Source organism: Kerstersia sp. (assembly GCF_052103615.1).
GTDB lineage: Bacteria > Pseudomonadota > Gammaproteobacteria > Burkholderiales > Burkholderiaceae_B > Kerstersia.
In genome coordinates this window covers 1-40,841 of the sequence record NZ_JBQEKA010000023.1, presented here as the reverse complement: position 1 = coordinate 40,841, position 40,841 = coordinate 1, and the positions used below count along the sequence as shown (strand labels likewise).

Sequence of the window (40,841 nt, the reverse complement as noted above, 5' to 3'; positions counted from 1 at the left end):
CGCACATGCCAATCCTGCGCCCGGGGCACCCAGGTCCAGGCAGCCTGCTCGACACCATCGAGCACGGTCGCGCTGTCACTGGCCGCTGCAATCTGCACATCGCCGTAGCGCTGCGCTTCCTTGAAGGATTTGCGCGACCACTGGCCGGTCAGCACATAATCTGCCGACATGGTGCCGCGCAGATTGATCAGGTTCATCGGCACAATGGCGTTTTCCGCCGTTGCGCCGCCTTGCATGAATACCACGCCGTATTCATCGGGAATCGACAGCAGCGTGCGCAGGTCGGCTTCCGCTTCGTCGCAGATCTGGATGAACTGCTTGCCGCGGTGGCTCATTTCCATGACGGACATGCCACTGCCATGCCAATCAAGCATTTCCTCGGCGGCGCGCTTGAGCACCGCTTCAGGCAACACCGAAGGTCCTGCCGAGAAATTCCATGGTCTGGCCATTTCGCCTTACTCCTTTGCTTCTTCGCCCGCCTGCGGGTCTGCTGAAGGCGCCTGCCCGGCCGGATTCTGGCCGTCAGTCACGCCGTTTTCCAACGATTCCAACTCTTCCGACTCATCGGCATCGCTTTCCGCGACCCGGCGCACACCGGACAACACACTGCCATCATCCACGCTGATGAGCGTCACCCCTTGGGTCGCACGGCCCATTTCGCGGATTTCCGCCACACGGGTGCGCACCAGCACACCGCCCGTGGTGATCAACATGATTTCATCTTCAGGCTGCACCAGCACCGCGCCCACCACCTTGCCATTGCGGGCCGTGGTCTGGATCGCGATCATGCCCTTGGTGCCGCGGCCATGGCGGGTGTACTCGGCAATCGCCGTCCGCTTGCCATAGCCGTTCTCGGTTGCCGTCAGGACACTGGGCTGCGGGCGGCCATCCAGCGCCACGGCGGCTTCGCTGCCTTCCTCAGGCAGGACTTCCGCCACCAGCAGCGCAATCACGCCCTGCCCTTCTTCCAGCATCATGCCGCGCACCCCGCGGGCATTGCGGCCCATCGGGCGCACATCGTTCTCGTCGAAACGCACGGCCTTGCCGGCATCGGAGAACAGCATCACGTCATGCTTGCCATCGGTCAGGTCAGCGCCGATCAGGTAATCGCCTTCATCCAGATCGACCGCGATGATGCCCGCCTTGCGCGGGTTGGAGAAATCGGACAGCGGGGTCTTCTTGACCGTGCCGCGCGACGTCGCCATGAAGACATAGTGATCTTCACTGAAGGCCTTGACCGGCAGCACCACGGTAATACGCTCGCCTTCTGTCAGCGGGAACATGTTGACGATAGGACGGCCGCGCGAGTTGCGCGAGCCCTGCGGCACTTCCCACACCTTCAGCCAGTACACCCGGCCACGGTCGGAGAAGCACAGCAGGAAGTCGTGGGTATTGGCGATGAACAACTGGTCGATCCAGTCATCTTCCTTGGTCGCCGAGGCCTGCTTGCCCCGCCCGCCACGGCGCTGCGAACGGTATTCGGACAGCGGCTGGCTCTTGATATAACCGGTGGCGGAGAGCGTCACGACCATATCCATGGGCGTAATCAGGTCTTCGGTATCCAGCTCCGTCGCATTGTGCTCAATGGTGGAACGGCGCTCGTCCTTGGCGCCGAATTCGGCCTTGATGGCCTGCAATTCATCACCAATGATCTGGTTGACGCGTTCCGGGCGCGAAAGAATATCCAGCAAATCCGCCACCAGCAGCATAACGTCGCGATACTCGCCGACGATCTTGTCCTGCTCCAGCCCGGTCAGGCGTTGCAGGCGCATATTGAGGATTTCCTGCGCCTGCACTTCGCTCAGGCGATACATGCCATCGGTCTGCATGCCGAACTGCGCATCCAGCCCTTCCGGCCGGTACGCATCGCGCCCGCCCGGCGTTTCGCCATCGGCGCGCGCCAGCATCTCGCGCACGACCGAGGAATCCCAGGTGCGTTCCATCAAGGCCTGACGCGCCACCGGCGGCGTCGGCGCTGCCTTAATGATGGTAATGAAATCGTCGATATTGGCCAGCGCCACTGCCAGGCCTTCCAACACATGGCCGCGTTCGCGTGCCTTGCGCAGCTGGAAAACCGTGCGGCGCGTCACGACTTCACGGCGGTGCAGCAGGAAATACTGCACCAGCTGCTTCAGGTTCAGCAGCCGCGGCTGGCCATCGACCAGCGCCACAAAGTTCATGCCGAACGTATCTTGCAACTGCGTATTCTTATAGAGGTTGTTCAGAACAACCTCAGGCACTTCCCCGCGCTTGAGCTCGATCACCAGACGCATGCCGTCTTTGTCGGACTCGTCACGGATATCGGAAATGCCTTCGATCTTCTTGTCGTTGACCAGCTCGGCAATACGTTCCTGCAGCGTCTTCTTATTGACCTGGTAAGGCAGTTCATCAACGACGATGGCCTGGCGGTTGCCGCGCTCCATGTCCTCGAAGTGGGTCTTGGCGCGCATGATGACGCGGCCGCGGCCGGTGCGATAGCCTTCGCGCACGCCGGACATGCCGTAGATAATGCCCCCGGTGGGGAAATCCGGCGCCGGGATGCGTTCCATCAGTTCGTCAATCGAACACTCCGGGTTCGCCAGGCAATACAGGCAGCCTTCCACCACTTCCGACAGATTGTGCGGCGGGATGTTCGTCGCCATACCGACAGCAATACCGGAACTGCCGTTGACCAGCAGATTGGGCAGGCGCGAGGGCAACAGCAGCGGCTCTTGCTCGCTGCCATCGTAGTTGGGCCCGAAATCCACCGTTTCCTGGTCGATGTCGGCCAACAGCTCATGCGCGATCTTCGCCAGACGGATTTCGGTGTAGCGCATTGCAGCCGCGCCGTCGCCGTCAATAGAACCGAAGTTGCCCTGGCCATCGACCAGCATGTAACGCAGCGAGAAATCCTGCGCCATGCGGACGATGGTGTCGTACACCGCCTGGTCACCGTGCGGGTGATATTTACCGATGACATCCCCGACAATACGCGCTGACTTCTTATAAGCGCGATTCCAGTCATTGTTCAGCTCATGCATCGCAAACAGCACACGCCGGTGCACGGGCTTGAGCCCATCCCGCACATCAGGCAGTGCCCGCCCGACGATCACGCTCATGGCGTAATCGAGGTAGCTGCGGCGCATTTCGTCTTCCAGCGAAACGGGAAGTGTTTCCTTGGCGAAGGAATCCATAGTTGTGGCGGCTATCCAAAATCAGTTACTGCCCACCGGCATGTGGCGCAACGCACGCCCCCTGACGGGCCGGGCGCCACGCGATCAGTCGCCATCGCAACCGCAATGGCGGACCGACCTCGTGCCTGCGCACGAAAACATGGCGGACTAAACGGGCCATTCTAGCATTGGCGGCCCAAAACCATGGTTTCCCGCCAGACACAGGCAACGATCCCGAAGAAATGCGTGTCCGCACACCGCCCCTAGGCATTGTTGCCAAAAACCAACAAGAAAATTGGCCCAACGGCCTGAAATCCACAAAGGAAAGGTCAATCACCCCACGCCGCAAGACGAAAACGACGAAATCACCGTAAGATTGACTTCAGGCACGCAGGAAGCCCCCAGCAATGAATGCGCCAAACAAGCCTTGCATTGCTATACTGGCCCCGCTTCCTGATTGTGGCGGGGGATTCGCTGCAAGTCACTTATTCAGCTTCAAGCTTAACGAGGAGAAATATGAACAAGCCCTCCAAATTCGCTCTGGCGCTTGCGTTCGCCGCCGTCACGGCCGCTGGCGCCGCTTCCGCTCAGAACGTGGACAACTGGCGCAACAGCTCCGGCGAAGTCTGGCGTAACATCAACGGCGAACTGTGCTGGCGCGATGCTTTCTGGACGCCCGCTACTGGCGTTCCTGGCTGCGACGGTGTACCCGTTGCTGAAGCTGCTCCGGCTCCGGCCCCGGCTCCCAAGCCCGCCCCCGCCGTTGTTGCGACCAAGGTCGTCTTCAATGCCGATACCTTCTTTGACTTCGACAAGTCCAACCTGAAGCCGGAAGGCCGTCAGTTGCTGGATCAAGTCGCTGCTCAAGCCAAGGCCATCGACCTGGAAACCATCATCGCTGTTGGTTACACCGACTGGATCGGCACGGACGCCTACAACCTGAAGCTGTCCGAGCGTCGCGCCCAGACCGTGAAGAACTACCTGGTTGAGCAAGGCATCGACGCCAACCGTATCTACACGGAAGGCAAGGGCAAGGCTGACCCGATCGCCAACAACCGCACTGCCGAAGGCCGCGCCAAGAACCGCCGCGTGGAAATCGAGATCGTCGGTACGCGTTACAGCCGTTAATAAGCCAGACAGCCAGTTTTCTGGCTGACGGCTTACAATGAAAGGGTTCCGGTCTCGGAACCCTTTTTTTTGCCCATGCGCCGCCACGGACTCCGGCGACGGCGCGGGCAGACCTGTTAACGATGCAGGGCCAGGGCCCTCTTCACTGACATTTTTCGTGCCATGACCACCACATCCAAGCCTGCCACCGAGCATCACAACGTCAGCCAGGCCGAACTGGACAAGTTCAGCGCCCTCGCCTCCCGCTGGTGGGATCCCGAAAGTGAATTCAAGCCCTTGCATGTCATCAACCCCCTACGTCTAGGTTGGATACGCGAACAGGCAGGAGGTTCCCTGAACGGCCTGCGCATTCTTGACGTCGGCTGCGGCGGCGGCATTCTGGCTGAAAGCATGGCGGCCCAGGGAGCGGAAGTCAAAGGTATAGATCTGGCGGACGCCTCTTTGCAGGTCGCGCGCCTGCACAGCCTGGAAAGCGGCATCAAGGTTGACTATGAATCCGTCGCTGTCGAAGCGCTGGCCGAACGTGAACCCGGCAGCTACGATGTCGTGACCTGCATGGAAATGCTGGAACACGTGCCCGACCCCTCTTCCATCGTGCAAGCCTGCGCCACCCTGCTCAAACCCGGCGGCCTGGCGACCTTCTCCACGCTGAACCGCAACGCCAAGTCTTTCCTGTTTGCGATCGTCGGCGCGGAATATGTGCTCAAACTGCTGCCGCGCGGCACGCATCAACACGACAAATTCATCAAGCCCAGCGAACTGGCCGCCTATGTGCGCCGCGCCGGGCTGACGGCGCAAAGCATGCGCGGCATGGAATACAACCCGTTGACCCAGCACTACCGCCTGTCCGGCGACGCCTCGGTCAATTACATGATGGCAACCACAAAATGAGTAGCGTGACCTATCAAGGCCTGGTTCTGTTCGACTTTGACGGCACGCTGGCCGACTCGGCCCCTGATCTGGCCGAAGCAGCCAATCAGCAGCGCCGTTACCGCGGCCTGGCCGATCTGCCCTATGAGGCTCTGCGCCCAGTCGCATCCCAAGGCGCGCCCGGCCTGCTGCGCGTGGCGCTCGGCCTGGACCGCAGCGACACCGAATTCGAAGCCGCCCGCCAGCGCTTTCTGGCGGACTATGCGGCCTGCATGACCGAACGCACCGATCTGTTCCCGGACATCCCGGAACTGCTGGCGAATCTGGAACAACACGGCTTGGGCTGGGGCATCGTGACCAATAAGGTTGAGCGCCTGGCCTTGCCCATCATCGAGCATCTGGATCTGATGCGCCGCAGCGCCGCCACCGTCTGCGGCGATACCTGCGCCTATGCCAAGCCTCACCCGGAACCTGTTTCCCACGCCATCCGCCTGGCGGGCTATCAGGCGCAGGACACCATTTATGTCGGCGACGACGAGCGTGACATTATTGCCGGCCGCGAAGCCGGCACGCGCACGATTGCCGTCGGCTTCGGTTATTGCGATCCTGCCCAGGCGCGCAACTGGGGCGCCGACCTGTATGTCGAGCATCCCGGCGAACTTTGGGATGCCGTACTGGAACTGCTGCCGCGCCGCTAAACACAGCCCCCTAGTTATGCCAGCATAGCTAGGGGTGGCCAGAGTCTCTGCCCTCTTCATCATGACCCGCTCCGCCGCTTCCCGGCCTGGCCCTGCCGCCTCGCTGGCGCCGCAATTGGCCCTGGTTTTCATCACCATGATCTGGGGCGGGACATTTCTCGCTGTTCAGCATGCCCTCAGCGCCAGCACACCGATGTTCTTTGTCGGCTGCCGTTTCGCCGCCGCCACGCTGGCCGTCGGCCTGATTTCATTGCGCGCGCTGCGCGGCATGACCTGGCGCGATATCCAGGCCGGGGTCATCATCGGCATTTCCATTACCCTCGGGTATGGCGCGCAAACATTGGGGCTGCAAACCATTACCAGCAGCGAATCGGCCTTCCTGACGGCGCTTTACATGCCGCTGGTCCTGCTGCTGCAATGGCTGATATTCCGTAAAGCCCCGCGCCTGCTAACCTGGCTGGGTATCTTGCTGGCCTTTACCGGCCTGCTGTTGCTGACCGGCAACGGCACCGGCGCCATTACCCTGAATCAAGGGCAATGGCTGACGATATTCTGCGCCGCTGCGGTCGCAGTCGAAATTGTCCTGATCAGCCATTTCGCCAGAAGCGTCGATGTGCGCCGCGTGGTGGTGGTGCAGCTTGCCGCCGCCTCCATCACCGCCTTCGCGCTGATGCCCCTGGCTGGTGAAACCGCGATCCCTCCCTTTTCCTGGACGCTTGCCATTTGCGCAGGCGGGCTGGGGCTGGCCAGCGCGCTGATCCAGCTCGTCATGAACTGGGCGCAGCGTTTTGTCGATCCGGCACGCGCCGCCATCATTTATGCCGGTGAACCGGTCTGGGCAGGGCTGATCGGCCGCATCGCCGGGGAACGCCTTCCCGCCATGGCCCTATTGGGGGGCATCCTGGTCGTCTTGGGCATCATCGTCAGCGAACTCAAGCCGCGCCAATGGCGCCTGCGCCGCCGCCCGGCCACACCGCCAGGCACGGAGCTGCCCTTAAACTGACCCGGCGGCAGCGCCTATCGCGCGCCACCGCCAGCCCGGCCCCCAGCGCGCCTCCTGCTAGTTCCTCCGTAAAGAGGATTTGCGTGCAGCAGACACCTGATGGAAACATAATGCTGGCATAACCCGGCAGCTCGGCGTAGAATGGGTTCCTCTGGGGCCGATCCGGATTCGACGTGGGTCATGAAACAGAGCAGGGCATGTCGAGCACCAGTTCGCTCGTAAATCCACTGGAAAACTACAAACGCCAACGACGAGCGTTTCGCTCTGGCCGCTTAAGCGGTGAGCCGCTGCACTGATTTGTCTTTGGGTCAGCCAGGGTAAAACCTGGAGCAGCGTCATCTACAAAGAATCGGGTCTGTCTGGGTCACGAAGCCAGATCTTAAATCCAGTGAATCGCCGAGGAAGGGCCTGTCGATGGGCATGAGCCAAGGTTAAAACTTAAAATTTATCGACTACACATGTAGAACTGCCTGCGGAGGGCTTGCGGACGCGGGTTCAATTCCCGCCGGCTCCACCACTTCCCAGAAAAACCAACCGGAAACCGGTTGGTTTTTTTTCGCCTGCTTCCCGCGTTGGTGCGGCTACCAAATTTGACCTCGCGAGCGTCGCCCCTGCAAAGTCGGCGTTTTCGCCCCCGCTGACACCTCTCTAGCCTCCGTTTTCTCTGGTGGCAACGCAAGCGTTCTCGAGGCCACGTCCTTTACTGGCGCAGGCTTAGTGGCGGTTGGTTGTGGTTGGCAACTCCTGTAGCGGTGGCGACCGAGTGCCGAGCGGTAGGCGAAAACCACCGACAAGGTTGTTACACAGTACGTCGCCCGTGTTCGTGTCGTCCGCGAGAAGCGACAACACCATCATTAAGGATGGCTCCAGTCTATGTGCCCGCTCAAGCCGACGCTGCTTGCCCTATCAACCGTGGCTTTGATACTGCCGCGGCCAGTGAGCTGCCTGAACCCGCCCGACATGCTGATGCGACTGCTGCAGGCATTGCGCTCACTTCCGTCACCGGAGCCGTTGCCGCCAACTACCAGACCTGCCACGAAAACGCCGAACAACTGAGAGCACTACAAGCGTGAAGCACGGAAATGAGCAGAACATCGAAACAGTGACTTGGCGCTAACCTGGTCGGATAGGGAGAAAAAACGTCGAGCACGAGGCTCACTGACGGACTCCCCGCTCGGTCAGTGTAGCGAGAGCTAATCACGACTGATGGCGCCAATCATCAGCCCACGCAGTGTGCATGGTCGAATCATGTTGCCAGATGTTATCCTTATGCAAGGCTAAAATATATGAAAAAATGAACGACTATTTCAACCATCTTTCGCAAGCGAAGGACGAGGTAATCTCCGTCCTAAGAAATAAAGGTATTCAAGAGAAATATCTTCATTTTGGCGGTGAAGGGCCTCAACCCGAAAAAAAACCGAGGCCGCCGACAGATGCGCGGTCAGAGTTCCTCGCGAATCGCGCGATGGGCGATTGGGCCGAGGGTATGGTAACGAGCGCGGTCCAATCGAGCTATGGCACGTGGGCAGTCACCCAGTACGGCAACACTGACTCGATGGCTGCGGGGGAAGATGGTTTCGCCGATCTATACTTAGCTGGCTTGGAAGAGGTGCGTAAGCATGGAAAGCGTCCGGACCTGCTCGTTCTCCCAGCAAATAGAAGCACACCTCCCGATATCTCCGCCCTGACGCGTACGCAGTCAGACCTATATGTGGCTCGCTCGATCGCGGCAATCGAAGTTCGATCGAGCAAGTTCAAGGCGCTCCAATATATGGCCGTTCGGCAAGAAGATTGGGCAAACGGAAAGAAGTCGGATCGACTCACCCCCAGCTTCACCGTTAAGGTCGAAGATCTGGTAATCGTTTATCGCTGGATAGAGAAATACCGCGTATCACAGTCTTACTGCCAAGTATTTTTCGATTCTATGTGGGCAATAAATGTCCTCGATATTTTTCGCATTATCGGATCAGGCGTTGGCTTTAAGATCGAAACACCCGAAAAAAGCCAATTAAAATCCACGATTATGATACCGATTACAAGTGGATCAAAAGTGGGCGATTTCCTTGAGCCGCCCGTATTTCAGGTTGAAACAAAGTACACCCGACTCGGGAGAGTCGATGCATTCGTAAAACCAGTGGGTGGACGAGTACAGATAGATGTAGAGACTCTCAGAAAAGTTCTTCTTGCACAAGTCGATCCATCGTAGTTCCTCGAAGGGGCCCCGAGGGATTTTCAATCAAGTTTGCTGCCAACACATTAAGCTCCGTCGGACAGAAGTCAGGATCCTTTCGAAGCTCCCTATCCCATGAGATGAACAGCGAAACGATTTTATCCACGGTTCCCTCGGGGAGGCACCTGATATCGGGAATTTCTAGCTGAAGGAGATCCTTCGGTTCGAATTTTGCGAGACCGCCGCCATATACGCGGCGGTGTCTCATTGCGCGCTCTTGAACAGGGGCGGTATTCAAAAGTGCTACCAATGCTGTCACCTGCTTACCGCTCAGACCGTTAGGGTATAAGCAGTGAAAAGTAGTCAAGTTGCAAACGCCAGCGGCGTTGAGCACAAAACGAAGGCTCGCGCGGCCGAAAACTGCAGCCCAAATGGGGGCCGGCTCGCGGTTTTCCATTGAATACCATGGTTTGCGCGCAGCCAATAAATAGCGCTCGTGTAGATTATTTGAAATCCCCTCAGCGATATAAGCATCTTCCTCAGGTGATAGGTCAGGGCCAAAAGAAACCAACCGCGTCCGAGCGTCTTCGTTTTCCAGTTGAATTAGATCTTCATTCGAAAATATCAGGCCTCTAATATCCTGAGCGCGACCAATGCAGATTTTCTGATTGCGACTTTGAATTCCGTAAACCGTAGCCTGAGAAGGTCGCAGGTGGAAAAATTCGTTCGCGCCGGTGGCTATACCACGGCGACTTTTTGCTATAGTCTCAACCGTTATGAGATGGCCCATTTTTTCATGCAAACCCATCTCAAAAAGTCGATCCCACTTTGGACTAGTTCGAAGCACATCCCACGGTATGCTTTCTTTCGTTACTCCGGACAAATCGGGAGCATCCCCGGCGATGAGAGATTCGATATCAGGGATGGCCACTCCCTCTTCGACGTAAATAACATCGAGACTCTCGGCGCTCACAGGGCTCTTTTCGATCAGTAATATCGCTGCAGTGGTTAAAGCATCGTCGAACGCGAGCGTATTGTGCGAGAAATAAATAAGTTGACGCAAGCATCCATTCTGATAAAAAAATTGCTTAACCGCTGCCCCGAAATTTGCATTCATCCATTCCGCCGGGACGATAATGGCAGCTCGCCCGCCATCTCGTAAACTGCGGCAGATCTCTAATATGAAGAGCACATACAGATTAGAACGGCGAGAAAGTTTGATACCATTCCTATTTCCAATCGCCGCATGAATATCGAACTTGTAATTCAAGTTCTGATGCCGCAAATATGGCGGATTTGCCAATATTGCATCGAATTGGGGAAGCTCTGCCGTCAGAAAGTCCCCCTTGATAAAGTCCACCAACTTGTCATTGACCATTAATGCACGCGCCAGCTGCAGTGGTGCCTGATCAATATCGATGCAGGTAATTTTCGCCTCTGGTAGCGCTTCACGAACTGTCCGAGTTAAGATTCCTGGGCCCACGGATGGATCGAGCACGGTCAAGGGTTTAACACTCTCTATCCAGTTCGTCATCAACTTCGCGATAGGTGCTGGTGTGAAAAACTGCCCTAAAGAGGAGCGCCGATCTCGTGGCACTACACGAACATACATCTGCTCCGGGGTCTCAGTACTGCCTATCGGCCACTCGATGCTCAAATCTTCGATATCGTCAATATTGATGAGCCTGTCTTTCTTTGCCCCAGCTTTTGCCATCAGTTTCCTCGTGGTAATCCAGTTATCCCGGTTTGTCTTTCTCGCCCCCACATCCGAAGCCAGTATTCTTGCTTATTTGCTGCTGAACGATACGCAGCAGACGACGAAGAAAGACAGCCAAACAAGATTAAAATATAGAATATATGGTTATTAACTATTTTACGTGAGCGCTAGCAAATAGAGAGCGTTCGTTTGGGAATTGAATGCTTTGACATGACTGCGGGATTTCTACCACAAGTTAAGTAAAACACCCGACCGCAGATTTTCATAAATTTGGATGCCTTCGGAGTGCCAATGCTTCAGGGAGGCCTCGCTGAGCTCCCTACGAGGCCAGTTGCCTTTGGTTGAAATGAACGATTCCATATTGCTCTCCTTGCGAATGAGTTGGAAGGATCACATGAACGCTTCGTTTCGCCCACAAGTCAAATCATGCCCCAGATGGTCATGTCAATTCCCCCACTCATTGCTACCTCAAACTCCTCCAGGGCAGCACGGACGCTTGGACTATGACGTCTCTGGACTGATGGCGATGTGATAGGTAGGCTCTATGAGGCGATCGCTTTTTCCTTCGAACTCCAGCATAGCGCAGCGATCCACTTGCCTCGATGGTCTCCTTCGCACTAACGTACTGCACATCAGGCTCAGGGTGATTGGATGGTTGAGCGTCATCAGCGTTCTTTGGCGGATAGGTGACAGCCCGTGGAACGTGTTCACCCTCACCGAGGATTGCCATCCAGTGCTGTGCGTTCTGGCGTTCTAACTCGAAAATGTCCGCCTCGTGGTTGCGGACGTGGTGAAACAACTTGTGCAAGATGAGACCTTCGTTGTCGGAACACCAGCGTCGCAGCGTCTTGAAACTGACCTGCCAGCGATCGGCTAAATGCTTTTCGGTCATCACGAGGTGGTGCACCCTTTTCTCCTGAACAGATGCCCCCATAACAACGCTGTCCACCGTAGAAGCCAAGCTCAGTGTTCGCTGATCACCCTGCAGCCGTATCCGCAATCAGCACATCGGCAGGGATTCCCAGGCTATTGTGCAGTCTGCGGATCATGGCCAGCGTCAGCGGACGCTTGCGGTTCAGGACTTCGTAGACGCGGTTGCTCTTGCCAATGATCGGCTCAAGATCTTTGACGGACAGACCGCGTTGATCCATCCGGAATTTGATGGCCTCCACCGGATCAGGCGTGGTAATAGGGACGTGCTTGGCCTCATAGGCCTGCACCAGCGTAGCCAGGATGTCCAAACGATCACCCTCCAACGTGCCCAGGCCAGGGTCGGAATCCCTCAAGGCTGAAATCTCCTTGAGGGCGGCCTTGTAGTCTGCTTCGGTGTGGATAGGGCAGATGCCCATGTTTTCCTCCGTGGCCGGCCAGGCCATCTCAACGTTTTCCGCGTCGACGGCGTCGCACTCCTTTTGAGTGCCGACGAACTTCACGTAGACCATCTGCAACTTATAAGTAATCGCCACAAGCAGCCGATAGTCATTGCCTTTGATGTTGAAGACCATGCGACGATTCTTCAACACGCTGGCGCTGCGGTACTGCGCCTTGATGTCTGTGGGCTGAGTCCAGGATGCATTCGTTGCCTCCTCGTACCAAGCCTTCAGCGGCTGCTCGGCGTCGGGATGGCGCTCCCAGAAGGCCCGGAGGGTAGATACGGCAATCACTCGCATCGGCCGAAGTTTAGTCCCATTTTGGGACTATAACAACCGGTATTCGGGGCAATGTGCGACGCTTTCATGATGCGAAATTCTCGTTTCGTACAGATTAGCGCTCGCAAGGGATACGTTTTCGTATCTGGTTCAGAAAGCGGACGCGGGTTCAATTCCCGCCGGCTCCACCACTTCCCAGAAAAACCAACCGGAAACCGGTTGGTTTTTTTTCGCCTGCTTCCCGCGCCTGCCTGGCCAGATTGCCCGGCCTGGCAGGTGCCGCAGGGCTTATTGCGCCGCAATCGGGCTATCGAAAACAACCATTTTCTGGATAAGGGGCGTCATCCAGGTTTTCATTTCCTGATGCGCCGGGCTGATCTGATACGCATCATGCGCAGCAGCGGACTCGAAAGTGGACACCATCGCATAGCCGAATCCCTGCGCGCGCGATGCTTCATTGGCATACAGGCCATAGCCCAGCACCCCATCGCATTCTGCCCGGATACGGCGGGCGTAATGCTCCACGGTTTCGAAAAAGCGGGCATCCGCTTCAGATTCGAATGCCATCAATACAATATGCATATACATGGGTGAACTCCCTGGCGTCACAAACGCCTCAAACACCTCAAGCGCCTCAAACACCTGACGCAATGGTTTGGCGGTTCTGAATTTTGATGTCTTACATTCGCGCCAGCATGCCGCCATCAAGCGCCAGCACCTGCCCGTTGACGAAGTTGCCTGCGGGCGACGCCAGGTACACCACAGCCGGCGCAATATCGTCCGGATCGGCCCAGCGGCCCAATGGCACGGCCTGCTTCAGAAAATCATCAAACCCATCCCGTTCCTGCAGGCCCTGCGTGAAGCGGGTACGCACAAAACCGGGCGCCAGCGCATTGGCCGTCACTCCTGCCGGGCCATACTCCACTGCCAGCGCGCGCGTGAAAGCGGCAATGGCGCCCTTGGCCGACGCGTAGGCCGCAATCCCAGGCATGCAGGCCTGCCCCGCTACCGACGACATCATGATGATGCGCCCGAAGCCTTGCTGCTGCATGAATGGCAAAAAGGCATGGGCGCAATTGAACGCGCCATTCACATGCACATCGAACAAGGACTGCCATTCCTGCTGGGTCATTTCCACTACCGTTTTGCGGTTCTGGTTGCCCGCGTTGCTGACCAGAATATCTGGCGCCCAGCCGGCCGCTGCCAGGGCGGCGGCCGCGGCCTCTACCTCAGCTGCCAGCGCGACATTAAATACACTGCGCCGCGCCAGAACGCCCTCTTCGGCCAAGGCCTGAACGGCTTCATCACAACGCGCCGCGTCCAGGTCATTGATGACCACGCGCGCGCCTGCCCGCCCCAGATGCTGCGCAATGGCCAGCCCCAGGCCCGAGGCGCTGCCCGTGACGCAGGCCACACGGCCCTGCAACCCAAAAGTCTGCTCAAAATAGCTCGCGTTCATTGTGTTTTGCTCAAATCAAAGTTTGTATGCCGGCGCAGACATTGAAATTCTGGCCAGTGAAACTGCGGCCCGCAGGCGAGGCCAGGAACAGTGCCGTTGCGGCCACGTCCGGCAGCGGCACCTTGCGATGCAATGCCACATTGCCCAGGATGAGGGCTTCCTGCTCGGCGACGCTTACCCCCCTGGCACGAGCCTTGGTCTCCGTGACCGTCCGCGAGCGTTCGCTATCCACGATGCCCGGCAGGATGGCATTGACCGTAATGTCATCGCCGCCCAGTTCAAGCGCCAGGCTTTGCGTCAGCCCCACCACCGCCCATTTGGAAGCGGCGTAAGGCGTGCGCAGCGGATACCCCAGCCGCCCGGCGACGGAGCTCAGGTTGATGATGGTGCCGCGCCCGGAGCGCCGCAGCGCTGGCACCGCCTGCCTGACACACAGATACTGGCTGCGCAGGTTCACGGCCATCACCTCATCCCACTGCGCCGGGCCAATATCGGTAATTGCCGCCGTCGGGCCTGCGATACCGGCGTTATTCACCAGCACATCCAGACCGCCCAGATGTGCGTGCGCGGCGTCAAACCAACTGGCGACGGCACCCGGATCGCTGGCATCGGCCACGCACGCGCCTATCCCCGGCAAGGCGGAACGCGCCGCGGCCAGCGCCGCCGGTGAGATATCGCTGATATGCACCCGCGCTCCGCGCTGCGCAAACGCCTGCGCCATCGCCAGGCCTATGCCCGACCCGCCAGCGCTGATCATGACCCGCAAGCCCTGCCAATCTCCGCCCGCCACATTTGCCGCCGCACTGTCTGCGGGAATTTCTGCCGCAACCCCTGCAGCAACCCCTGCCACCTTTCCCGCTGCCTTGCCCGTTCCCTGATCCATCCTTGCCCCCTTGCCGTCTATCCGGCGCCTCAGCGCAAATACGCGCCGCCGTTGACATCCAGCGTCGCGCCGCAAATGAAACTCGCCCCTGGCGAGCACAGAAAAGCCAGCGGCCAGGCCACTTCTTCCGGACGCCCGAACCGCGGCACGGGCACGTTTTGCATCATGGCCGGATCCGCCATGGCAACCATGCGCGTGGCAATGGCGCCTGGCGCCACCAGATTGACCATGACCTCCGGCGCGGCACGGCGTGCCAGCCAGCGCGTCAGACTGTGCAGCGCCCCCTTGGACGCGGCGTAATGCACAGGCGCATGGGCAAACGAACCGCCAGTATGCGCCGCGACCGAGCCGACGATGGCCAGCCGCCCATACCCGGCAGCCTTCATGCCCGGCAGCAGGGCCCGGGCAAAATTCACCGGTCCGGCCAGATTGATATCCATGGTTTCGCCGAGCGCCTCATCCCAGTCTGCGTCTTCCCAATCCTTCAAGGTGTAGATGCCGGCATTGAGAATCGCCGCATGAATGGGCCCCTGGGCGGCGCACAGGGCTTCAACCTCCGCCCTGTTCCGCACATCGCACAAGACAAAATGGTGATCCCGGCTGCTGCTCCCCGCCAGGGTTTCCATCAACCCGCCAGGCGGCACGACGCAATCGGTCAAAATCAATTCCGCGCCCAGCCTGGCGCACAACCTCGCCGCCGCCTGGCCGATGCCGCCGCAAGCCCCCGTTACCAACACCCGCTGACCGCTTAAGTCATACGGCAATCGTTCCACATCCATCCGTGTCGCTCCTTACCTGATCCAGGCAGGCGCAAGCGCTCGCCAGCCTTTGCCATGACGGCCCGCGCTTGCTCTCCTGCCTGCTGCCCCTGCTGCGTTCGCTGAAGAGGGCGGCGCGCCTGTGCCTATGCGCCGCCCTGGATTCAATTGGCCTTGCTGCGTGCCTGGTCAATAATTTCCAGCGTGCGGTCCACCAGCGCCTCCCCCAGCTCGGGCTTGTATTTCTGGATCACGGGTGCCGTCACTTCCACCATGCGGGCATGTTCTTCCGGGCTGATGGCATTGAAAACCATGCCCGCGTCCGTCAGTTCCTTGACCACATCCGCTTCCATCTTGCGGCTCAAATCACGGTGAAACGCCTGGGTTTCCACGCAGGCCGACTGCAAGACGCCGCGCTCATCGTCATTGAGCTTGTCCCAGAATTTCTTGCTGGCCATGACGACCGCTGGCAGATAGACGTGGCGAGTTTCGCTGAGATACTTTTGGATATCCTGGTACGAACTCGACTTGGTCACCAGGAACGAACTTTCCTGGCCATCTATCGCCCGGGTTTCAAGTGCCGTATAAGTCTCCGGGTAAGGCAAGGGCAAAGGATTCGCCCCCAAGGCCTTGAAAATGTCGATATACACCCGGTTTTGCAGCGTGCGTATCTTCAAGTCGCGGAAATCCTCCAGCTTGGCAATTGGATGCTTGCTGTTGGTGACCTGGCGAAAGCCATAGTCCAGGTAGCACATGCCGACCAGTCCCTTGTCGGAAAACTTGTCGAGCAATTGCTGGCCGACTTCACTGTCGATCACTGCATCGGCTTCCTGCGGGCTCTGGAAAATGAAGGGCAGATCGAAAATCGCCAGTTCTTTGACGTTGCCGGCAGCACCGGCAGTCGATACCACCGTCATTTCCAGAATCCCGCCCTGGGCGGAAGACATGGCCTGTATCTCGTTGCCCAACGTGGCATTGGGATAGCCTGTTACCTTGATGCGGCCATCGCTCTTCTGTTCCACCAGCTTGGCATAGTGTTCCACGGCAATCCCGACAGGATTGTCCTGCGCCACCGGATAGCTGAACTTGACGCGCTGATCACGGATATCAGCGGCTTGCGCTGCCGTACTGCCCCAAACCAGCATGGCGGCAGCGCAAAGCGCGGCGCCACGGCTGAGACCTGTACCGGCCTTCGAAATATTGCGGATTTTCATGTTTGTCTCCTGCCTGGTGGATAGACCAGTATTTTTTTAATGGAACAACCTCTGCGGCCTGAGTCTGTCAGCACCGCCGTGGCGGCCTGCCTGCCCGTCTTACTTCAACTCCGTGCCAGCCAGCTCCCCGCCAATGAACTTATTGGGCTTCAGAAAGAAACAGAGCACCAGCGCCCCCTTGGGAGAACGCGCCACATGCCGGTGGCCCTTGGGGCGCCAAACGAAGTTGCCTGCCCGGTAAACCCCGTCCTCGTCCTCGAACTCGCCTTCCAGCACATAGCTTTGCTCGACCTCCACGTGTTCATGCAGCCCCAGCACGCTGCCCGGCTGCCAACGGAACAATGCCGTCAACAATCCGGTTTCCTCGTCCTGCATCAGAATTTTCATATCTATGCCCGGCGTCGGCGTGGACTTCCAGGGCAGATCGTCCACAGCCATGTTGCGCGAATCCATCGGGCCATAGCGCTCGGCGTTAGGCAGATAGGGGGTGTTCAAAGCCATGTTTGTCTCCTTATGGGTTCTTCTCTTTTGAAACAGCAAGTTGGGGGGTGAAACCTCAATCCACGACGGTATTGACGAGTTCGCCTATGCCTTCGATCCGGGCACTTATCGTTTGCCCGGCTTGCAGGCAGCGCTGCGGCCGCATGGCAAAACCGACCCCCTTGGGAGTGCCTGTCGCAATCACATCGCCAGGCAGCAAAGCCATGCCTTCGGACAACGACGACACAATGGTCGCAATACTGAAAATCATGGAAGCCGTGCTATCTCGCTGGCGCAATTCGCCATCTACCTCCAGTTCCAGCATCAAGGCATCCGGGTCCGCAATCGCACTCGCATGCACCACGACCGGGCCCAGCGGACAGCTGGTATCCAGGCTTTTTCCCTTGAACCACTGCCCATGCAGGCGTTGCAGGTCACGCGCCGTAATGTCGTTCAGAATGGTGTAGCCAAAGACATGGTCCAGGGCGTCAGCGACGGGAATATCGCGCCCGCCGCGGCCGATCACAATGGCCAGCTCCACTTCATAGTCCAGGCTGTTGGTCAGCCCGGCATGGCGCAAGACCTGCCCGCCATGCGCGACTAGCGCCGTGCGCGGCTTGGTGAAAAACTCTATCGCAACGGGAAAGGCATCAGCCGGCCGTCCATTGGCCAGGTTGCCTTCAATGATGTGCTCGCGATAATTGCGGCCCACATTGAAAATATTGCGCCCCTGCGGATCGGCCGGCGGCAGGATCTCCAGCGCCGTATAAGAATGAACCGCCGCGCCATCCTGCCTGCCCTGATATTGCTGCAACAGTTGCCGCGCTGTCTCCAGCGCCACATCCCCCGCCAGAATCAAGGCCTCGACAGACATCGGCACCGGCTCTGCCGGCCAGACTGCGCTCAGGTCCAGGACATGGCTCTCGCCCAGCATGGCTCCCAGATGCGTGCTGCCTTCCTGCCGGAAGTTAAGAAATTTCATCGCACTACCCCTTGAAAAATTTTGCTCTTCCAGCGCCTGCATGGCGCGGACCATCCACTACCAGCCTCATCCTTCCACGGCTTGCCTGACAGCTTCCCCGCCGCCAGGTAGCACCGCCTGCCGCCCCGGTCAGGGGCTGCCCTGATTTCAAAGCGCGCGGCGCTCCGCTTCCGGCTCGCGCTCGGCCTCCTGTTCGACTGCAATAAACAATGCCCGCACATGGGCACGCGCCAGCGCCGCCGCCTTTTCCGCGTCGCCATCCTCGATGGCCTGGATGATTTCCAGATGCTCGCGCAAGGAATCTTCCGCCCGGTGCAAACGGGCGATGGTGCGGCGCCGGTAACTGGTCTGGCGGTGGCCGAATGAGGCCCATACCCGTTCCAGCAAATGGTTATTGGCCAGCCTGAAAATTTCTTTATGGAAGCTCACATTGGCTTGCGAATAGCGCTCTGGCTCAGCCTCCGCCGCGCCTGGCTCCAGAAACGGCGCGAACAGCGCACGCAGGCCCATCACATCGCGCTTGGAGGCATTCAGCGCCGCCTCGCGCGCGGCAAAGCCTTCCAGCTGCTCCCGCAATTGCAGCCATTCCATATAGTCTTTGTCGCTGACTGGCTGCAGCAAGGCGCCGCGCCCCGGCCGCAGGCTGATCAGGCCGGTACTGTCGAGCCGGATCAGCGCTTCACGCACTGGCGTGCGGCTTACGCCCAGCTTGTTCGCCAGGTCTTCTTCGCGCACACGCACAGGCTCGGTGATCTGGGCGCGCAACTCATTGAGATGCGTGCTGACGGCCTCGAAAATATCCTGGCTGGTGTTCTTGGGTGACGGTTTACTTGTCATGGTAGGAAGCAATCGGAAAAAAGGTTCAACGTGTCAGGAAGTTCAGCGGCACCATCACGATGGACGGGAACAGCACCAGCAGGAACATGACGACAAACTGGGCAAGCATGAATGGCAGGACCCCGCGGGCCACCTCGTCCAGGCGCATTTTTCCTACGCCGGCCACCACATTCAGGACAGAACCCACGGGCGGGGTAATCAGGCCGATGGCATTGTTCATGATGAACAACACGCCGAAATAGACAGGGTCAATACCAGCGCTCTTGATGACAGGCATCAGGATGGGCGTCAGGATCAATACGGTGGGCATCATATCCATTGCCGTCCCGACCACCATCACCAGCAGCATGATCACTACCAGCAGCAAGGTCGGATTGTCCATGAACGGTTGCAAGAGACCGATCACCTGTGACGGAATATCGGCAATCGTGATGAGCCAGGCCGAGACCATGGATGCCGCCACCAGGAACATGATCACTGCCGTGATACGCGATGCCGAGACGAAAACCTCGTACAGCTGGCGGATATTCAGCTCCCGATACACGAGCGTCGCCACCAGCAGCGCATAGACCGCCGCCACCACGGCTGCTTCAGTGGGTGTGAAGATGCCAAAGCGCAGGCCGAACAGCACGATGACCGGCAAACCCAGCGCCCAGAGCGACTCTTTGAAGGCGATCAGTTTCTGGCGCAAGGTGGCAGGCGTCGGCAAAGTCACCGACTCACGCGACGCGACAAACCACCAGGCCAGCGCAATGGCCACGCCCATCAGCAGGCCAGGCACAATCCCCGCCAGAAACAGCTTGCCGATAGACACATTGGCCGCCACACCAAACACGACAAAACCAATCGACGGCGGGATGACCGGCGCAATGATGCCCGCCGCGGCAATCAAGCCGCCAGCCTTGGCCTTGTCATGGCCAGCCTTCACCATCATAGGCAGCAGCAGTGCCGCCAGCGCAGCGGTATCGGCCACTGCGGACCCTGACAGCGCCGCCATCAGACATGCCGCAAGAATGGCCACAAACCCCAGGCCGCCGCGCATGTGCCCCACCAGCGCAATGGCCAGCGCCACAATGCGGCGCGACAAACCGCCCACATTCATGATTTCACCGGCCAGCATGAAAAACGGCACTGCCAGCAAGGGAAAACTATCGGCGCCATTGATGACGTTCTGCGCCAGAATCTGGGCATCAAACACGTCCAGGTGCCACATCAGGGCAACGCCGGACAACAAGAGCGCGTAGGCAATAGGCATGCCGATGGCCATGCCCGCCAACAGCGCACCGACAAAAATATAAACAGTCATAGGATTCTCCGGGACTCGGTACGCAGCGCGCTCAATCGCGGCTGGCGGCAGATCTGGCGGGTTCGATATCAGCGCATTCCTGCACCATCAGGGCGCCGTTGCCGCGCCGCCCGCTGAGATTCATCCACAGCTCGTACAGCAGGATGACCAGCGTGGAGACGGCAAACACCACCCCGCAGAAATACAGGAATGACAGCGACAAACCACTGACCGGCGCTTCCGTTCCGGCATTGATTTCCACCTGGCTCCAGCTGCCCGAGAGCATCAGCCAGCTGATGTAGAGCATGATGAGCTGCGCCACGACAATACAGACCCGGCGCGCGCCCGCCGGCAGGCGCACCACCACCATATCGGTGCCCAGGTGGGCGTTATCGCGCAAGGCCACGATGCTGCCGATAAACACCATCCACACAAACATCCAGCGCGACAGTTCCTCGGAAATCAGCCAGCCGGTGCTGAACGCATAGCGCAAGACCACGTTGCCAAACACCAGGATCACCATCGCTGCCATCAGCAGCGCACAGAGGGCGGATAACGCCCGGCAATAGACATCCAGCACCCGATTCATATGCCTCTCCCTGTTCTCCGTCCGGCAGACTGCTGCTGCCTGTCCCGTGTGCAAACCATGTTTCTGTACTCCGTTTTTATATTTTGCATACAAAATATGTTTTCTGTGTGCCATTTTATTTTCCGTATGCATAAAAGAAATCGGGGTTTTCCTGTTCAGGGTTTCCGGCTAGATACTTGCCGCCTGGCTAAACCACGCTGGCGGCTTGGCAGCCCGGCCGATCTGTCGCAAGATGGCCGCCAACGTTTCAACCGCAAGGAAAGCCATCCATGACACAAACCGCACGCAAAGCCGACCCGCTCTTCTGGGGGAACGGTGACAAGATTTTTGAAATGTTCCTGGAACCCACCTGCCCTTTCTCGGTGAGGGCTTTCAACAAGATGGATGCCCTGCTGGCGCAGGCGGGCGCGGACCGGGTCACCGTGAAACTGCGGCTGCAATCACAGCCCTGGCATATGTATTCAGGGGTGATCACCCGCTGCATTCTTGCCGCCTCCCTGCTCGAAGGCGGGCGTGACAAGGCCAAACGTGTTCTGCAGCTTGTCGGCGAACATCGGGAGGAATTCGAATTCGAAGGCCACTGCAAGGGACCGAACATGGATGCCACGCCGCGCGACATCATCCGCCGTATCGAAACCTACAGCGGCCTGGCCCTGGCAGAGGCCTTCGAATTCCCGGAACTGGAAGCCGAAATCAAATGGCATGCCAAATATGCCCGCCAGAATGGCATCCATGTCTCCCCCACCTTTATGATGGATGGGCTGATACAGCCCAAGCTGGGCAGCGGTGATCCGGTGGAAGACTGGGTTCAGGCCCTGCTGGGCTGAGCGCAACCTCCGCCCCTGTGCCCGGCCCACCGCTCTCGGTTTTCTGGGTGATCAGGAAAACCCGGCTGGCACCGTAGCGCGCTTTCAGGTTGCGCACGGCAACGCCGGCACGCCGCATCTTCTTCGCCGGGTCGTGATCCCGGCGATTATTCAGATTGCCAGAGGCACGCTGGCCAGAATCATCCGAGCATGCATATCAACCCGATGCCAGGACCGGCATCCCCGATGCAGAGCCAGCGGGAAACGGCCTTGCGCCGTTGGATTCTCCCGGCCTGTTCTCCCCTCCCAATACATTAGAAAAATCAGACACACCTCAGAACAAAGGCGAGTATTAATCAATTCGTTCTGAGGTGTCTCCATTTTTTATCGCTGCCCGTCTCCTGCTATAGATGGGCAATAAAAGAGAATGACTTTCTTTACTATTTTTATCCCTGCCTTCTATTTTTGATATTTTCGGGACTGACGTTGTCACCCCCTCGACGTCTCTCCCTGCTTACGCCAGGAAAAAATAAAAACATGTCACACAGGAAATACAGCCAGCCGGCAAGCCGTTCTTCGGCTCGGGCTTCCTTTGCTGCCCCGGCTTTCCGCCATACGCTGATTTCCCTTGCCATTGCCGCGCTATTGGGCAGTTATGGCCTGCCGCAACACGCCCATGCGCAAGACAGCACGGCGATAAGCAGCACGCTGGAACTGAGCTTGCCTGCCCAGCCCCTGACCGCCACGCTGACAGAAATATCACGCCTCAGCGGCATCCAGATTTTCGCCAATGGAGACATGCTGGCCGACCTGCAAGCCCCCGCCCTCAGCGGCGCCATGACCGCGCAACAGGCCGTCAGCCGCGCCCTGGCCGACAGCGGCCTGCAAGCCATGGCCAGCGGGCCGGGCGCGCTCACCATCATCAAACCCAGCACCCAAGGCCACAACGCCGTCACTACCCTGGAAGAAGTCACCGTCATCGGCGCCAACCGCCACGAACAAGGCCACCAGGATGTCTATGACAAAGACATCACCAATATCTATCTGGATCGCGCCTATCTGGACACCTACCGCGCCACCTCACCGGCGGATATCTTCCAGGGCGCGCCTGGCGTTTTCAGCGGTGAGGCCCGCAATAGCGCGGCGCTGGACCCGAACATCCGCAACATTCAGGGCCAGGGCCGCGTGCCGGTGGCCGTGGACGGCACGGAACAGGCCGTCACTGTCTATCGCGGCTATTTCGGCGCCAACAACCGCAACTACATCGACCCTGCGCTGATCAGTTCCGTCGCCATCGAAAAAGGCCCGACGCTCAGCCGTGACATGCCGCATGGCGGCATAGGCGGCGGCATTGCCATCACCACGCTGCGCGCAGACGACATCATCAAGGATGACCAATCCTTCGGCGCCGAGCTCAAGCTGGAAACCGGCAACAATGCCACCAAGCCGCGCGTCAATGACAGCATCTACAACACGGACTACCGGGATATCCCCGGCGCGCACCGCAACTGGGAAACTTTCGCTTCCAGCTGGAAATGGACCAACCTGACCAGCGACGCCAAACGCAGCGGCCGCAGCGGCTTCAACATGGAAGATGCCGCCGCCCGGCTGGCGCTGGCCTGGCAGGGCGAAAAATACGAAGTCCTGGCCGCCACGGCCGTGCGCCGGCGCGGCAACTATTACTCGGGCACCAAGGGCGCGGACAAATACATGGATGCCGCCCCCAACACCAGTAACTCCTTGAACCCCTGGCGCAGCCCCTTCGCCCCCTTCATTGCGCGCGTGGCGCTGCCGGGCACCGAGGTCATGAACACCTCGATGGACACCACCTCTTTCCTGCTGAAAGCCAATCTGCTGATGCCACAGGAACAGCGTCTGGGCCTCAGCTATCGCAAGACCATCATCGAAAACGGCGAAATCATGCCCTCGCGCCTGAACTGGGCGGAACTGGAAAAAGACGGCGGCCTGCCGCAGTGGCCGCTGGCGGAAGTGGACCAGCAGGCCTTCAGCCTGGACTATGCCTGGAACCCCGACAACAACCGCTGGATAGACCTGAAAGCCCAGGTTTGGGCGACACGCACCAAATCGGATACGAACAGTTCTGGCGGCTATGCGGTGGAGCCCTATGAACAGGATGGTGCCTGGAATGTCTATCAGCGCTGCGTGGAATATAACGGCGAAAACAGCCCGAGCTGCCCTGCCACACCCGTTGCGCCCGACCCGGATATCGACGGCCGCCTCGTCAATAAGTCCAAGATGCGCTCTACCGAGAACCGCATCGGTATCCGCCTGGACAACAACATCAACCTGCGCGACAACCTTAGCCTGCTGCTGAGCGCCGATTTCCAGCATGAACGGCTCAAGCCCGACCCCCACTACAACTACTACACCCATGGCGGTGAATTCGAGGCCCGCCCGCGCGACGGCAAACGCCGTGAATCCAAGTTCGGTTTCAACTTCAGCTGGCAGCCGCTGTCCTGGCTGGACGTCAATGCGGGCGCCCGGTATGTGAGCTATGCCTCTACCGATTTTGAAGTGGACAACATGCTGGCAAATCAGAGCTGGACAGGCGTTGGGGAATTCAAGACCTACAGCACCGGCCTGTTTTCCTCCTGGCTTGTCCCTTTGAATCAGGAAATGAGCACGCTGAAAGCCCTAGAGGAAAAAGCGCGTGCTGAAGGCAATATTGCCATTGCAACCGAGGCAAGCGCAAAACTCAGGCAAGCACTGCTAACTCAATACCCCGACGGGGAAAACCAATTTTCCACCCAGGGTAATGCCTACCAAACCAGTAAAGTCGTAGATCCTGTCAGCGGCCAGGAAATCTGGGTAGCCCATGTTCCTATCGAGTGGAAGCGCAATACGGAAGAATATAAATTCCTTGCAGAAGAAAACCCTTTTACCAATGGCACTTACGACCCGGATAACGGCACCATAGAGTACTACGCCGACCCGCTGAATCCAGACGCCGCACCGATTACTGTTAAACAGTTGCAGCGACAAACCGCTGCATTCCGTCACGCAAGAAAATCGGTACGCTTGACCAACCCGGAAGAGCTGAAAGCGCTAATAGAGAAGAATAAAAAACGCCATGCCTGGGCACCGGTCTTTTCCGTCAGCGCCCGTCTGACCGAGAACAGCCGCATCTACAGCCGTTACGCGCAAAGCGTGCGCATGCCCAGCATTTTTGAAGACACTTCCGGTTTTTCCAAATCTGCAGCAGACATTGGAGCGCCCTTCGTCAACAGTTTCAAGCCTGAGCGCGCCACCAACATCGAAGTCGGCTATGCCCACAATCTGACGTCTTACCTGCCATCGGCACGGCATGCGGACATCCGCTTTTCCTATTACCACACCACCGTCAAGAACATCATCGACCGCATCGACGACAACCTGTTCTGGCAATTCGACAAGATGAAAACCTCGGGCCTGGAACTGCAAGGGCGCCTGGACACCGGCCGCTGGTTCTTCAATGTTGGCGGCAACTACAACCTCAGCCAGGAGGTCTGCGACAAAGGCGAAGCCCTGGCGCTGGACCCGCTCTATGGCCGTATTCCCGAATGCATAGAAGGCGGTTTCCCTACCGGTTTCCTGCGCAGCATGGTCGGGCCGCGCTACTCCATCACCACCGACCTGGGCACACGCTGGTTCAATGATGACCTGGAAATCGGCGGCCGCCTGACCTACCACAGCAGCCGCAACCAGACCCAGGAAGCCGAGTTTGCCAATATCGAAGGCGCGCGCTGGCCGGAAGTCTCAGCAGGCAACCGCCCTATCCAGTGGCACCCGGTAGCCGTCTTCGACGCCTATGTGCGCTACCGCTTCAACGATCACTACGCCATGGAACTGGTCGGCACCAACCTGAGCGACCGCTACTACCTGGACCCGCTGACACGCACCATGATGCCCGCGCCTGGGCGCGCTGTCAGGCTCAGCGCCACGATGAAATTCTGAAGGGACATGCCAATGAAAAACGCACCCAGTTTTTAAGACGCCTTGACCAAGACACCAGGCCACACGCTACCCCATGCAGCGTTTCATCCAAACACGGAAGAAACGCTGCCGACGACAGACCTGCACCTTGTTCACGCTGAATTTTCGAATGGAGCCGCACCATGACACACGCTGCCTGCTGTACCTGGCCAACGCCAGTTTCCCACACTCACTTTTAAGGTGAACAGCATGAAAAAGTCCGTTATCTTCGCTGCTATCGTTCTCGTTTGCGCAGGTGCTGGTGCCTCTGCCCAATCCAATCCTTACAACGTACAAGGCGGAGACTCCATCGACGGTACGCTGACCGGTCCCGTTGACTACACGGGTACCGGCCATTCAGGAATAGACAAAGTTCCTGGTCTGATGGGCGTCGGCATCAAGATGTTCTACGACACTGGCTCGTCGATCAGCACGGCCGCCCAAGGCAACTTCAAGCTCAAGAAAATGCCGAACGGCTCGCCGTATTGGTCCATTGGCCGCATCGTCGATGGCACCAAGAGCGCGCAAGGCTACTACGAGAACGAGGTTTACTTCGGCTCGTGGGTCTATGACCCGGCCATCTACCAGCCCACCACGTGGGACCGCGCCCAGTTCTACACCGGCATGCAAGGCAGCGGCGATATTTCCGCCAAAAACGGCACGGTCGTCTACGACGTGCGCGGCATCAGCAACTACGTCAATGGAGCAGGCACACAGACCGATTCCTTCCTGATTGGCTCGCTGAGCGCCAACTTCACGACTGCCGTCCTCAACGGCAGCATCAGCAACGCTTCCAATAACAAAGTGATCGAGTTCACTGATGTTGGCATTCATAAATCCACGGGCGAATTCGGCACGGCATTTGGCGGCTATGTCGATGGCACGCAAGGCACTACCAATTACGTCGGCGCCACTGCCGGCCACTTCTACGGCGATGCCGCCCAGATCCTGGCTGGCTACGCTGTCTTCGCTGGAAATGACGCGCTGAACACCGCGTTCGGTGGCGCCAGCGGCAGCGCGAAGTTCGAGTAATGCGCTAACCGGTCAAAACCGGAGTAGTCATGTGCACGGGCCTGCCTGACAGGCAGCCCGTGCCTTTGTGTTCAGTCCGATTCGTGAACAGATACTGCCTTGGCCCGTACAGCCCCTCTCAACTTGCCCAGCCTTGAACGGCCCCAGCGCCACCAGATGTTGCATCTGTTGTCTGGCCTGACTCTATTTTTCTGCGCGTTTCTACCGCTGGCAAATGCCCAACCCGTCAGCGCCAATATCGAAGATGACCAGCGCCTGATCTTCGACAAGGCGCGTGCGCTGACACAGCAACGTGAACAGGCCATCCTGCCGGCGGCCGACACGGCTGAATCCTTCACGCTGAAACCGGAAGTCAACGGGTTAAGCCTGGAATACAACGGCCAGATCCTGCGCCTGGGTTATAGCGAACAAGACCTTGGCCGGGCGCTGTTCATCAGCATCAACCTGCAGCGCTGGGATGACGTGCGCACGCTGCAAAAATTCTATCTTGGCCTGCCCGAACACAAACCCGCCATGGCGGCATTTATCGAAGCCAGCCTGTTGCAGGCCGACGGCCGCTTCGCCGCTGCCAAGGAACGCTACCGTAGCGCGCTGCAGACGGACCCCGGCTTCATCCGCGCCCAGCTGGATCTGGCGCAGTTGCTGTTCCTGGACAAAGAAGACCGTGAGTCACACCAGTTCTTTTCCAGCCTGCAGGCCACGCCGCTGCCCGCCGGACTCTCACAGCGCATCACCGCCTATCTGAATGCGCTGGACCTGCGCCAGGCCTGGAACGGCTATATCTCGCTGGGTATGGTGGACAACAACAATATCAATCAAAGCAATGGCAATGAAATCTTCCAGTTAATGCCCAACCCTAAAGGGGATCCGCCCGTTTTTCTAATCATCACTCGTCTTCCCAAACCCATCCGCGCCCGAGGCCCTGCCTACGAATTCAGCGCCAACAAGAACTGGCAACTGCGCAGCCACCATTACCTGACGTTCCGCAGCAGTGCCTATGGCCAGCACTACAGCAACTACCGGGAATATTCGGACGACCACGTTTCCATCCATACGGGCTACGCCTACCAGAGCGCGCGCGACACGCTGGCCGGCCTGCTCGTGGGCGAACTGCACCGCCAGGATGCCAGCACCGATTACCGCGTCTATGGCCTGCGCGGCGAATGGGGGCACAATTTCCTGCCCAGAGCCAACCTGAGCCTGCAGGCCGAACACAAGCTGCGCCGTTACACCGATCAGAACATCGCCCAGCGCATGGACGGCCGCCAGGCATATGTCGGCCTGCAAGGCTATTACTCCTTCACCCCCAATACTTTGCTATTCGGCGGCGTGGACTTTACCCGCTTCAAAACCGACAACAGCCCGACTGACAGCTACCGCCAGAAAGGCGCGCGCCTGGGCCTGTACCAGCAATTCGGCAACAGCTTCAGCGCCACACTCATGGGCATGCAGCGCAACCGGCGCTTCGATGGACCGTTCCTGAGTGCAGAGCACTACGACAAGGAACGCATTTATATGGCCACGCTCAAGGCCGATGCCCTGGCGCTGGCCGGCTTCACCCCTGTCCTGAGTTTCAAGCACACCCGCCTGCGCAGCTCCATAGACTGGATGCTCGACTACCACCAGAACGAAGTCTCCCTGAAATTCGAAAAACAATTCTGACCGTCATGAAGACCTGCTCCTATTTCCCCATCCAAACCGCTGCGCCAGCGCCACGCCAGCAGATAGCCCACACGCTGCTGACGCCGCTGATTCTGTGGGCCGGCCTGCAAGCCGCACTGGTGCCAGCGCAGGCCGCCTCCAGCGCAGCACCAAGTTACCGCACATTAGGCATTCTCAATACAGCGCAACTGCCGGGCACTCAGCCTGGGATGCTGCTCTACAGCCAGGGCAAGCTGTATGGCAGCGTGATCAACGGCGGCAAGGAAGGCAAGGCCTTTTTGCAGCGCTGGGGGCGTCTCTTCGTCGGCACGGCAGCGCCTGCAGCCGCCTTTCAGACCCTTGATGCCAGCGATATCCAGGGCCAGGATCTCGGCCGCGGCGCCATGCTGGAGTATGTCAGCCCTGCGACAGGTACGATTTATGGCTGGCGGCCCTATCAGCGGCCGCTGGACAATCAGCTGGAATGGAGCCGGCCAGAACAACGCAGCGCCATCCTGAAGTGGACACCCGGGCAACCCGCCCCTGACGTACTGGAAGTCGATAATGCGCTGGAGTTCTCGCCCCATTATCAAGTGGGGGGATTGGAACTTGGGGCGTTTGGCACCACCTGGACAGAGGATCCGCAGGGAAATTTATATATTCCAGCTTGGAATTCCGGACTCTACTATTTCAGCAATACCAATGACCTCAGCATTGTGTTCCAACCGAAACGCTCGACGGATAAACCAACCGTTCCCGATTCTTCAACTGGTCCTGCCTTACCAATACAAATCAACCCCATTCCTCCCGGTATTACCTGCACATACCGAGCCTTCAACAACACAATGCAATGCCGAGATCAGAGTGGCCTTCGTGTAAACGACACTCTCTACTATCGCTATCCAGATAGCTCTGAGCCAGTCGTTACCTACGAATACTGGCCCAACGGCAGCAATACCCACGCTGTCATTCACAGCTCAGACCATGGCGGGACGCTTTATGTGCTGGTGGGCGGGGGCAACACTTATACTGCCTTCAACTCTGAAACCGTTAACTCAGCAACAAAATGGGTAGGCACTTACCCCAACGCCAGCATCCCCATGGATGATTCCGCTGGCGCTGCCATCCTGGCGGTTCGCACCTCGGAACTGAACGGCACCGATGCGCCGCCCATCACTTTCCTGCAAAGCCTGGCGCGCGCCCGTGATGGCCAGACAGTATTCGAATCCAGCGGATTAGCAACACCTGCCCCTAATGGCATGGTCGAAGTCGGCAGCTATCTGTACGGCACGACAGATAAAGTGCTTTGGCGCTACAACAAAGCCGAGGGCCCTGGCGGAACAATTGAACATGTCCATGTGTTCAATACCGCTGCGTCCGATGGCAGCATCACGGGCGACCTGAACACCAACACCTTCCGCCCCTACGGCCCCATGGTTCTAGCCAAGGATGGCTGGCTCTACGGGACGGCGGCCAATCGCGTGGCCAATGCCAGGAATACGGAAACCGGCGAACTAGGCTCAGTGAAAGACTACGGCACCATCTTCCGGGTCAAACCCGGCCACACCACGACAGAAGAAGATGGGGCCAGTTTCGAAATCGTGCACCGCATGGCCATTCTGGCAGGCACGCACCCAATAGGCCTGAGCAGCGGCCCCGTCACGACCCAGGCGGACGGCAGGCATATCCATACCCTGCTGGGCGCCAACCGCTGGGGGGGCTACGCACGCTCGGGCGGCGGCGACGATATCGACCCCAGCCGCTACACACCCGGCAGTGAACGCGGCGGCGGCTCCTTCTTTGCCCTGGATCTCACGATTCCGGCCATGCTGACGCTGAACCCGGCCAGCATTCAGGCCGGACAACGCGCCGAGCTAAGCTGGAGCACAAACAGCCTAAGTTGCCAGGCCCGCAGCAGCGACGGTAGCTTTACCGGCGCCCAGGGGGTATCAGGCAAACTGCAGTTGCAACCGGCACAGAATGGCCGCTACACCTACGAGCTGGACTGCCGCGACGCCCAAGGCCGTGTCTTTGGTGATGCCGTGACCTTGCAGGTTGGCGACGCGCAGGAAGAAAAGCCTGGCCCCAGTGACGATAACGATGAGGGGGGCGGCTCCGGCGGCGGGCCGCTAGGCTGGCCTCTGGGACTGGCGCTGCTTGCGCTGATGGCCAGCCGAAAAACGGGCAGCAAAGCGGCCCATCATTCAGCCGGCCATTCCCGGAAACGCTGAACCCCTAGTTGCCAAGACCGCGCAAGTGCATGCCGTGGATCAGCCATGCACTTGCGCCTAGGCGGCCTGAGGCGCGACATTTTCAGCACGCCTGGCCTTGGCAGGAACCGCCAGGCCGCGCATGCTGTGTTTATCGCCAACCCGCCTGTTTATCATGATGTTGCCCGCCCCCTCCCCGCAGCGCATGCGCTGTCCTGCCCGCTCTTGCCGCAGCGGCCAATCCGGCACTATACGCGGCGCCACGCGGATACGGTCCGCGCCTTATCCTGGCAGCCCGCTGGCAGCTTCAGCCCTGATTCCGGAAAAGCCATCGCGCACGGATTCGGATGGTCACTGGAAAGATGCCTTGGAAACCTGGCTGCAACCCTGCACGGCCCTGTTCTGGCCTGATTTCCATGCCTTGATCGACTGGCGTATCGCACCGGTATTTCTGGACAAGGAATTGCGCCGTATCGGCGGTAGCCTTCACCGTGACCGGCTCTATGTGGACAAACTCGCGCAACTGCAGACCCGCGATGGCCCTCTGCTGCTATTGATGCACACGGAAGTCCAGGCCCGCCTGGACCAGGATTTTCCGGCACGCATGTTCCGCTACTACAGCAGGCTGGCCGCGCATTACCCCAGGCATGACATTGTGCAGTTTGCCATTGTCACCAAGAGCAAGAATTCAAGAAAAATCTGTCGTTTGGAACACAGTTATGCCCCATTGACCGGCAATTTTCTGACCCTCCGCTACACCGCCCCGGTGATACATTTACAGGACTGGGCCGGGCAGGAAAAGGGGTTGCAGGAACAAGCCCGGCGCAATCCTTTTGCCATGATTATTCTGGCAGAACTGCAGGCCGCCGCGCGCCCCCTTTCTGCCCGCAGAAAACTGCATGAAAAAATCCAGCTGGTACGCCAGCTTTATCAGCTGGACTATACGGAAACCGATATACGGCAATTATTCCTGTTCATCGACCATGCTCTGCGGCTGCCTACCGAACAGGACCAGGCTTTCACCCTCACCCTGGAACAACTGGAACAGGAGCAAAAAGTGGCATATATCTCAAGCGTTGAACGTGTCTGGCTGCGCAGGGGCCTGGAGCAAGGGATTGAACAAGGACTGGAGCAAGGGCTAGAACAAGGCCTATCTCAAACGCTTGCCGCCCTGCTGCATCAACGCTTTGGCCGCCTGCCTGCGGAATTGCAGCAGCGCCTGGAACAGGCATCGGCAGAACAATTGCGGCATTGGCTGTTATCCGTTATCCAGGCAGATTCCCCGCAAGCAGTCTTTAATAGCTAAGCGTAATCGCTAAGCGCCTCCGGCCTGCCATCATCTTGCGCTTAGCGCAAACGCAGCAGCACGGCGTTGCGCGCAACATCCGGCTCAAGCCGCACCGGCAGAATCAAGGGTAACGCCGCCAGCAAGGCTTGTGGGTCATCCGCGCGCAAACGCGCGGTCAGCCGCAATTTCCCTACGCGCGGGTCTGCGCTTTTCAAAGGCCGGGATAAATACGCATTCAGCGCCGGCAGGGCTTCCTGCAAGGGCGTATTGTCAAAAACCAGCCAGCCATCGCGCCAGCTATCCGCCGCCCCGCCAGGCATCACCGTGCCACGAACCACGCGGGGGGATTGGTCGGGATGGACCGTCAATTGATCGCCCGCGTACAAATCCACCTTCTGACTTTTCCGCCATCCCTCCGGCCGCCAGCGCACATGCCCTTGTGAGACGCTGATCTGCACGCTTTCCCCCCGGTCGGAGATAGTGAATACCGTACCGACGACCTCAACCTCGCCTATGCGCAAAGGCACAACAAAAGGCCGCTGCGCATCCGGCATCACATCAAAGCGGACCCGCCCCCGCTGCAAGGCAACTTCACGTTTGCCGGGGTACAGCTCCGCCAGCACTTCACTGTCCGCATCCAGGTGCAACTGGCTGCCATCGGGCAATTCCAGCGCCAACGTTTCCGCAATACGGGACCGGTAACGGCGGCTGAATTCCCGTTGGGAACGCTGCCAGGCCCAGGTGGCCGCTCCGCCCAGCAGCCCTGCCGCCGCCAGCGCCAGAAATTTCCGGCGTCCGGGCTGCTCTGATACCGCGGCGAACATCAAACCCGCAGGGATAGTACGGCGCGGCGCCGGTTCCGCGAACTGATCCCGCAAATCAGTACCGAGACGGCCCAGCATATTCCAGCGCCGCAATGCCTCGGCATGCGCCATGGCGTGCCTTTCCGAGCGCAGCACCCACCGTTCCAGTTCCTGTTGAGCCATCTGGGCTTCATCATCGGGTGCAACAGCGACGGTCGCAATCAAGCGCAAGGCATGCGTGATCATGCGCTCGGACGGTGCCACCGGGCGGGGATTCGTCAGACTCATGCCTGACCTTGCCCGGACAAGCGCGTGCCGCAACAGCCATGCAGACAGCCGTCACGGCCACGGAAACGGCCACAGAAACGGCAACAGGACGGAGCAAGCTGCGGCAGCATCGTCAACATTGGGCGCCTAGCATTCCGGTCCGGCCAGATCCCGCAAATCGGCCAAGGCTGTCGCGCAATCCAGTGTCGCCCGCACAACGTGCTTGGCCACCGCCGCTTCGGTAATGGCCAGCCGCTGCGCGATTTCCGTACGTGAATAGCCATAGACACGGAACAGGATATAGACGTCCCGGCGGCGCCCGGGCAGATCTTCCAGCTTGGCAACGACTTTTTCCATCAGCTGGCGATACATGACGACGGTCTCCGCGGAAGGCGCGTGGCAAGGCTGCGCTTCCGCCGCAGCCAGGCTGGCTTCCAGATAATCCTGTTGATGTTTGCGTTGCCGGATGAAATCAATGACGATGTTATGCGCCGTGTGAAACAACAGCGCCTGCGGCGACTCGATAGCCGCCGCCCCCTCACGCATCATCTTGGCATAGACTTTCTCGAAACTATGCTGCGCAATGTCATCAGCCGTATGCGGATCCCTCAGCTCGCGCGTCAGGTGCCTGCACAATTTGTTGTAGCAGGCCAGCAATTCTTCCACGACGTTGTTCATCTGGTGCCCACGATACGCCAGTACCGCCACGAAAAAAATGGATGGAGCGGCAGAAAACCTGCAATTGCCGGCATACGCTTCTGAACTAGCTGACCATGCTCTGGGCAGCCGCCATAGCGCCAAGACTTATGATAATCATTATCATATCAGACATAAGCATCGCCGATTTTGAGATATTTCTCAACCTTTTTCTATCCCGCCGCCCGCCGCACCGGCTCCCTCAGTCTTCCGGCACATAGATCATGCGCCCATCCTCCAGCCGATAGGTGGTACCGGCGCGCATCCCCTGCCCCTCCCCCATTTGGCCTGAGGACTCATAATGCTGCAGCTCCTGGCCGTTCTTGATGGTGATGCGCATATCGGCCTCTCCCGGATTTTCAACGACCACGACCTTGTCATGGGCATAAGGGTTGAGCGGATTGCTGGCAATCACCACCATCAGCACACCGATCACCACCAGAAACAGGTCTATCAAATTCACGACCGACAGAATCGGGTCGTCAGCCTCATCGGATTCCAGAAAACGCATTCACCGCTCCTTGCGCACGGCCATCACCGCCGCAGCGGCAATGCCATGACCCGCATTCTGAGCCTGGCCTTTCTCGATGGCACGCAGCTCTTCCAACAGCCAGCGGCGGCGTACTGTCAGCACAAAAAAAGCAATGCTGGCGCCAGCCAGCGCCAGGATCACAGCGGCAAAAGACACCACCATATTCTGTCCTACCGCTGCCGTGTCGCCCTTGCCCAAGGCCAGCAAAGCCGGCCCCATGGGGATCATGGTAGCGATCAGCCCCAGCATAGGCGCCACACGCGACACCATGCGCAGCCACTCCAGGCGTTTCATGATCCACAGTTCCATATCATCTGCCGCCCAGTGCCCTTGCTGCGCCAGCCACAGGCCGCGCAGCAAGGACTGATGCCTGCCGCGCCAGCGGGCCAGGCATTCGGCACCAAAACCACCCAATGCATACAAGGCATAAGCCAGCGCGGCAAGAATCAATACCAGTACCGGCCATAACAGAATCCGGGAGAGTTCATACAGGCCTGTTTCCAGGCTATGCGCACCTATCATTTGCTTCCGCTTCCTTTTGTCTTTCCTGAAAATACCGGTTTTGAGCCGGGGGCCAAGCCGCTGCCTGCCAAGAGAACCGCCCGTTGATTGCCTCGCCAATATTGGCCAGCACCGGCCGCCAGCAAAAGCACTAGCAGCAGGGCCAGGCCAATATGCCGCCAGGGATCGTCCTCCCCCGGCGCATCATCCTGGTGCCGCAGCAGCTCCTGCCCGGCCACGTTTTCCAGTGGCCGGCTGCTGGCTGGCGCATCGTGCGCCGGCTGCGCAGGCGCCTCGAATCCTTCCGGTGCCTCAGGCGCGTCCGCCTGCGAGGCAGGCGGCGCTGTCATCGCATCCGGTGCTGCCGCCCCATTCTGCAAGCCATACCCGGCCACCATGGCATCCAGATAGGCCCGCGTCACGGCAGCGCCTGCCTTTACCTGGAAATCGCGTTGCAACTCCTGCCAGCGCTGCGCCATTTTTTGGCGCGTCTCCGGCGGCGCATCCCAGTACCCCCTGCGGACCGCTTCGGCCATGCGTTCCAGCATCTGTCCCTGAGCATGGGGGTTATCACGCTCGAACCAGGCCTGCATGCCCAGTTCCCGGGTATCTGCCACGTAGGTATCGAACATGGCCTGCCATTGATCTGCCCGCACGGTGGAGGCATCCATGGCCTGCCAGCCGTACAGATTATTGGTGGCCTCCAGCACGGATAAGGTGCCCGCATAGCCCTCTGCCTGCATGCCCTGGATCCAGGCCGGATTGAGATAACGCACCCGCATTTCATCCGAGAGAAAACGCTGCAAGCTGGTGGTGCGCGGCTGGCCTTGACGCAGATCGGATACCAGCAAGGCGGGCGCGCTGCCATCCAGGTGGCGGATGGCAGCAGACAAACCTCCCATAAACTCAAAAGGATGATCCGTGGATAACACGCCATGCAAATGCGAGGAACGCGACATCACTACCGCCTGCACCCCCGACAGCTGGGTTTCCAGCACTTTTTTGCCGCTGCGGTTCTCGCCCCATGCCGTTGCGCCATAGGCGTACTGGCTGCTATTGAGAAACTGCGCGGACAATGCCGCTTCGTCCTCCCAGGCGTCTGCCTGCAGGGTCAAATGCGGCACGCCTGTCCCGTAGGCGCCCGGCGCATTGCCGAAAATACGCTGACGCGCCCCTTGCTGCGCCTCGGCTGGCGCAATTCCGGCATCACGCAGCATCCGCTCGGCCAGAAGCGTGTTGGCGGCCACCGCATTGTCAGGCTCTTCCAGCTGCGCCAGCCGCTCTATGGCCTCGGCCAGCAGCCGCATGAATCCGTCAAACTGGTCCCGGTAAACGCCCGTCACCTGAACCACCACATCCACTCGCGGACGGCCCAATTCACTGGCCGGAATAATTTCCAGGGCTTCCACCCTGCCGCCGCGCCCCCAGACGGGCCGCAAACCCAGCGCATGCAATACCTGGGCCTCCGTCACGCCGAGATGACGAATCGCCTCTGACGACCATAAACTGAACGCCAGCTTGCGCGGCACTGCGCCATCATGGCTGTCGGCATAGGCTTGCAGCAATTGCGCATAGGCCGCCTGCCCCGCTTCGTAAGCCGCCGGGCTGGGAATGCGATCCGCCTCGAAGGCATACAGATTGCGGCCGCTGGCGATATCCGGGTTACGCAGCGGGTCGCCGCCAGCCCCCGGCAGCACAAAACGGCCAGCCAGACCGGCCAGCAAAGCTTCGATTTCCTGAGTATCCGCCAGGCCGGCATCCAGTTGCCGCGCCCGTTCCATCTGCGCACGCAGTGCCGGGCTCAGCGATGCCATTGTCATGGTTTCGCCGTCCTGCGCGTCCGCCTGCCCATCGGCAGCTGAACGCAAAGAAGTCTGCAACAGCCGGTAAGGCCGGGATTGCTGCAAGGTTGCCGCCGAATCCGCCCCAGCTGCCAGCGGCGGCTCCTGCCCGGCAGCGCCGGCATCCAGAGCAGCCTGCGCCTGGAGCGCCTCCGGTGCCGTGCCGGGCATCCATTGGGCCGCCGCATGGCCTTGCGTCAGCCATTCATCATCCGTCATCCCCGCCGCTTGATAAAAAGGCTCTCCCAACTGCTGCATGACCGTCATCAGCCTGTGCTCGGGCGCCGCCGGTTCGCCAAAGGTATGCAGACCCAGCGGCATGGCGGCGCGCGCCAGTTCATGCAAATGATCATGCAGCGCCTGCACGAAATCCTCAAAGCGCAAACGCGCATCCTCAGTTTCCCAGCCCAGATCCGCCAGCATGTGGTTGGCCTGTGCCGCCGCCAGTATCCTGTCACGGGCCACCGACTGCGCAGCCCCCTCATCGAGCTGCTGGTATTCGTGAATCAATTGGTGCAGATCTGCCAGCGTGTCATACAGCCCGGCGGGCGCAAAAGGCGGCGTCTGATGACTGATCGTGACAGCACGGCCACGGCGCTTGGCCTGCATGGCCTCGCCAACGTTATCCTGAAGATAGGGGTAAAACACCGGCACATCCCCGACCGCAAGAAAAGGAAAATCGGTCGCGGCCAGGCCTCTGTCCTTGCCTGGCAGCCACTCCTGCGTCCCGTGTGTTCCCATATGGATCAGGGCATGCACACCCAGCTTCTGGCGCAGATACAGATAGGCGGCCAGATACAGGTGATCCGGCGCGCTGGCCGTATCGTGATAATGCTGCCCCATCTCCGCCGCGCGCGGCATCTGCGGCAGCACCGTCAGATGGCCCAGCTGCAAGCGCGGAATCACGAACACAGCTTCGCCGCCAATCTCGCGTACCGCCCAATGCTTGCCAGGATCGCCCCAATGCGCCAATGCCTGGCGCTGCGCGGCAGGCAGGCGGCGCAGCCATTGCCGGTACGCCTGCACCGGATAGACATCTGCCAAGTCATGCTGCAACAATGTCTCCAGCGCTTCCTGTCTATACAAGGCTGCCAGCATTTCCTGCGCCTGCCGGATCAGTTCGATCTCCTCTGGCACTGTCACACGGTATCCGTGCTCGGCCAGCCCATGCGCCAAAGATACGATGCTGCGCGGCAGATTCAAATGCGAAGCCGCCAGGTTTTTCTCGCCTTGCGGATAATTCCAAAACAGCAAGGCCAGCTTTTTATCTGCCGCCGCCACCTGACGCAAAGCCACTAATCCCTGCAACTTGCCGATCAAGGCATCCGCCTGCTCGGGCAGCAATTGCTGTGCCCCCTGCACCGATTGGCGCAGAACGATCGGATCCATCATGCCCCAGCCTTCCGGCCCTGCCAGAAAAATCGCCAGCGTGCGCGGCGGCATGCCGCTAACGGCATGCTCCCAGTCGGGTTCCCCAGGTTCCTGGCGGAATGTGGCAGTTTGCAGCACAGGAATATCCAAGGCGAGAAAGTCCGCGCTACGTGCCTTGCCATCCTGCAAGTGCCCCAGATTGACCAGCGCATCGACCTGCCCCTGCCCCAGCAGCTCCGGCAGCGTCTGATGCTGGGCATCGAACCAGAATACGACGGGTATCAAGCCAGCGGCCTCGGCTTTGCTGACCAGCACATCCAGGTCATCAGTCTGTAAATCCCCCAGCGCGCCGGCATGGGTCAGAAAAGCCACCACGCCGCTGCCTGCCTGCCAGCGCGTTTGCCCCCAGGCCAGATAATCCGACAATGCCGGAAAAATTCGTGTCGATGCCGGGTGATAGAAACCGGAGGCAGGCAAGGGTTCCGGATCAGGAAACAAGGCCAGGTCCCCGCCGCTCAAAGCCGCCTGGGCATAACGGAAAAACAACTGGAAATTGCGTGTTCCGCCAGCCTCGTAGTAGGCCGCCAAACGGCGCGCTACCACGGCATCCAGCCCTGCCTGCGCGGGCGCCCCGCCCCCCACGGCCAGCCAATGGCTGTCCGGCTGGCGCAACGCCGCTCCCAGCGCGGCCTCCACCTGCGTGCGGTCCGCTGGCCGCGGCGTATCCAGCACGGCCAGCGCCGCCCCGTTCAGCCAGGCCCCGGCCATGCCTGGCGCGTGCGCCACATTCACATGCTCCAGCTGCATGCCTGCGGCCTCAGCCAGCCCTTGCAAACGTTCGAACTTTCCCTTGGGCACGAAACTATTCGTGAATACGCGCAACACAGGTAGCGGCGCTTGCGCTTCGCCCTGCACCGCCTGCACGTTATTCGCCCCAGCTTCCACGGACGGCGAGGCCGCCAGGGCGGCTGGCCCCATCATCGTGGCGGCAAACAACAAGCCGACCACCAAACCACCCATCAAGCCACCCACCAAGCCGCCACGCAAAAACACCCGCGCGCGGCGGCAGAAGGAAAACCCTGTTTTCTCCGCATCCATCATGGCGTCAGAACCTCGCGTTCATGCCCAGGTAATAGCGCCGGCCTTCATCGGCCAGCGAATAGCTGGCGGCATCTTCCGCTGCCAGCCTGCGGTCACCCAGGTTTTCCACACCGGCCTGCACGGTCAGATAACGGTTAACGGCATAATCCGCATAGACAGACCACAAGGCATAGCCCGGGCGCTCGGTACGCGTGCTGCTGCCCGTGCTGTATTGCCTGCCCACCACCTCGGCCCGCAACTTGGCTGTCCAGTCCGGCAACGGCATCCAGGCCAGCGTCGCCGCCCCGCTATGGCGCGGCCGGTCTGCCAGGATCTCACCCGTTTCGCGGTTTTTGGGATCCAGCCACATATAGTTCGTATCCAGGCGCAGTTGCCACGGCAGATCCATGCCGCCGCCCAGTTCCAGCCCCCGGATACGCGCCCTGGCCACATTCTGGTAGTACAAGCAAACGCGCCCTTTGACATCGCAGCGCTCCGCGCGCTGAGTCTCGATCAGGTTTTTCACTTCGTTCTGAAACAACATGGCGTTGGCCTGCCAGCCACCACCGTCATACTCCAGGCCTGCCTCGAAAGACACATCCGTTTCCGGCCGCAGATCAGGATTGCCCCGAATAATGCCGCGCCCGCCCATGGCGGCATAAGACTCATATTCGGGAGACAGCTGCTTCAAAGTCGGCGCCTTGAAGCCTTTGCCAACGCCGCCTTTGAAAGTCAGCGCCTCGTTCAGGTGATACAGCACATACGCGCGCGGGCTGGCTTCGCGGCCAAACTCCTCATGCCAATCCAGCCGCCCGCCCAGCACGATTTCCCATTGCTGGCCCAAACGCCATTCATCCTGCAGCAAGGCGGCGTAATGCTGCAACGCCAACCGGCCGGCCCGGTTCACGGTCGGGTCCTCCAGCTTCTCGCGATGCGCTGTTCCGCCCAAGGTCAGGGTGTGGCCGGCCCACGGGGCCAAGCGGACAGTCGCGTCCGCCACCGTATCGGCAAAGCGGTTGGGGCCGCTTGCCGTGCCGCCATCACTGCGCCAGTTCTCTCTGTGCAAGCTGGAGCGGTACACCTTCACATCCGTGCTGCCCCATTGCCAGTCCCCGCGATAGGCGGCGGAATACTGCCGCCGCCGCACACTGTCATCGGACGCATACTGCGCCGCCGCCGACCCGCGCCTGCCTTCGCGCTCCTCATTGCCCGCGCCGATACTGACATCAATGCGCTGGCGGCTATCCGGCGTCCAGCTCAAGGCAGCATTGCCGCTGCGCGACACGCTCCGGTCCAGCAGGCTCAAGCCAGGATTCGATTCATCCTCCAACGCATGACGGCGCAAGGATTCCCCCCAGACGCTCAGGCCCAGTACTCCTTCCACCAATGGCCCGCCGGCATACAGCCCGGTCTTAAACTGCCCGCCGCCCGCATCATGGCCAGGCTTCAGATAATAAGAAGACAGCGAGCCCTGCCATTCATCCGTCGCCGCCCGCGTGATCACATTCACCACGCCCCCCAAGGCTTCCGAACCATATAACGACGACAAGGGGCCGCGCACCACTTCCACCCGCTCAATCGCCTCAGTTGGCACCCAGCCCAGCTCATAATCCGAGTGGGCGATTCCCGATGAAGAAGCACTGATACGCTTGCCATCCACCATGAACAGCGTATGCGCAGGGTCCATACCGCGGATGGAAATGGCCCGCCGCCCCAGGCCTGCGCTCTGGATATTGACCCCTTCCGTGCCGCGCAAGGCATCTGCCAAATCCAGCACTGGCCGCTCGCGCAAAGCTGCGCCCTCAATGACTGTCACGCTGGCCGGCACATCCGCCAGGTTTCTCGCGCCCGCCGTTGCTGTCACCACCACTGGCGCCATGGCCGCTACCTGAGCCGGCTCTCGCGCCTGAGCGCCACTGCCCAGCAG

Annotated in this window: 31 protein-coding genes, 1 other RNA gene and 1 pseudogene; 12 read left to right on the top strand and 21 right to left on the bottom strand. The window is 59.6% G+C overall.

All coding sequences use genetic code 11. The annotated features are described in order from the left end of the window. A partial coding sequence (locus tag ACTJGZ_RS07535) for an aminotransferase class V-fold PLP-dependent enzyme (protein ID WP_441662320.1) occupies positions 1 to 449 on the bottom strand: 449 nt, incomplete at its 3' end. Positions 450 to 455: 6 nt separating this feature from the next. After that, on the bottom strand, positions 456 to 3,173 hold the full coding sequence (gene gyrA / locus ACTJGZ_RS07530) for a DNA gyrase subunit A (protein ID WP_441662319.1): 2,718 nt from the start codon (positions 3,171 to 3,173) through the stop codon (positions 456 to 458). Positions 3,174 to 3,668: 495 nt separating this feature from the next. On the opposite strand from gyrA, the gene ompA reads away from it, so the two are divergent. From ompA to ACTJGZ_RS07500, 6 genes are all read left to right on the top strand, one after another. Continuing rightward, complete coding sequence (ompA, locus tag ACTJGZ_RS07525; RefSeq protein ID WP_441662318.1) at positions 3,669 to 4,280, top strand: outer membrane protein OmpA; 612 nt, start codon at positions 3,669 to 3,671, stop codon at positions 4,278 to 4,280. A gap of 162 nt (positions 4,281 to 4,442) precedes the next feature. Further along, the gene (gene ubiG, locus ACTJGZ_RS07520; RefSeq protein ID WP_441662317.1) at positions 4,443 to 5,171 is read left to right on the top strand and encodes a bifunctional 2-polyprenyl-6-hydroxyphenol methylase/3-demethylubiquinol 3-O-methyltransferase UbiG; all 729 of its coding nucleotides are present in this window, start codon (positions 4,443 to 4,445) and stop codon (positions 5,169 to 5,171) included. Further along, positions 5,168 to 5,848 (top strand): HAD family hydrolase, encoded by a 681-nt coding sequence (locus tag ACTJGZ_RS07515; protein WP_441662316.1) that lies wholly within the window; start codon positions 5,168 to 5,170, stop codon positions 5,846 to 5,848. Before ubiG ends, ACTJGZ_RS07515 begins: the two co-directional genes overlap by 4 nt. A gap of 61 nt (positions 5,849 to 5,909) precedes the next feature. Further along, positions 5,910 to 6,851 carry a DMT family transporter gene (locus ACTJGZ_RS07510; RefSeq protein WP_127775651.1) on the top strand — a complete coding sequence of 314 codons (942 nt, stop codon included), beginning with the start codon at positions 5,910 to 5,912 and terminating at the stop codon, positions 6,849 to 6,851. Between the two features lie 153 nt (positions 6,852 to 7,004). Beyond that, positions 7,005 to 7,368: a transfer-messenger RNA gene (gene ssrA, locus ACTJGZ_RS07505) on the top strand. A gap of 777 nt (positions 7,369 to 8,145) precedes the next feature. Further along, the gene (locus tag ACTJGZ_RS07500) at positions 8,146 to 9,057 is read left to right on the top strand and encodes an AccI family restriction endonuclease (RefSeq protein ID WP_441662315.1); all 912 of its coding nucleotides are present in this window, start codon (positions 8,146 to 8,148) and stop codon (positions 9,055 to 9,057) included. Here the strand turns inward: ACTJGZ_RS07500 and ACTJGZ_RS07495 are convergent. The 13 genes and pseudogenes from ACTJGZ_RS07495 to ACTJGZ_RS07435 all read right to left on the bottom strand — a co-directional run bounded on the left by ACTJGZ_RS07495 (position 9,020) and on the right by ACTJGZ_RS07435 (position 20,874). After that, positions 9,020 to 10,735 (bottom strand): HsdM family class I SAM-dependent methyltransferase, encoded by a 1,716-nt coding sequence (locus ACTJGZ_RS07495; protein ID WP_441662314.1) that lies wholly within the window; start codon positions 10,733 to 10,735, stop codon positions 9,020 to 9,022. The genes ACTJGZ_RS07500 and ACTJGZ_RS07495 overlap by 38 nt on opposite strands. A 980-nt stretch (positions 10,736 to 11,715) precedes the next feature. After that, entirely contained in the window at positions 11,716 to 12,087 is a 372-nt protein-coding gene (locus ACTJGZ_RS07490; protein ID WP_441662322.1) for a helix-turn-helix domain-containing protein, read from the bottom strand. Positions 12,088 to 12,111: 24 nt separating this feature from the next. Then, positions 12,112 to 12,408 (bottom strand): annotated as a pseudogene (locus tag ACTJGZ_RS07485) (type II toxin-antitoxin system HigB family toxin); the annotation flags it as partial. 267 nt (positions 12,409 to 12,675) lie between these two features. After that, complete coding sequence (locus ACTJGZ_RS07480) at positions 12,676 to 12,975, bottom strand: Dabb family protein (protein ID WP_441662313.1); 300 nt, start codon at positions 12,973 to 12,975, stop codon at positions 12,676 to 12,678. 91 nt (positions 12,976 to 13,066) lie between these two features. After that, the gene (locus ACTJGZ_RS07475; RefSeq protein ID WP_441662312.1) at positions 13,067 to 13,846 is read right to left on the bottom strand and encodes an SDR family NAD(P)-dependent oxidoreductase; all 780 of its coding nucleotides are present in this window, start codon (positions 13,844 to 13,846) and stop codon (positions 13,067 to 13,069) included. A 10-nt stretch (positions 13,847 to 13,856) separates the two neighbouring features. Continuing rightward, entirely contained in the window at positions 13,857 to 14,603 is a 747-nt protein-coding gene (locus tag ACTJGZ_RS07470; protein ID WP_441662321.1) for an SDR family oxidoreductase, read from the bottom strand. Between the two features lie 155 nt (positions 14,604 to 14,758). Next, a complete protein-coding gene (locus tag ACTJGZ_RS07465) occupies positions 14,759 to 15,508 on the bottom strand; it encodes an SDR family NAD(P)-dependent oxidoreductase (protein ID WP_441662311.1) in 750 nt (249 codons plus the stop codon). A gap of 143 nt (positions 15,509 to 15,651) precedes the next feature. Then, on the bottom strand, positions 15,652 to 16,701 hold the full coding sequence (locus ACTJGZ_RS07460; RefSeq protein WP_441662310.1) for a TRAP transporter substrate-binding protein: 1,050 nt from the start codon (positions 16,699 to 16,701) through the stop codon (positions 15,652 to 15,654). A 99-nt stretch (positions 16,702 to 16,800) separates the two neighbouring features. Then, positions 16,801 to 17,202 carry a cupin domain-containing protein gene (locus ACTJGZ_RS07455; protein ID WP_441662309.1) on the bottom strand — a complete coding sequence of 134 codons (402 nt, stop codon included), beginning with the start codon at positions 17,200 to 17,202 and terminating at the stop codon, positions 16,801 to 16,803. A gap of 55 nt (positions 17,203 to 17,257) precedes the next feature. Continuing rightward, entirely contained in the window at positions 17,258 to 18,163 is a 906-nt protein-coding gene (locus ACTJGZ_RS07450) for a fumarylacetoacetate hydrolase family protein (RefSeq protein WP_441662308.1), read from the bottom strand. A 147-nt stretch (positions 18,164 to 18,310) separates the two neighbouring features. Next, positions 18,311 to 19,000, bottom strand: a complete 690-nt coding sequence (locus tag ACTJGZ_RS07445; protein ID WP_441662307.1) for a GntR family transcriptional regulator — start codon at positions 18,998 to 19,000, stop codon at positions 18,311 to 18,313. Positions 19,001 to 19,025: 25 nt separating this feature from the next. After that, positions 19,026 to 20,306 (bottom strand): TRAP transporter large permease subunit, encoded by a 1,281-nt coding sequence (locus tag ACTJGZ_RS07440; protein WP_441662306.1) that lies wholly within the window; start codon positions 20,304 to 20,306, stop codon positions 19,026 to 19,028. A gap of 31 nt (positions 20,307 to 20,337) precedes the next feature. Continuing rightward, positions 20,338 to 20,874 (bottom strand): TRAP transporter small permease, encoded by a 537-nt coding sequence (locus tag ACTJGZ_RS07435; RefSeq protein WP_441662305.1) that lies wholly within the window; start codon positions 20,872 to 20,874, stop codon positions 20,338 to 20,340. Positions 20,875 to 21,143: 269 nt separating this feature from the next. Between ACTJGZ_RS07435 and ACTJGZ_RS07430 the strand changes: the two genes are divergently transcribed. The 6 genes from ACTJGZ_RS07430 (at position 21,144) to ACTJGZ_RS07405 (ending at position 31,841) form a co-directional block, all read left to right on the top strand. Continuing rightward, positions 21,144 to 21,701 carry a DsbA family protein gene (locus ACTJGZ_RS07430; protein WP_441662304.1) on the top strand — a complete coding sequence of 186 codons (558 nt, stop codon included), beginning with the start codon at positions 21,144 to 21,146 and terminating at the stop codon, positions 21,699 to 21,701. 516 nt (positions 21,702 to 22,217) lie between these two features. Then, positions 22,218 to 25,634, top strand: coding sequence for a TonB-dependent receptor domain-containing protein (locus tag ACTJGZ_RS07425; protein WP_441662303.1), 3,417 nt, complete (start codon positions 22,218 to 22,220; stop codon positions 25,632 to 25,634). 228 nt (positions 25,635 to 25,862) lie between these two features. Next, positions 25,863 to 26,684, top strand: a complete 822-nt coding sequence (locus ACTJGZ_RS07420; protein ID WP_441662302.1) for a hypothetical protein — start codon at positions 25,863 to 25,865, stop codon at positions 26,682 to 26,684. A 156-nt stretch (positions 26,685 to 26,840) separates the two neighbouring features. Next, positions 26,841 to 28,346: a surface lipoprotein assembly modifier gene (locus ACTJGZ_RS07415; RefSeq protein WP_441662301.1), complete on the top strand. Its 1,506-nt coding sequence runs from the start codon at positions 26,841 to 26,843 to the stop codon at positions 28,344 to 28,346. 5 nt (positions 28,347 to 28,351) lie between these two features. After that, entirely contained in the window at positions 28,352 to 30,556 is a 2,205-nt protein-coding gene (locus ACTJGZ_RS07410; protein WP_441662300.1) for a hypothetical protein, read from the top strand. 346 nt (positions 30,557 to 30,902) lie between these two features. Next, positions 30,903 to 31,841: a hypothetical protein gene (locus ACTJGZ_RS07405; RefSeq protein WP_441662299.1), complete on the top strand. Its 939-nt coding sequence runs from the start codon at positions 30,903 to 30,905 to the stop codon at positions 31,839 to 31,841. 41 nt (positions 31,842 to 31,882) lie between these two features. Here ACTJGZ_RS07405 and ACTJGZ_RS07400 read toward each other — a convergent pair whose 3' ends face one another. The 6 genes from ACTJGZ_RS07400 to ACTJGZ_RS07375 form a co-directional block, all read right to left on the bottom strand. Then, positions 31,883 to 32,914, bottom strand: a complete 1,032-nt coding sequence (locus tag ACTJGZ_RS07400; RefSeq protein ID WP_441662298.1) for a FecR family protein — start codon at positions 32,912 to 32,914, stop codon at positions 31,883 to 31,885. 126 nt (positions 32,915 to 33,040) lie between these two features. Beyond that, the gene (locus tag ACTJGZ_RS07395; RefSeq protein WP_441662297.1) at positions 33,041 to 33,571 is read right to left on the bottom strand and encodes an RNA polymerase sigma factor; all 531 of its coding nucleotides are present in this window, start codon (positions 33,569 to 33,571) and stop codon (positions 33,041 to 33,043) included. Positions 33,572 to 33,791: 220 nt separating this feature from the next. Continuing rightward, entirely contained in the window at positions 33,792 to 34,100 is a 309-nt protein-coding gene (locus ACTJGZ_RS07390; protein WP_441662296.1) for a DUF2149 domain-containing protein, read from the bottom strand. After that, a complete protein-coding gene (locus ACTJGZ_RS07385; RefSeq protein ID WP_441662295.1) occupies positions 34,101 to 34,643 on the bottom strand; it encodes a MotA/TolQ/ExbB proton channel family protein in 543 nt (180 codons plus the stop codon). Beyond that, positions 34,640 to 38,935 carry a cobaltochelatase subunit CobN gene (locus tag ACTJGZ_RS07380; protein ID WP_441662294.1) on the bottom strand — a complete coding sequence of 1,432 codons (4,296 nt, stop codon included), beginning with the start codon at positions 38,933 to 38,935 and terminating at the stop codon, positions 34,640 to 34,642. Before ACTJGZ_RS07380 ends, ACTJGZ_RS07385 begins: the two co-directional genes overlap by 4 nt. A 4-nt stretch (positions 38,936 to 38,939) precedes the next feature. Further along, positions 38,940 to 40,841: TonB-dependent receptor domain-containing protein (locus ACTJGZ_RS07375; RefSeq protein ID WP_441662293.1), on the bottom strand; the 1,902-nt coding region annotated here is incomplete at its 5' end.

What these genes read in the sequence shown, in the direction of transcription:
- ACTJGZ_RS07400 (WP_441662298.1), bottom strand. Translation starts at nt 32,914, where the DNA reads ATGAGTCTGACGAATCCCCGCCCGGTGGCACCGTCCGAGCGCATGATC.
- ACTJGZ_RS07380 (WP_441662294.1), bottom strand. Translation starts at nt 38,935, where the DNA reads ATGATGGATGCGGAGAAAACAGGGTTTTCCTTCTGCCGCCGCGCGCGG.
- ACTJGZ_RS07455 (WP_441662309.1), bottom strand. Translation starts at nt 17,202, where the DNA reads ATGGCTTTGAACACCCCCTATCTGCCTAACGCCGAGCGCTATGGCCCG.
- ACTJGZ_RS07515 (WP_441662316.1), top strand. Translation starts at nt 5,168, where the DNA reads ATGAGTAGCGTGACCTATCAAGGCCTGGTTCTGTTCGACTTTGACGGC.
- ACTJGZ_RS07420 (WP_441662302.1), top strand. Translation starts at nt 25,863, where the DNA reads ATGAAAAAGTCCGTTATCTTCGCTGCTATCGTTCTCGTTTGCGCAGGT.
- ACTJGZ_RS07450 (WP_441662308.1), bottom strand. Translation starts at nt 18,163, where the DNA reads ATGAAATTTCTTAACTTCCGGCAGGAAGGCAGCACGCATCTGGGAGCC.
- ACTJGZ_RS07460 (WP_441662310.1), bottom strand. Translation starts at nt 16,701, where the DNA reads ATGAAAATCCGCAATATTTCGAAGGCCGGTACAGGTCTCAGCCGTGGC.
- ACTJGZ_RS07390 (WP_441662296.1), bottom strand. Translation starts at nt 34,100, where the DNA reads ATGCGTTTTCTGGAATCCGATGAGGCTGACGACCCGATTCTGTCGGTC.
- ACTJGZ_RS07435 (WP_441662305.1), bottom strand. Translation starts at nt 20,874, where the DNA reads ATGAATCGGGTGCTGGATGTCTATTGCCGGGCGTTATCCGCCCTCTGT.
- ACTJGZ_RS07430 (WP_441662304.1), top strand. Translation starts at nt 21,144, where the DNA reads ATGACACAAACCGCACGCAAAGCCGACCCGCTCTTCTGGGGGAACGGT.
- ACTJGZ_RS07415 (WP_441662301.1), top strand. Translation starts at nt 26,841, where the DNA reads ATGTTGCATCTGTTGTCTGGCCTGACTCTATTTTTCTGCGCGTTTCTA.
- ACTJGZ_RS07470 (WP_441662321.1), bottom strand. Translation starts at nt 14,603, where the DNA reads ATGATCAGCGCTGGCGGGTCGGGCATAGGCCTGGCGATGGCGCAGGCG.
- ACTJGZ_RS07510 (WP_127775651.1), top strand. Translation starts at nt 5,910, where the DNA reads ATGACCCGCTCCGCCGCTTCCCGGCCTGGCCCTGCCGCCTCGCTGGCG.
- ACTJGZ_RS07475 (WP_441662312.1), bottom strand. Translation starts at nt 13,846, where the DNA reads ATGAACGCGAGCTATTTTGAGCAGACTTTTGGGTTGCAGGGCCGTGTG.
- gyrA (WP_441662319.1), bottom strand. Translation starts at nt 3,173, where the DNA reads ATGGATTCCTTCGCCAAGGAAACACTTCCCGTTTCGCTGGAAGACGAA.
- ACTJGZ_RS07495 (WP_441662314.1), bottom strand. Translation starts at nt 10,735, where the DNA reads ATGGCAAAAGCTGGGGCAAAGAAAGACAGGCTCATCAATATTGACGAT.
- ACTJGZ_RS07500 (WP_441662315.1), top strand. Translation starts at nt 8,146, where the DNA reads ATGAACGACTATTTCAACCATCTTTCGCAAGCGAAGGACGAGGTAATC.
- ubiG (WP_441662317.1), top strand. Translation starts at nt 4,443, where the DNA reads ATGACCACCACATCCAAGCCTGCCACCGAGCATCACAACGTCAGCCAG.
- ACTJGZ_RS07445 (WP_441662307.1), bottom strand. Translation starts at nt 19,000, where the DNA reads ATGACAAGTAAACCGTCACCCAAGAACACCAGCCAGGATATTTTCGAG.
- ACTJGZ_RS07490 (WP_441662322.1), bottom strand. Translation starts at nt 12,087, where the DNA reads ATGGGCATCTGCCCTATCCACACCGAAGCAGACTACAAGGCCGCCCTC.
- ACTJGZ_RS07385 (WP_441662295.1), bottom strand. Translation starts at nt 34,643, where the DNA reads ATGATAGGTGCGCATAGCCTGGAAACAGGCCTGTATGAACTCTCCCGG.
- ACTJGZ_RS07440 (WP_441662306.1), bottom strand. Translation starts at nt 20,306, where the DNA reads ATGACTGTTTATATTTTTGTCGGTGCGCTGTTGGCGGGCATGGCCATC.
- ACTJGZ_RS07395 (WP_441662297.1), bottom strand. Translation starts at nt 33,571, where the DNA reads ATGAACAACGTCGTGGAAGAATTGCTGGCCTGCTACAACAAATTGTGC.
- ompA (WP_441662318.1), top strand. Translation starts at nt 3,669, where the DNA reads ATGAACAAGCCCTCCAAATTCGCTCTGGCGCTTGCGTTCGCCGCCGTC.
- ACTJGZ_RS07425 (WP_441662303.1), top strand. Translation starts at nt 22,218, where the DNA reads ATGTCACACAGGAAATACAGCCAGCCGGCAAGCCGTTCTTCGGCTCGG.
- ACTJGZ_RS07410 (WP_441662300.1), top strand. Translation starts at nt 28,352, where the DNA reads ATGAAGACCTGCTCCTATTTCCCCATCCAAACCGCTGCGCCAGCGCCA.
- ACTJGZ_RS07480 (WP_441662313.1), bottom strand. Translation starts at nt 12,975, where the DNA reads ATGTATATGCATATTGTATTGATGGCATTCGAATCTGAAGCGGATGCC.
- ACTJGZ_RS07465 (WP_441662311.1), bottom strand. Translation starts at nt 15,508, where the DNA reads ATGGATGTGGAACGATTGCCGTATGACTTAAGCGGTCAGCGGGTGTTG.